The sequence below is a fragment of the Acidobacteriota bacterium genome, assembly GCA_020845575.1.
In the GTDB taxonomy this organism is placed as follows: domain Bacteria; phylum Acidobacteriota; class Vicinamibacteria; order Vicinamibacterales; family Vicinamibacteraceae; genus Luteitalea.
In genome coordinates this window covers 1-57,357 of the sequence record JADLFL010000036.1, presented here as the reverse complement: position 1 = coordinate 57,357, position 57,357 = coordinate 1, and the positions used below count along the sequence as shown (strand labels likewise).

Sequence of the window (57,357 nt, the reverse complement as noted above, 5' to 3'; positions counted from 1 at the left end):
CCTGGATCTCGAGGTGCGTGCCGGCGAGTGCTTCGGGCTGCTCGGTCCGAACGGGGCAGGCAAGACGACCACCATCGAGATCCTCGAAGGCCTCAACACCGCCGATGCAGGCGACGTCGAGGTGCTGGGACTCCGGTGGGCGGCCGATGCCGCGCGTCTGCAGCAACGACTCGGCATCCAGTTGCAGGAAACACAGCTCAACGACAAGCTCACCACCACGGAGTTGCTGCGGTTGTTCCGGTCGTTTTACCACCAGGGGCCAACGGTGGAGGACCTGCTCGCGAGCGTGGGACTCGAAGCGAAGCGCGACGCCTGGTACAGCAAGCTGTCGGGCGGGCAGAAGCAGCGCCTGGCCCTGGCGTGTGCGCTCGCGGGCGATCCCGATCTGCTGTTTCTCGACGAACCGACGACGGGACTCGATCCGCAGTCGCGTCGTCAACTGTGGGATCTGCTGGCGACATACAAGGCGCGGGGGCGCACGGTGCTGATCACCACGCACTACATGGACGAGGCGCAGGTGCTCTGCGATCGCGTGGCCATCGTCGATCGGGGACGCGTGATCGCTCTTGGCACGCCTGCCGACCTGATCGCGTCGCTCGGCGCGGAACACGTGGTGGAGTTCGCCCTTGACCAAGGGCGCGTCTTGCCCGACGTGGCGGTGCTCACCGCGCTGCCCGGTGTGCGCCGAGCGTCTGTTGCCGACGGACGCGGCACGCTCATCGTGTCGCACCTGCACGAAGCGCTGCCCTCGTTGCTGGCGACAGTGGCGGATCCTGACGCGTTCACGCTGCTCACCACGCACAGCGCCACGCTCGAAGACGTGTTCGTTGCGCTGACGGGGCGTCACCTGCGCGAGTAGTTGCGCACCGACGACACGCATGCGCCTGCACCATCCGCTGCTCGAACTCACGCTCACGCGCTTCCGGGAGTTCCTGCGCGAACCCGAGGCCGTGTTCTGGGTGTTCGCGTTCCCGGTGCTGCTCTCGTGCGCGCTGGGACTGGCGTTCCGCGAGCAGGGCACGCCCGCCGTACTCGTGGGCGTGCTGCGCGATGCGCAGGGAAGCGACGCGCCCATCGTGCGCACGCTCGAGGCCGCGCCGACCATGCGCGTTCGGGCGGTCGATCGCGCGGAGGCCGACGTCGCGCTGCGCAACGGCGCGATCCATCTGCTCGTCGTGCCGGGATCGCCGCTCACGTACGAGTTCGATCCCAGTCGTCCCGAGAGTCGCGTGGGTCGCTACGCCGTCGACGAGGTGTTGCAGACGGCGGCGGGCCGGACGTCCGCGGCGGCAACCACCGAGCGCCTCGTGACGGTGCCGGGTTCGCGCTACATCGACTGGGTCGTGCCAGGGTTGCTGGGCATGAACATCATGGGCACCGGCATGTGGAGCGTGGCGTTCTCGGTGGTCACGGCGAGGATGCGCAAGCTGTTGAAGCGCCTCGTGGCCACGCCCATGCGTCGCCGCGACTATCTACTGTCGCAGATCGCCGCGCGGCTCATGTTCCTCGTGCTCGAGGTGAGCGTGCTCCTCGGGTTCGCGACGCTTGTCTTCGGCGTGCCCGTCAACGGGTCGTGGCTGCTGCTGTCCGCCTTCTGTCTGCTGGGCGCGATGGTGTTCTCGGGGCTCGGGCTTCTCACCGCGAGCCGCGCGCAGACGATCGAGGGCGTGTCCGGGCTGATGAACCTCGTGATGGTGCCCATGTGGGTGTTCTCGGGCGTGTTCTTCGCGTCGGAGAACTTCCCGGACGCGATGCAGCCGTTCATCGCGGCGCTGCCGCTCACGGCCCTGAACCAGGCGTTGCGGGGCGTGATGATCGACGGCAGCGGGCTGACGGCACTGTGGGGGCAGATAGCGATCCTGGCCATCTGGGGCGTCGTGAGTTTCGTGGCGGCGCTCCGGCTGTTCCGCTGGCGGTAGAGGCCCGAAGGTGGGGCCGGCTCTCCGAGGCCGCGCCGTGATGCTGTCGGCGTGGTGCGCGGCGGCTGGTAAACTGACGCACGCGCGCCTGTAGCTCAGTCGGTAGAGCAGCGGCCTTTTAAGCCGTTGGTCGTGGGTTCGAGTCCCACCGGGCGCACCACCCTCACCCCTGGTCGACATCGAGTGTGCCTGGTCGACGCGTTGCTCGCCATGCGGCATGGCGCGACACCCTGGAGCGTTTCGTCAGCGGTTCTCGTCTGCCGACCGGAAGCGTGCGGGTCGAGCGGTCGTCGAGCCCCTGTTGAAGCAGTTCAACGTGCCTGGCGTCAGCATCGCGATCAGCAAGGACTTCACTGTCGCCGCGACGTACCCCCACGGCGTCGCCGACGTCGAAAGCGGCGCGCCGGTGACAACCGGGACGATGTTGCAGGCAGCGTCGAGCAGCAGTATCAGGCCAGTAACGACTCCCGGCAGTACTGCAGGCACTTGGCGATCTCGGCGACGCGCGTGGAACCGTCGGGGATGCGGTACTCGAACTCGATGATCGGCCGGATGTCCCACTTGTTGTCGCGGATCGCCTGCAGGATCTGGCGCAGCGGCGTGTCGCCCTGGCCGAACGGCCGGTTCTCGCCACCGTTGGTCCCGAACCGACGGTCCTTCACGTGGATGTGGGGGATACGATCGGCGTGCCTGGCGATGAATGGCAGCGGTGACTCGTTGAGCGTCGCCGTCCAGTGACCGATGTCGATGTTGGCCCCGTTGTAGCGCGCCTCATCGAAGATCTGCTCGTACAGCGCAGCGGTGGCCTGTGCGTGGTGGTGATAGGCCACGAACACCTTGTGCTTGTCGGCAAACGCGCCGATGCGCCGGGTGTCGCTGCGGGTCCCGGGCAGTTCAGACGACACGGCGCGCGCGCCGAGATCGCGCGCCATCTGGAAGAAGTAGTCGAGTTCCTCGTTCGAGATCGTGTACAGGTCGTCCACTTTCAGGACGTCGATCAGCACGCCGGCCTTCTCGTACATCTGTCGCAGTTGCTTCAACCGGCTGGACGGCGCCGACAGGCGCCACGCGCGGACCTCGGCCTGCTGTCTGCGCGCGGCCTCGATCTGCTCCGGAGTCTGCGTCTGGCCGGCGCGTCGCCCGCCCTGCGCCATCTGCTGCGGCGTTGGTACGATCTGGCCCGCCGCGCGGGCTGCCTCTCGCGCAGTCGCCGCCTCCGCGGCCGCCCGGACCGTAGGCGAGCCGAGGAAGTGTTCGACCGGCTGGGCGCGGAGTTCGACCGAGCCCACGCCGACCGCCACGATCCGCTCGAGGAGATCTTCGGCAGCGATGTTGTTGCCCGTGCCGAGACTATAGGGCACGTTGAGCCCAACCTGCACGCCGGACCAGCGTGACATCACCGGTGGCGTCTGCGTAATCGCGCCGGTGACGGTTCCGCGAAGCAAGGCACCGACAACCGGCGTGCTGGCCAGGGTTACTCGTCCGAACTCGCGCCTCGTGATAGCCATGTTTCTCTCTGCTTGCTGCAACGCGGTCAACGCCCATGACGCCGCGCCGCCGCGGTTGGGGGCAAGCTATCACATCCGGACACACACGGTCGCACGTCGGCGAGGTCGGTCAGGGTACTCGACTCATACACCGACAAGCGGCGGAAGCCATCCCTTGACGTCCGCGACGGTTCGACGACGGTCGTGCTGGCCAACGACAGGCCGCTTCGCCGAAGGGCGTCGAACTTACAGCTTCAGCTCCCAGCCCTGTCGGAACACGGGCTTGACGTACCGATTCGCTTCCACGCTGTTCGTGAACCGCATGTTCGCGCTGTCCCAGAGAAGCTTGCCGGGAACGCGCCAGGCAATGCACACGAGCGCCAGCCACTCCGCGTACGGCGCGGTGATGGCAAAGTCCGAACAGGATCGGTCTCCACCCTTGCTCGCGCGGATCCAATCGAGCATGTGGCCGGGAGAGCGTGTCAACAACTGCGGCGGGAGCTCGTACTCACGCCAGCGTGACGCGGGCAACAGCCACACTCCCTCACCCCGCTGGCTCGTTGCGAGCAGCCCCTTCGAGCCAACCATCACAGACCCGTTTCCGGTGAGCACACCGGGCTGCGGAGCGTCGTTGCGGCCACCGGGCTGGGTGTAGACCTTCACATCCGGCCCACCGGGGCTCATGATCCGGCGCTCACCACCGCCGCTGGGAGGGCTGGCCGGCCCGGCCCCCGGGCTGTTCCGGCCCCGCCCGGCCGCCATGCCTTCGCCGAGTGCCGGCGCCCGATTGCTCGTCGGGCGCCCCTTGTCCGCGAGGTTGTTCGAGGGCGGGAGAATCGTCTCGTTCTCCATCCCCGGGACCACGTACGCCTCGGGGTCACCAGGCCGAGGGGACTCGTGGTAATAGATCGAGACCGGCGGCATGTTGCCGCGCGCCGGGAAGTCGAGCCGCACCACCCCGCGATGCGGAATGGAGATGTCGCTCTTCCCTTCCACTCGAAGGCACTCCACGCTGACCGGCACCTCCAGTTGTAGCGCGGTGTGAACCGGCCCCGCGGTGTGAGTCGCCCAGTTCCCAATCTGACCGGTGCCGAAGTCGAGGAACCCGCGCCAGTTGTAGGGGACGTACGCGTCGCTGAAGGGGCGCGTCGACGCCCCTCCCAGCCAGAGATCCCAGTCGAGCGTGGACGGGATCGGAGCGTCGGGCGGCGGTGCTTGCAAGCCAGTCGGGAACATGCCCGGCGACGTGCAGACGTGCGCCTCACGGACATCGCCGATCTCGCCCGACCAGACGATTTCGGCAGCCACGCGGTGGCACTCGTGCGAGAACCCCTGGTTGCCCATCTGGGTGGCAACCTTGTACTTCACCGCGGCGTCGCGGAGCAGCCGTGCCTCCCACGGCGTTCTCGTGAGCGGCTTCTCCACGTAGACGTGCTTGCCACGCTCCATGCAGGCCAGCGCGACCGTCGCGTGCATGAAGTCGGGCACGGCGATCGTACAGGCGTCGATGTTCCTGCCTTCCTTGTCCAGCATCACGCGGAAATCCTTGTACCGCGGGACGTTGTACTTCTTCAGCGTGTTCCCGGCCCGTGCCTCGTCCACATCGCAGAGCGCCACGACGTTCTCGGTGCGAGCGGCCTGGTCGAGGATCAGTGCGCCCTGCCCGCCGCACCCGATGGCGGCGACGTTCAACTTGCTGGCGTAGTGCCTGTAGCCAAGCGACTGGAGTGATGGAACGCTGCCGAACCCCCGGGCCGGGATGGCGCCCGCCAGCAGCGTCCCGAAGAAGAAGAAGCGGCGTCGAGAGAGTGCGTAGCTGCCCATAAGCCTCCTCAGGAGGTCATCGGCGTACCGAGTTCCGAAGACGTGCGCGGATAGTACCTCGTTTCCACTCGAACGTGTCACGTGCTTCGGGACGCAGTAGTTGACACTACTGGGCGAGCGTGGTGTGGGACGACCTGCTGGCGAAGGAAATCTCGACGCCCGGAAGCGGAGGAGACGACGCTCGGACGAGACGCGACTCTCTGAGAGTCAGCTCATGGCTGACGTTGGCGTCCCCAATTTCGGCGAGTTGGAACCAGCTCAGGGGTTGGCTGCGCGGCGTGGACGGTCTCCGGCGCACGGCGTGACGTGGGCTGGAGCCTCAGGCAGTGAGCTGCCGGACGGCCGGGCGATCGGCGGCCGTCGGCTGGCGAAGGGCGCCCGCGGGCAGTGTGGCCACGGCGACGGCGTTGCCCGCCATGTCGAAGAACTCGACCGAGTAGCCTTCCTCGCTGACGCCTGGGACCACGTGGCGCTCCACGACCGTGCCGACGTCGCCGGCGCGGATGCCGTGTTCCGGCACGTCGCGGGTCAGAATCACGTCGCCGTACATGTCGAAGGGCACAGGGCCTCCCGCTATGCGGCGTGTCCCGGAATGCGTGCGAGTTCGGTCGCGAGCGTCTGTTCCGCGTGCCACACGTCGAACGCCTGCTGCATGCCGAGCCACAGGGCAGGTCCATTGCCAGCCCACTTCCCGAGCCGAACGGCCATTTCCGGCGTGACCGGCGCCTTACCCGCCAGAATCCGGTGCAGGATCTGTCGAGACACACCGAGTTCGCGGGCCGCCTGCGTAACGTTCATCCGCAACGCCGGCAGCACGTCCTCACGCAGGATTTCTCCTGGATGGGTCGGTTCCCGCTTCAGCGGGTGTCGAACAGGAAGCACCTTCGTCGTCTTCGTCGCCGCCATCGTCGCCGCCTTCCGTTCAGTGATACTGCTCGAGATCCAGTTCGTGGGCGTCCTTCCCGTCCCAGCGGAACGTGATGCGCCACGGTCCGCTGACGGCCATCGCGTGGCGGCCCTCTCGATCGCCCGTCAGCGGATGCACGCTCCATCCGGGCATGTTCAGGTCTGAGAGCGCCGTCACCGCATGGAGTGCGTCCATCGCCCTCTTGCATCGTCTGTGCAAGTCCGCCTGCACCTTTCGACTCTTGCCGGCCTCGAAGATCTCCCGCAGCCCAGCGTGTCGAAAGCTGACAATCACGACGCGCAGTGTAAAGCGATGAGTGTCACTGTGTCAACTATTGATTTACAGAGCAAGCCAACAGGAGCCGCCAACGCAAACCGGTGCCATCTTGAGGATCGAGCGACCGGTATGGGTGAGGTGGCGTCCCCAATTTGCGCGAGTTGGAACCAGCTCGGCCAGTGGCTGCGGACCATGGACGGGTTACGGCGGGCCGCGTGAGAGCCTTGGAGCGCATTCGACCACCCAGGCCGCTATCCCGAGCGCCGTCGACGCTCGGCATCCTCAGCAAGAAGGTCGCTGACGAGATCGGTCGAAACGCGAAAGTTCGTTTCCAGCAGACGCGCCAGAGCCACCGGGAGATCGACGAAATCGCGGCTCGCGGCTGCGCGAAGGACCCCGAGTGTGCCGGTAGTGCGGATGCCCCGCCGCGAGGCCTCGATACGTCCCGCGGTCTCGTCGATCAGCAGCAGGGCGTCCGGCTGTGATTCTGCCAGCAGGATTGCAGCCCGTTCGCCCAGGTCCAGGTGCTTCATGTCTTCTTCGCCGACAGCCGCGTCACGCGCATCAATCCATGCCGGCAGAACGGATGCCCATGTCCTGACCCTGCCAGGCGCCTCCGCCGCGGTCAACTCGGCGATGACCTGTCGTGGTACGACGACGCTGCCATACAGCTGCGGAAGGACGTCAACCGCGTCGATCAGGATGAGGTAGTTGAGCGGAGACGTATCGGCGACGACAACGGTCATCGCGATGAAGCGAGGGCCGCTTCGGCGTCCTTCCGTACGTCGTCCACTGTCAGGTCGAGCAGGACGCCGTGCGCCTTCAGGATGCCGTCCATTTCGTAGCGCGACCGCACGCCAAGCAGGGTGCGTGCTTCGAACACAGACAGTTTCCCTGACCGAACCCCCTCGGACGCGAGTGCCTCCAGCGCGACACGCATCAGGCTGGAATCGTCAGGCGCCATGCGCCGGGCCAACTCCTCGGGGACTTCAAGGTGAATCGTCATGGGCACTGCTCACCGTGCATTGTAGCGCGGTCGTCACCGGCGACGCGGGTGGGCGCGCTCCCAGGCTTCCCGTTGTGCGCGGGTTTTCCACAGCACGTCGCGCGGGAAGCCGTCAGTGCTGACCCAATCGAGAGTCGGATCCTGACGGCCCTGCGCCAGGAAGTAATCGAGCGCACGAGTTGCGCGATCGGTGGACGAGAACAGTTCGGACGGCCAGCGTTCAAGCGCCTGCCCGCCGAGTTCCACTTCAATCGATGGCGTCGCGAACGGACCGCCGCCCGTTACCAGGAAGTGGCTCCATGACGTCTCGCTCTCCCAGCAGTGCAGGATGAACCCATGACCGTCGTGCCATTCCACGGTGATTCGAGGGAACTGAGCATCGTCGGCTTCAATCAAGGCGCCATCCCAGGTCGGCCGAGAGCGCACGTCGGCGAGCACGTCGGCCGCCGAACCGATCGGTGCTGGCGAGTCGCTTGTGAGGAATGACACCTGAGATCGATGTCGGCGGTCCATTGCCGCGTGCCTCGGTTCGAATACAAGTTAGGGTGCGCCCGGAAGCGGCTCGCAGTCAACGTGTTGGAGTTTGGCGTCCCCGACGGGATTCGAACCCGTGTTTCAGCCTTGAAAGGGCCGCGTCCTGGGCCTCTGGACGACGGGGACGGCTTGGTGGTGCTCGGTCATGCAGGAGCCAACTGGCTCGGTGGCATGACCGACCCAAAAGGATACCACGCCGAGGCTAACGAGCCGAACCGCGTGTGCGCGACGGCAGCCAACCGCGGAGGCGCTGCAGGCGCGGGGCGGAGCGTGGGAGACCGGCCCGAGCCTGCGCGACGAGTTGACTGGCGAGCTGTCGACCGCGCTCGAGCCCTTCGGTCGTGTAGCGCGACAGGCTGTCGGCCGTCACCTCGGCGCCTCCGAGCGCCCACGCGCTGAGACCTCGCCCAATTGCGTAAGTTCCCGCATACGCGATGGCGACCTTCGGCAGCAGGCCTGCCACGGGAATCAGGCCGACGAGTTGACGCGCAATCTGCCGGAAGAGGAACCCGCCGCCGATGACGCCGAGGATCTCGGTGATCATCGAACGTGGGTTGTCGTCCCGGCCCGCCGCCAGCGCGATCTTGTAGCCCATGATCAACTGGTTCTTGGTGAGCACCACCATGTCGCCGAGGTTAAGCGGCACGGCCAGGACCGGAATCGTCTCTGCAAGGCCTGTCGTCGCCGCGAACGACGCATTGGCCTTCGCCGTCTCGTCGACGATGACCTCGGCCACCACGTGTCGGAAGACCGGAAGCGCCGCCGCGATGGCCAGGCGCGCATCGCCTTCCACCTGCCCGATCACGCCGGCCAGCAGCGGCTTCGGCGCGTTCATCACGTCGACGACAGCAACACGGACCTGCTCTCCCATACGTCGCGCGCCGGCGTCGGGCGCGTCTGTCCCGACAATCAGCGTGACTCGCGGCCAGCCGGCCCTGATGCAGTGCTCGTCGGCGGCCGTCATCGCAGCCGACAACTCGGGCGACGTACTCCCCAGCACCGCTACGAGCGGTGTCGTCGGCCGGCTGCGCATGGAGTCGGGGTCCGTTGTCGCCACGTACGGATGGACGCCTCCACCAGCGACGGCGCCAAGTCCCGCTCGCACTCGCTGCGCAAGCTCCACGTCGTCGGAGACGACGAGCAACTCGAACGGCGCACGCGCAGACGCGCGAATGCGCGCGAGGTCGACGTCACTGATGACACGCCAGAGATTCGCGACCTTGAGTGAAGACATGCCTGATTCGCAGTGTACCGCCTGGGCGGCCGCCGGGCGGGTTCCGCCCGCTGATGCGTTCGAAGCGGACGACGCTACGGCGTGACGCGGCCGTCGACCAGGCGTACGTCTGCGCCGTTCCACGCGGTGTCGAACTGCGCCGCCACCTCCGCGGCTTCCTTCGAGCGTCCCCGGCGTTCCAGGCTGGCCTGCAATCCAGACAGCGACCAGCCGTTCAGCGGGAACTTCCGCAGGTCGCCGCGGAATGCTGTCTCGGCGTCCTTCGCACGTCCGAGCTGGAGCAACGTGGCGCCCTGAATCTGGCGTACGGGCAGGAACCAGTCGGGCGGTTCCATGTACGTGAGCGCGTCCTCGAACTCCACGGCCCGTGCGAGATGTCGTGCCGCGTCGTCGCCACGCTTGCGGGCTGCCGCGATCTGGCCCGCGAGGATCTCGTGCGCGATCGGCACCACCTTCGAGGCCGTGTTCACGCTCGACACATGGAGGTTCGCCAGCGACGCATCATCGTCGAGTCGATCCACTGCCGTGCGCTCGGCCTCCGCTTCAGCGAGCTTGCCTTGCGCAACGAATGCCATGCCTCGTGCCGCGTGCCGGATCGCTCGCGTGAACACCAGGTCCTCCGCAGGTTCGGGCTCCGCCAGTACGTCGTCCCACAGGCCGAAGCGCACCTTGACGTACAACGGTGTCAGCCGCATGTGCTGCACCATTCCGCTCATGTCCGGATCGGTCAGCATGTCGGCGTGCATCCTGGTATGTGTATCCGTCGCGGCCTTCAGCGCCTCGGCCTGTCGACCTGCCAGCGCCGCCGACATGGCCTTGAAGTGCATGTTGTGCGGGTAGTATCCGACCTCGTACATCATGTTGCCCTTCGCGGCATCGGTCGCGAAGTACGCCTCGTCTGCCGCCACGGCGCGATCGTTGGCGCGTGACGCATCGTCATAGCGTCCGACACGCAGATAGATGTGGCCGGGCATGTGGACGATGTGGCCGGCGCCGGGCATGAGTGCGGCCAACCGGTCGGCGTAGCGCTCGGCGCGCGCCGGATCGGGCGACGCTTCGACGGCATGGATATAGAGGTGGATGGCACCCGCGTGATCGGGATTGCGCGCGAGCACGCGTTCGAGTGCCTGAAGGACCTCCGGGGTATTGGCGCGCGGACGGCCGTCGAGTTCCCAGTAGTTCCACGGCGAGGTGTCCATCAGTGATTGCGCGAACAGCGTGGCCGCGTCGTCGTCCTGTGGGAAGCGTTGCGCGACCCCGCGCATGGCTGCCGCGTACGCCGCGTCGAGTGGCTCGCGCGGAGCCTTCGGATCCTCGGCATAGCGCAGGGCGAGCGCCTCGATGAACGCGCGCTCCTTGTCGGTGGCGCTGGTCGCGAGTTCACGCGCGCGCCGGATGGCCGGCCACGCCTCGCTGGCCGCCGCGTCCGAGATCGGCGCATTGATGTTCGGGCCGAGCGCGTAGGCGATGCCCCAGTAGCACATGGCACACGAGGGATCGAGCACGGTAGCCTGTCGAAATGCACGTATGGCCTCGGCGTGGTTGAACGCGTACGCGAACGCCAGACCCTGATTGAAGTACGCCTGCGCGTCAGGCGACGCCGTGGTGACAGCGTGGCGATGGTCGCCGACGTTGTCGTACCGCGGCACGCCCGGCTGAACCTCTGTCCGCTCGGGCTTGGACGAACACGCACCGAGTGCCGCCGCGGCGAGCGTGAAAGCTGCCAGCCATCCTGCCTTTGTCCGAGACAGGTCCCTGAACGTCGCACACCTCGTCCTGTTTGCCATCTTCGGCCTCCCCGTCACAGTAAACGCCCATCCGGTGGGTACCGCACTCACCGTTCAGGTATGCTGCCCGCCGCATGTCATCGATGCCTTCGTGTCGGCTTCGAGACCAGGAGTCACGGTGAGAACACGCAAAGCGGTCTTTGCGCTGATGAGCATCCACGTACGGCTACTCGTCCTGACCGGTGTCTTGCTGTGTGCCGCCGTGCTGGCCGCCGAACGTCACGCGGGTTCGCTCGCGGCCGCCCGGGGGCAGGCCACGCCGATGCAGATCTTCCTGCTCATCGGGCAGTCGAACATGGCTGGGCGTGCGGGCGTCGAGCCGGCGGATCGCGTACCGCATGCGCGCGTGCGGATGCTCGATCGCGACGCTCGGTGGGTGCCCGCTGTCGATCCCATGCACTTCGACAAGCCTGCCGTCGCTGGCGTCGGTCCGGGGCGTGCGTTCGGCCTGGCCCTGGTCGACGCGGATTCGACGTCGGAGATCGGTCTCGTGCCCGCGGCCGTTGGCGGGTCGCCCATCGAGGCGTGGCGCCCCGGCGAGCACTACCTGCCTACCGACAGTCACCCCTGGGACGACGCGATACGACGCGCCCGCGTGGCGATGGCCGCCGGTACCCTGCGGGGCATTCTGTGGCACCAGGGCGAAGCCGACGCCACGCCGGAGCGGGCTCCGCTCTATGCCGAGCGACTGCACGCGCTCGTGCGGCGACTGCGCACCACGCTCGACGCCCCTGAGGTACCGTTCCTTGCCGGACAGATCGGACACTTCGCCGACGTGCCGTGGACTGACGCACACGTCATGGTGGATGCGGCGCATCGCGCCTTGTCGCAGCACGTGCCGCACACGGCATACGTCAGCGCCGAGTACCTCACGCACCAGGGCGATGGCGTGCACTTCGACGCCGTGTCGGCGCGGCTGCTCGGCCGGCGCTACGCGGAGGCGTGGACGCGCCTCACCACATCGACAACGCGATGACGCGTGCGATGGTGCGCGCGACACCTCCCGAGTTGCAGGGGCGGATGTGTCCGGCCCGCGTGACCGCGTCAAGGCCGTCGCCCGCCCGCACCAGGAAAGAAGTAGTACAGGCTGATCTCGCTGTGGTGCCACGGCCGACGAGAGATCAGGCGGAAATCGTTCGGCCGCGCATCGATTGCGGCGATCATGCGCTGGTACTCACCTTCGCGCATCAACTCGCCGTGCACGGTCACGTACCGCACGCCGCGCGCGAGCAGCACGTCATCAGTCGAGGGATCCGGGAACGTGTCGAGCCGGTTCACGAGGTCGATGAACGATGGAGAGAAGAACCCGCTGTAGCCGTTGACGAGCGACTGCCAGTGGAAGGTGGAGTAGTACATCACCGTTGGATCTTCGCGGCCGATCGGCAGTTCGAGCAGAACCGCCGGTGGCGAATCGGATTCACGACGGACCACGCCCACTCTCGGCGAATCGCCCTTGTCCCGCAGCAGGTCGGCGTACGTCTCGGGGGCGGTCACTGACACGAGTCGCGGTGACAGGGGGCCGGCCCACGACTCGATCAGCACGAACAGTCCGACGATGATCGCAGCGACAGGCTGCCAGACGCGGCGGATGCGCGGCAGGAGTCGAGCCAGGCCATAGCCCGCGAGCACCACGATGGCGAGGCTCACCATCATGCCCATCCGGGCCGGGACGCGCAGGCTGCGGAAGGGCAGCACGTAGTCGAACAGCCAGCCATAGAGCCAGCCGTTGAACCCGCGGGCGATGTCCACCGACGCGAGCAGGCCGAGCGCGTACGCAGCGCGTGTGCGCGTCCATGGCGGCCACAAGCCGACGACCGCCAGCAGCAGCGCGACGAGGCCGGGAAAGAGGCGACGTTCCGGCTCGCCGAGTCGCCGTGAGCGGGCGCCGTGGACGTAGTTGTGCGGCGAGGCCGCGAGGAAGTGCTTCCACTGCGCGCTGCCGACCTCCGCGTCGCTGCGTGCACGTTCGCCAACGACCGCCCTCGCGCGCGCATGGACGATGACCACCGGCGCCATGAGCGCACCGGCGATCGCGACCGAGGCGAGCAGCGGCTTCCAGCGAGCTTTGGCGCGCGCCAGATCCATGGCGAGCAGCACGCCACCAACGACGGCGAGGAACGTGCCGAGGAAGATGGCGTTGTACATGGACGTCAGGCCCTGCGCGCCGACGAATACGCCAAGCGCCACGCCGAAGCGCATCCGCCCATCGTCCAGCAGCCGGTGCAGCGCCCACAACGCGAAGGGCACCCACTGCATCTGCAGCAGCTGGAAGTGCGAGTAGTGGTCGAAGCGGTAGGGCAGGAACGCCGCCATCGCGCCACAGGCGAGTCCGGCGAGCGTGCTGCCCGTCAGCTCGCGCACCAGCAGCGCCATGCCGACGCCGGTGAAGACGAACGACGCGAACATCAGCAGGTTGTAGACGAGGACCGGGCCGGCCCCGGCATACAGCAACGGCGCGCCCATCAGCGCTGGCACCAGCAGCGTTTCGGAGTAGGCGAGCGTACGCCGTTCGGGGAAGAAGATGTTGCCGTCGAACACGTGCGCGGGCGAGAACGGCAACTGGTGGGCCACCCAGGCCATCGCCCACGTGTTGAGCAGCGGGTCGCCCACGTCGCTCACGCCATCACGCATGTGACGCACCTGCGGGTACGTCATCACGGCCGTCAGTACGACATACAGCAGCGTCGCCAGCAGCAGGTAGCGGCGCGTCGGCATCGCGCGGAATCGTACACGATGACGGCCGGGCCCGGAGAACCGGCCGGTCGATGGTCGTGTACGGCCAGGGCCGCACACGTCGTTGATCCACGTATGCATCTTCACGAACGGGCCGAGTCCGTTCTGGCAGCCGATCCGGCCATCGCGCGCGAGGTGATGGCCATGACGGAGCCGGGTCACGTGCCTGCACGGGCACTTCGCGCCGGTGTTGGTGCGCGTTCGATCCGGGCGTTGGTCGATGGGCTCACGGGCCGCCGGGCCGGAGCCGGAACCACGCCTCGCTTCCAGACGGAGGCCGTGGTCCTGGCTCACGGCCGGCCATCGCTGCTGGTGCGAGACAATCGCGTGGACCTGCCGCCGTCTGCCGAATTGCGCCGGCGCATCGAGGCCACGCGCGGGACGTACGAGCGCTGGTTCGCCAGCGTGGGTCGCGTGGAATTGTCGGGCCATCCGCGCCTGCATCACGCCGGCACCGCGTGGATCGTGGACGAGGATCTCGTGGTGACCAACGCGCACGTCGCGGCGGAGTTCGTCTCGCGCGCGGCGAATGCCCTGGCGTTCCGCCGCACGGTTGGCACAGGCGTGGTCACCTGCCGCGTCGATCTGAGCGAGGATTTCGAGACAGTCGAAACACCGGCAGAGGCATTCGAGGTCGGCGTCGATCAGGTGCTGTATCTGGCCGACCTCACCGACTCGCGTGCGCCGGATCTGGCCGTGCTGCGACTCTCGCCCGGCGCGGGCATCGTCCTGCCTCCGCCGATTCCGTTCTCCGAGGCGTCGCTCGACTCCGGACGTGACATCGCGGTGATTGGCTATCCGGCCGAAGACCCGTTCGGCGTGCAGAACCCTGATGTCGCTCAGCGCTTGTTCGGCGGCGTGTACGGCGTGAAGCGCTTCTCGCCGGGCAAGGTCGCTCGCGGCGCGACCGAGCCGTGGGCGTTCGCGCACGACGCCACGACGCTCGGTGGCAGTTCAGGGTCCGTGGTGATCGACATGGAGACGGGTGGCGCCGTCGGCGTACACTTTGCCGGCGCGCTGGAGCGCCTGAACTACGCGGTGCGCGCACCCCATGTCAAAGAGGCGCTCGCGGCGATCACACCCATGGTGGCAGTGCCGGAACCCAGCGTCCCTTCCGATCTCGGTGTGGAGCCGATGCCGGTCCTGCCTGTCGCGACAGGCTACGGTCTGCGCGACGGCTACAGGGCTGACTTCCTCGGCCCCGGACAGCCGGACGCGCCGCTCCCGACCATCGTCGATGAGGACGATGTGCTCGCCGTGACGTGGCAAGGCGAGACGCTGCGCGCTCTGCCGTATCGGCACTTCTCCGTCGTGATGAGCCGCCGGCGGCGAGTGTGTTACGTGAGTGCGGTGAACATCGACGGCGCGCTGAGCGTGCCGCATCTCAAGCGGCGCGACTGGCGGTTCGATCCCCGGGTGTCGCAGGCCATGCAACTGGCCGGCCGTGTGTACGGCAATTCGCCGCGCTTCAGTCGTGGCCACATGACCCGGCGCGAGGATCCGGCGTGGGGGCAGACGCGGGCGGAAGCCGACGAGGGCAACACCGATTCGATGCATCTCGTGAACGCCGTACCGCAGATGCAGCCGTTCAACGCGGGCATCTGGCTGGGACTCGAGGACTATGCGCTCCAGAGCGCGCGCGAAGACGACCAGCGCATCTCGGTGATGACCGGGCCGATCCTGCGCGACGACGATCCGGTGTTCGAGAACGTGGCCATTCCGCTCGAGTTCTGGAAGGTGATCGCCTTTGTCCACGACGAGACGGGCGCGCTCAGCGTGTCTGGCTACATCCTGTCGCAGCGGGGATTCCTGCCGCGGCGCGAAGCCGTGTTCGGCGCATACGAGACGTATCAGGTGCCCATCGCGACCATCGAGCGACGGGCCGGCCTGCGCTTCGGTTCACTCACCGCACGCGACGTGCTCGCGAGCGTGCCCGAGAGCGCCGTCACCCCGCTGTCGTCTCCTGACGACATCCGCTGGCGATGAGTCGGCAGGATGTCACGCCAGTGACGTCACGTACTGTCGTACCAGCGTGTCGGCATCGCGATCGTTCTCGAAGCCGAGCGCCGTGGCACGTGTGATGTCGAACGCGCCTGGCCACGTCAGCACCGTCCGTGTGATGACAGGATCCGGCGCGAGTGAGACGAGCGCACGCACGGCCGCTCCCGCTGTCCGCGCCAGGCTGTCGAGCAGGTCCGCCGGCGTGAGCGTGAGTCCGGGGAGCGTGACGGCCCTCACGTCATCGAATGCTGACGCATCGAGATGGCCGGCTCGCACGAGATTCTCCGTTGTAGCGCGCGGTGACGACAGCCAGAGCGGCGTATCGAGCGGCACGGGACACGTGGCCGGCACGCCGGCGAGTGGCTCGCGCACGATGCCGCTCACGAAGCTCGACATCGCAGAGTTCGGCCGGCCGGGACGAATCGCCACCGTCGGCAGTCGGCACACGATGCCGTCCACCGTTCCGCGTCGTGTGGCGTCGAGCACGATCAACTCGGCAATCGCCTTCGACATGCCGTAGGTGGATTGCGGGCGCAGCGCCATGTCGTCTGGCACCACGGTCGGGAGCGGACCACCGTAGACGGCGACGGTGCTGGCCAAGACGAATCGCGGTGGACGGGGCAGGCGTCGACACGCATCGAGCAGGGCCTGCGTGCCATCGACGTTCACCGACATGGCCAGTGCCGGCTCGCTCTCTGACTGACCGCTCAGCACGGCGGCCAGATGCCACACGGCACTGACGTCCTCGTCGACGACAGACTCCACGAAGGCCGCATCCGCGATGTCGCCGACGCGCGACACGACTCGCGCATCGTCGAGCGTGGCAGGCACGCGATCCACGCATACCACTCGCGATGCGGGTGCGTCGCCGGACCCGCCTGCGAGGAGTCGTGCGATCAGCCGTGTGCCGAGAAATCCGGCACCTCCCGTCACGAGCATGGTCATCGATGGCTGCTTTCCGCGTCGACGCCTTCTGCATCGACGAGCGGGCTCATGCTACCGTTCGCGGCGTGATCGCACCAACTCGCATCGCACTGGTCACGGGTGCCGGGAGCGGCATCGGGCGTGCCGTGGCCATCGGCTTGTTGCGCGCCGGTTACCGAGTAGGGCTGGTCGGTCGTCGAACTGCCGCGCTCGACGAGACGGCCTCACTGGCAGGAGCGTCAGCCGGTGCGGCGCTGCTGCTTCCCGCGGACGTCACGAACCCCGACGATGTGGAACGCGTGTTCGAGGCGATGCGTGTCGCGCATGGCAGGCTCGACGTGCTGTTCAACAACGCGGGCGTCAGCGCGCCCGCCGTGCCTCTCGACGAACTGACGGTGGAGCAGTGGCGCGCGGTGGTGGACACCAATCTCACCGGCGCGTTCCTGTGCACGCGCGCGGCCTTCAAGCTCATGAAGTCACAGTCGCCGCGCGGCGGCCGCATCATCCCCCCCGGCTCGAGCTCGGCACACGTCCCGCGCCCGCACTCGGCGCCGTACACCGCGTCCAAGCACGGGATGACGGGCCTCACGCGATCGACGGGACTCGACGGTCGGGCATTCGACATCGCGTGTGGGCAGATCGACATCGGCAACGCGGAGACGGACATGGCTCGTGGCTATGCGGGTGGCGTCCTTCAAGCCAACGGCCAGCACGCCATCGAGCCGCTGTTGCCCGTGCCGCACGTCGTGGACGCGGTGCTGTACATGGCGGCACTGCCCCTCGACGCGAATGTCCCGTTCATCACAGTCATGGCATCGGGGATGCCGTACCTCGGTCGCGGATGACTGCATCCACGTCGGAGGATGTAAGAACGACGTCACGGGTGTGCATCGAATCGATGCGGCACCGAGGGCTGTGTATCTCGGGCACATGACAGTTCTGTTCGCTGGAAAGCGGGCCCGAGTCTTGCTAGCACCAAGGCGGCGTGCATCCATCGACATCCCTCTCATTCCATCCGTCGATCTCGCATCGTGCAGGAGTTGACACCGGTACTGCAGCGTGCGCCGGCTGACCGTCGCCGCGGCGCGCGCGCTCGTCGTGTGCCTGGTCGTTCTGTTGCCGGGGGCCGTACCCGCGGCAGCGCAGGCCGAGATCAGCCTGGCGTGGGACGCGCCAGCCTCGTCCGGCGTTGTCGCCTACGTCGTCGAATGGGGGCTCACGCCGGGTACGTACATGGCGTCGGCCTCGGTCGATGCGTCCCGGACGGCGTTCACCGCGACTGGCCTGTGGCCGGGCCTTCGCTACTACTTTGCCGTCAGAGCGCTGGACGCGAGCGGCGCGTCGAGTCAGCGCTCGAATGAAGCCTCGGCGATCGCCCGACGTGTCGAGACGATGAGTCGCGCGACGAGCGGCGGGCACACATGGCCCACGGTTGCGCTCGCCGTGCATCAGGCAGGTTCAGGCAGTGGGACTGTCGCCGGCACGCCGGCAGACGTCACCTGTGGTCCGCCGTGTCAGGCGTCGTTGCCGCTGGGGACACCTGTCGTGCTCGTCGCGACAGCCGACGAGGGCAGCCGCTTCGTGGGCTGGCAGGGTGCCGGTTGTCGGGGCGATGGCAGTTGCACCTTCATGCTGACCACCGCCTCCGCCGTGACGGCCATCTTCGAGTCCACCAAGGAGCCGGGGGTTGCGTACACGCGCTTCCTGGCCGAAGGCGCATCCAGCGGCACCTTCACCACGCGTATCGCGCTTGCCAACCCCGGTGCGCGCGCGACGACGGCGTTGCTGCAGTTCCTGCGCGGCGATGGCGTCGTGATCCCTCAGACCGTCACGGTACCATCCCTCTCGAGCGTGCACGTCGACGCTGACGACGTGCCGGGCCTCGCGGGCGCGGCGTTCGCGACCACGATCGAGAGCGATATGCCGCTCGTTGTCGATCGCACCATGTCGTGGCGCGGTCTGGACGGGGCGTTGCGCGGCGCGCACGCCGAGTCGAGTCTGGATGGACCCGCGATGCGCTGGTATCTCGCCGAGGGGGCGACGCATTCGGGCTTCGACCTGTTCTACCTGCTCCAGAATCCCACGACCGCGTCCGTCCGGGTGCGCGTGCGGTACCTCCGAGCGAACGGGGCACCGCTCGAGAAGACGTACGATCTGGCGCCACTCAGCCGCACCAACATCTGGGTGGACCATGAAGTCTTCGACGCGTCGGGTCGCAGGCCGCTCGAAGCCGCCGAGGTATCGGCGGTGATCGACGTGCTCGACGGCCCCGGGATCGTCGTCGAGCGGGCGAGGTACGACAGCCATCGCGGGCGCGGCTTCGAAGCCGGGCATGCCAGTGCCGGTGCGACGGCGGCGGCGACGCGCTGGTACTTCGCCGAGGGTGCCACCGGTCAGTACTTCGATCTCTTCCTGCTCCTTGCCAACCCAGGGGCGCGCGCGGCGGACGTGCGCGTCACGTACCTGCTGCCCGATGCGTCGCGCGTGACCCGGACGCATGTCGTCGGACCGCAGCAGCGATACACCATCTGGGTCGACAAGGACGCCCCGGCACTGGTCAACACCGCGGTCTCGGCCGTCGTGGAGTCGACCAACGGCGTTCCCATCGTTGCCGAGCGCTCCATGTGGTGGCCCGGGGACGCAAACGGATGGTTCGAGGCGCACAACGCCGCCGGCGCCACCGTTGCGGCGACGCGATGGGCCGTGGCCGATGGAGACGTCCTGTCGGCAGGCCTGACGCGATCGACGTATCTGCTCGTTGCCAACCCCGACAGGGAACAGGCCACCGTGCGCATGACGGTGCTGATGCGACCCGGCGTGCCACCCGTCAGTCGAGAGTTCCAGGTGGCAGCCGGCAGCCGTTTCGGTATCAGTCTCGGTCATGAGTTTCCGGAGGTCGATGGCGAGTCCGCGGGAGCGCTGATCGAGAGCGTGGGTCGCACGCCCGTACCCATCGTCGTGGAGCGGGCGATGTACGGCGATGCGCCGGACCGGAAGTGGGCGCGCGGCACGGCGCTCCTTGCCACGCGCCTGAACTGACGGCCGGGAACGGTTCCTGCAGGAAGTCCGGCGATCTCGCCGTGCGGCGAGCGGTGATGACGCTTCTGTCATCGGCGCGACGCGATGGGCCGGAGAAGGCGGACATGCGACACACGCGACGATGGTGGGCGCCAGCGGTGATGGCGGTGATGGCCGGCTTCGGCCTGACGTCGATCGCCCAGCAGGGGCCCGTCCAGACGCCGTACCCGATTCTGTTTGTCACGCAGGTACCGGTGCCCGCGGATTTCACGACGATCGGGTCGGTCTTCGGGAACCATCGTGCCTCGCTCGATTCCGTGGCGCGCGGAGGCGACCTGTGGATTCGTTATCCCGACGGTACGCTCAAGAACCTGACCGCCGCCGCCGGGTTCGGTGCGACGGGCTTTCAGGGTGGCGCCGCGATCGCGGTGCGAGAGCCCAGCGTGCACTGGAGCGGGACCAGGGCGATCTTCAGCATGGTCGTGGGCGGAACCGATCGGCGGTACGTCCACGGCGACTGGCGCTGGCAGCTCTACGAGATCACCGGCCTGGCGGCAGGTGACACGCCTGTCATCACGCGCGTGCCGAACCAGCCGTCGGCCTACAACAATGTGAGTCCGATCTACGGCACCGACGACAGGATCCTCTTCACGTCGGATCGCCCGCGCGGGGGGGAGGCACACCTGTACCCGCAACTCGACGAGTACGAGGAAGCGCCGGTGGTCACGGGCATCTGGAGCCTCGACCCCGCGTCAGGCGATCTGTTCCTCGTGCAGCACTCGCCGTCGGGGTCCTTCTCGCCGCAGGTCGACAGCTTCGGTCGTGTGGTGTACATCCGCTGGGATCACCTGCAGCGCGATCAGCAGGCTGACGCCGACTCGCGTGCGAGCGACGTCTATGGCACCTACGGCACGTTCAACTATGCCGACGAATCAGCCGGTGCGGCACGTCTGTCGACACGTGCGGAGGTCTTCCCCGAGCCCCGCAGCGCGCGCACCGATCTGCTGGCCGGCACCAACGTCGTGGGGCACACCTTCAACGACTTCTTCCCGTGGATGGTGGCCGAGGATGGCACCGAGGAAGAGACGCTGAACCATGTCGGCCGGCACGAGTTCCTGGGGTACTTCGACGCGAGCTTCAACGACGATCGCAATCTCGTGTACCACCATTCGCAGATGCCTCGCGCCAACCCGAACACGATCAACGGCTTCATCCAGATCAAGGAGTCCCCGGCTGCGCCGGGCACCTATTACGGCATCGACGCACCGGAGTTCTCCACGCACGCGAGCGGTCAGATCATCAGCACGTACGCGCCGCCGACGCAGAATGCCGACGCGATGACGATCACGTACGTCACGCATCGGGAGACGAGCTCGTACACGGACACGCCGTCGCCGAATCACTCGGGCCTCTATCGCAATCCGCTGCCGCTGTCGGATGGCAGCCTCGTGGCCGTGCACACGCCGGAGACGCGCCGCGACGTCAACACCGGCACCACGGCCAATCCTGGGTCGCGATACGACTTCCGCCTGACGCTGCTGCAGCAGGCGGGCAGCGTCCACGTCGCCGACCGCCGCCTGACCAACGGCATCAGCAAGTCGGTGACGTACTGGAATCCCGACGTACTGGTGACCTACGCGGGACCGCTGTGGGAACTGGATCCCGTGGAAGTACGCCCGCGTCAGCGCCCGCCGCGCCGCACCACGGGACCTGGCGCACAGGAGCGGCAGATCCTGGAGGAGCAGGGCATCGCGCTCGAACGCCTGCAGGCATACCTGCGCGAGAACGACCTCGCGCTCATCGTGAGTCACGACGTGACATCGCGCGACAAGTCCGACAGGCAGCAGCCTTTCAACCTGCGTGTCGCGGGCGGCGACGCGCAGACGATTGGCGCACCGGGACGAATCTACGACGTGGCCTTCCTGCAGATCATCCAGGCGGACCAGATTCGTGGCGTCGGCGGCACCACGAACCCGCGGCCGGGTCGTCGCGTACTGGGCCAGGTGCTGCACGACCCGCGCGCGCAGAATCCCCTGTTGCCGAGCGCACCTCCCGGCAGCGTGGCGATCGCGCGAGACGGCTCGGTGGCGGCGTTCGTGCCAGCCAGGCGCGCGCTGTCCTGGCAGTTGACCGATGCTGCGGGCGTTCCCGTCGTGCGCGAACGCTTGTGGCTCACGATGCAGCCTGGCGAAGTGCGTGTCTGCGGGTCGTGCCACGGCGTCAACACGCGCGATCAGGCGCAGCGCCCGGCACCGACGCATGCGCCGCAGGCGCTGCGGGATCTCCTCACGTACTGGCAGACGGAACTGGAGCCGCCGGTCACGGGGACATACACGCGGTATCTGGCCGAGGGTGTCGTCAGCTCGTTCTTCGACACGCGCATCTCGCTCGCCAATCCGGGCTTGCAGTCGGCAGCCACCCGGCTGGACCTCCAGCGGCCCGATGGAGTGGTGGTGTCGCGAACGGTACGTGTGCCTGCCATGGCGTCGCGAACCATCGACGCTCGGACGGTTCCGGGCCTCGGCGACACCGCGTTCAGCGCCGTCGTGTCCTCCGATGTCCCTCTCGCCGTCGATCGCACCGTGTCGTGGCACGACAGCCACGGGAACACGTACGGGTCGCACGCCGAGACCGGCGTGCCTGCGCCGGCGCCACGCTGGTACCTGGCCGAGGGCGCGACACACAGCGGCTTCGAGCTGTTCTACCTCCTGCAGAACCCGTCGTTGCGACCCGTCGACGTTCGCGTGCGCTTCCTCAGAGCGGACGCGCCACCGATCGAGAAGACGTACGCCCTCGGACCTCGATCCCGTACGAACATCTGGGTGAATCAGGAGACGTTCGGCACCGACGGACGTCTCCTCGCGGCCGCGGACGTCTCGGCCGTGCTCGAAGCCATCGACGGCACGGGCATCATCGTCGAGCGGGCCATGTATCTGTCGCGCGCCGGCGTGACATTCCTTGCCGGGCACGAGAGCGCCGGCGTGACGGCACCCTCGACGCGGTGGTTCCTGGCGGAAGGCGCGACGGGGAACGTCTTCGATCTCTTCCTCCTCATCGCGAATCCCACGGAACAGGATGCCGATATCACGGTGACGTACCTGCTGCCGGACGGCGCCCAGGTCCGGCAGGTGCGCACCGTCGGGGCGTTGCAGCGAGCCACGATATGGGTCGATCGCGCCGCGCCGGAGCTCGCGGCAACGGCGGTCTCCATGGTCGTGGAGTCCACCAACGACGTCCCGATCGTCGTGGAGCGATCGATGTGGTGGCCAGGCGGGAGCCAGACCTGGACAGAGGCGCACAACTCACCAGGCGCAACGCGCACGGGCACCGCATGGGCCGTGGCCGACGGCGAGGTGAGTGGCGCGCCACTCAACACGGCCACGTTCTATCTGCTGGCCAATCCCACCGACATGCCGGCGACGGTCAACGTGACGTTGCTCTTTGCCGACGGTGGCGGGCCGGTGACCAGGACACTCACGGTCGTGCCGAACAGCCGCTCGAACGTCAGCGTGAAGGACGAATTCCCCGAAGCCATGGGACGACGTTTCGGCGCCCTGATCGAGAGCGTTGGCGCGGATCCCATTCCGATCGTCGTCGAACGTGCGATGTACGCCGATGGCGCAGGGCAGCAGAGGTGGGCCGTCGGCTCCAACGTGCTCGCCACTCGCCTCCGCTGACGTCAGGCGAGCATGTCCAGGCCGATGGCGTCGCCATCGGGCGACGTCACGACGATCGGCAGACGACGGCCGTCGGCGATCTCGAGGATGAGGCCCTCGCGGTGTTCGGCGAACCAGTGGAACAGGTCGGCCACGCGGGCGCTCAGCAACACGCGCGTGTGGAACGCCCCGCCGCCGGGCGGTTCGGGCTGTCCGGGACGCTGCGCGACGAGCGTGATCCTGTAGCCCACTTCGACAGGTGTTTCGGGATCCGGCAACACGATGCTCCCGATACCCTCCATCGTGGCAAGGACATCGTCCTGCGGCATGTCGGCTCTCATGTGGGTTCCTGTGGCGGAAGAGGCGCTGCCTCGAAGACCATGGGACGGAAGCTCTCGGGTGCGTGGAACGTGGGCCCGTCGGGTACCGACCATGCGGCATAGACCACGTTGCGTTCCGGGTAGACAGGACCGCCGGGCCGCTTGATCCGGAACGCGTTGACGTGCCACACATCGCCGCCACGCACGGGCAGGCACGCGGCCACCGGCGGCGCGAGGGTCGCAAAGTCGGCGAACGGCATCCATGCGATCGCCGTCCACAGGTCGCCGTCGCGCAGGACCGACGAGCGCAGGGTGGGAAAGTCCCAGTCGAGGTGCATCACGCGGTCCGGCACGAGCCGTTCGACGTGCAGATCGCATACGACGTTGCCCGGAGAGATTTCCAGCTCCGCGTAGTGGGCGCCGCTGCAGGTCGGATCCACGAAGACCTCCCCCACCTCGGTCTCCCAGAGGCGGTCGTCGCGTTGTGTGCGCGTGACCCACGGCGCCTGGTCCGTGCAGTCCCATCGCACGCACAGCGCGTCGCTGGTCCACACCGCGCGCCACGTCGTCGCGTACGCGTCAGGTCCCCACGTCACGGCCATTGCGTCGTCCCAGCCGCGTCCGGCGAGCAGGTCGTCCGCGCCGCGCTCCACGCGGACCACGCGATACACCGCCGGCTGTCGCTCGGCTTCCGGTCCTCGGTACATGTCGACCATCGGGTGTCAGAGAGCGGAGGACGACATCTGCGAGTACACGTCGAGCAGTCGCGCCTGGGCATTGACGCGATCGGTGCCTGGCGGCGTGGTCACCGGCAGGTACGACCCGTCGGTCTGGAGGATGCGCACGCGGTCCGTGTCGGCAAGGAGCGCATCCAGCACGACGTCGCGCAGATGCGCGCGCAGGTCGGGCTGATGGACCGGACAGAGGACCTCCACGCGGCGATCGAGGTTGCGCTCCATCAGGTCCGCGCTGCCGATGTAGATGTCGGGGTCGCCGCCGTTCTCGAAGTAGTAGAGGCGTGAATGCTCCAGGAACCGTCCGACGATGGAGCGCACGGCAATCGTGTCGGAGATCCCGGGCACGCCGGGGCGCAGGCAACAGACACCGCGCACGATGAGATCGATGGGCACGCCGCACTGACTGGCCTGATACAACTTGCGCACCGCGCCCGGGTCGGCGATGGCGTTCAGCTTGAAGATGAGCCGAGCGGGGCGTCCGGCCTTGTGGTGCTCGCACTCACGGTCGATCAGGGCCTTCAACTGCGATCGCAGTGACACCGGTGCCACGAGCAACTGGTCGTACGACTTCCGGTTCGAATACCCGGTGAGGTAGTTGAAGACGTCGGTGATGTCGTCGACGATCGCCGCGTCGGACGTGAACAGGCCGATGTCGGTGTAGATCTGAGCCGTCGCGCGGTTGTAGTTGCCCGTCCCGACGTGCGCGTATCGCCTGATGCCGTCCTGCTCCTTGCGTACGATCAGGCACAACTTGGCATGCGTCTTGAGGCTGACCAGTCCATACACCACATGAATGCCCGCCGCCTCCATGCGCGTCGCCCATTCGATGTTGTTGCGTTCGTCGAACCGTGCCTTCAGTTCCACGAGCACGGCCACCTGTTTGCCCTGTTCGGCGGCCGTGATGAGCATGTCCACGAGCGGAGAGTTCGATCCGATCCGGTACAGCGTCATCTTGATGGCGATGACCTGCGGATCCTCGATGGCCGCACGGAGGAAGGCTTCGACCGAGGAGAACGAATCGAACGGGTGATGGACGAGGGTGTCCTCCTCGCGGAGGTCGTCGAAGATCTCCGTGTATCCGGACCAGATGCTGCGCGGCGAGAACGGCGCGTCCTTCAGGTGCGGCAGGTGCAGGCGCGTCAACTGGTGCCAGTCGTCCCAGTCCATGCGCTCGCCGGTGCGCACCACGATGTCCTCGTCGACCTCGAAGTTCTCCTTGAGGATGTTGAGGACCCGCCGCGGCATCGCGTCTTCCACTTCGAGCAGGCAAAGAGCGCCGTAGCGGAGCTGCTTGAGGCTCCTGTCCACGGTCTCGAGCAGGTCGTCCGCCTCGTCTTCCTGAATGACCATGTCCGTATCGCGGATGATGCGGAACAGGTGGGCCGACTGCAACTCGGTACCCGGGAACAGTTGCTGGAGGTTGGCCCTGACGACGTCTTCGAGGAAGACCAACGCGTGCCCTCCGCGCGGCGAGAGCGACGGAGGTACGGGCACGAAGCGATCGAGCGTGGCAGGGATCTTCACGCGCGCGAACTTCGTGCGTCCGCCGTGCCGCACCACCACGGCGAAGTTACGACTCAGGTTCGAGATGTACGGAAACGGGTGTCCCGGATCGAAGGCCAGTGGCGTGAGGACGGGGAGGATCTCGTCGCGGAAGTAGCGCGCCAGATGCGCGGTGAGAGCCGGCGTGTATTCGGCGGGCTCCAGAAGATGCACGCCTTCGGTTGCCAGCGCGGGGCGAATCCGATCGCGCCAGCACGCGGTCAGCGCGGCCATCATCTCCAGCGATCGTGCGCGCGTTGCCGCCAACTGTTGCTCGGTGTTGAGGCCGTCGACGCTCACGTCCTCGATGCCGGCGCGGTACTTCTTCAGCAGCGTCGCCACGCGCACCATGAAGAACTCGTCGAGGTTGGTGGCGACGATGGCGAGGAACTTGACGCGCTCGAGCAGTGGGTGAGTGGCGTCGAGCGCCTGGTTCAGGACGCGCTGGTTGAACCCCAGCCAGCTCAGTTCCCTGTTGATGTAGAGCGCGGGATGCTCGAGGTGCGCCGGGTCGAGCTGCGACCAGTCCGTGCGCGCCGCAGGGAGGCGGACACGTCTCTTTCCGCCTCGCCCTCGCGGCGCACGGTCCTTGATGGCGGTTGTGGCGTTCATGCGTCTGGTTGTTGCCGGGAGGCCTCGTCGATGATAACAAAGCGGGTGTTCCACTCCTGCCGACGCGCGTCATGCACATCACGCTGCTGCCTTCGCTCCTGCCGACAGAGGCAAGGACTGCGGTGTCGAGCGCCGATGTCACGTTCACCGTCGGGCAGCGCCTGCTCGCCACGGTGGTGGCGACCGGACTGAACGGCGGCACGCTGCTCTCCATGCAGGGGCGCGAGGTGATGGCCGGCGGCGCGCTTCCGCATCCGCCCGGGACCCGCGTCAGGCTCGAAGTCGTCGCGGGCGGTGCGCAGCCCGTCGTCAGGCTCGTCACGGCCGACGTCGACGCCACGCCGGACGCGGAGACGCATGACGCGGTGTCGCCGGATCGCTATGCGCTCGCCGCGGCAGTGCTGGCTGCGCGTGAGGCCCCCGACGTTGCGAAGGCCATGGCGGCGGTGGCGACCCAGGTGCCGCACCTGGTGGCTCGTCGGGTCCTCGGCGCTGCCGATGCCGACGCGCTGCTCGCCCTGCTGTTGCCGCTGCGCGGCGCGAGCCACGTGTCCGGTTCACCAGCCGCGGCGACGGCCGAAGGACTTGCGCGTGCGCTGGCGGCACGGCTTGCGCAGGGCGGTGTGATGCTGGAGCGTCACGTGGCAGATGTGCTGCGTCAGGCGACTGATGGAACAGCGGTTGCGGCGGACCTGCGGTTCAGGCTTGCGGCCCTCCTGGCGCGTCTGCCGGCCGGTCCCGGTGACGTTCGTGATGCGGTGTCACACCTTCAGGGCGCGCTGCTCGCCGAACAGGCCCGGGTTGCCGCGCACCTTGTTCGCGAGGGCATCGTGGACGTGCGGATTCCCATGCAGGTCGACCCGCACGAGACGGATCTGCGTTTGCGCGTGTCGCGCGATCCGGAGCCGGACCATGACGACGAGGGTTCGACGCCGTGGAGACATGCGCGCTTCGACATGACGTTGCCGGAGCTCGGACGCGTGCACGTCAGGCTCCGTCTCGGCGCCGACGGGATGCGCACCGAGTTCCTCGTCGAAGAGCCGTCGGCCGCCGATCGGATCGAAGCGCACCTCGACGACCTGACGATGTCACTCGAACGCGTCGGTTTCGCGCGTGTGCTCACGCGCGTGGTGGTGGATCCGGTGGCCGTGAGCGCACCGGACGAACTGCCTGACGTGCCGCCGGGGACCATCGTGGACGTGCACGCATGACCGAACCCGCACGTACGCGTCGGCAGGCGGCCGCCCTGCGCTACGTGCCGGGCGAGGTCGCCGTGCCGGAGGTCGTGGCGAGTGGGGAAGGGGCGCTCGCGGAGCGCATCATCGCCGCGGCACGTGAACACGGGATCCCGATCCACGAGAACCGCGATCTCGTCGCGTTGCTGGCCCGGCTCCCGCCCGCGACGGCGATTCCCGTCGAACTGTATCGCGCCGTCGCGGAAGTGATTGCGTTCCTGGTCCGGACGTCGCAGAACGATCGCCGACCAACGGGCTGAGGCCCATTCGCTTCATCCGAAGACGAGCGTTTCAGATGGAGGCCAGGGGCGTCAGCCCCTGGCCCGGACACTACTTTGCGGTGATGGTGACCGACTGCTTCATCGTCGCCCAGTGCAGTTCGAGGTTCCCGCCCGCGATGGTGAGCGTGAGCTGCTCGGCTGGTGCAGCGAGGGTGCCGGCCGCCATCGGGACGCGGCCGAGGTCCTGCGACTGGTCGTACTGCGTGCCCCACTGACCCGTCTGCTTGTTCACGATGAGCTGCCACGTGGCACCGGGCAGCGTGTACAGGGTGTACGTGCCAGCCGGCACGGCGAGCGTCCCGATCTGCAGGTCCTTGTCGGTCACGAGCGTCGTGGCCGAATCGGCACCCGTGCGATAGACCTTACCGGTCGGAGCGAGCGTCTCGAGGCTGCGGCCCTTCAGGAACGGACGGCCGTAAGTGATCGTCACCTTGGCGCTTCCCACGGTGTACTCGACGGTCTCGTGCGGGCTACCGCCCTTGCCCACCGTCGACGAGACGACTTTCTGCGCGGACACGACGCTCGGTACGGCAACAGTGGCGGTGACGACCGCGGCGATGGCGGTCATGGTCAGGAGCACTCGACGCATGCTGGTTCCTCCAGTTGAGCCGGGTCGGAGCCGGCAGTCAAACAGACACTATACAGCGGCGCCTGGCCGGTAGACGGAGGCCTGGCGCTTCGGCCCCTGGCTGACGAGCGGGCCGAAGCCCGTTCGTTCCAGCGATTGCGCAGTCAGCGCTTGACGCTGAGGGAGACGCCCTCGCTGCCGGGAGCGACGATGGCCGTGAGCAGGTCGGCGCGCGAGGTGATCGTGTCGAGAAAATCCTGCATGTCGGCGCCCTTGTTGATGACGTTGTGCGCCAGGATGAGCCCGCCGCGCCGTACGCGCGGGAACGTCATCTCGAAATACTTCTGATAGTCGGGCTTCCATGCGTCGATGAAGACGAGATCGAAGGTTCCGGGTTCAGCCGGCACCGCCTTGAAGGCATCGCCCGCGACGACCGTCACCACATCGTCCAGGCCCGCCTTGGTGATGTTGGCCTTCAGTTCCGCTGCACGCGCCGCGTCGTACTCGATCGTCGTCAGGTGTCCGCCGGTTTCGCGAAGGCCGAGCCCCAGCCAGATCGCGCTGTAGCCGCTCGCGCCGCCGATCTCGATCGCCTTCTGCGTGCGGTTGAGTACGACCAGGAGCCGCAGGAAGCGTCCGTCTTCGGGCGAGATCGCGAGCTGCCCCTTGTCGGCCTGGCGGATCGCGTCGAGGACCGCCTCGATCTCCGGTGTCAGCGCCGGAAGCGCGGCGCTCTCCTCCGGCGTACGCAGGGTGGTCGTGGCGTCGGTCTGCGCGCTTGCCGGTGACGTCGTATCGGCAGGACGCGACGGCGAACCGCATCCGATGAAGAGCGTGGCACCGCAGACGAGTACGGCAGGGAACAGGACGGATCGCAGATCGAGCATGCGCCGCGCATTGTACCTGTCGAGGATTGCCCGCGGCTAAAGCCCCTGGCCTCCATCCGAACGGTTCTCCATACGAGATGAAGCGAACGGGCTCTTCAGCCCGTTCGTTGGCGCCAGCGGTCGAGCAATGTGCGCGTCGTGGTTCGTGCGTCGGTGATGACGTCGGGGATGCCGACCGCCCGGAAGCCGCTGCCGCAGACACCCACGCAGGGCTGTGCTGCGAGCGCCGCATCGATGCGGGCGACGCGCGAGGCATGGCCAACCTCGTGCTGCGGGCTGCCGCGCGTCCATCTGACGACACGCGACAGGACGGGGCCACCCGCGACGCCAAAGCGTCGTGCCCAACTCGCCTCGGCCAACGCCGTCAAAGCCTCGTCGCTCCGTGCGAGTACGCCCTCGTCGAGTGCGCCGCCGAAGAAGCCGCGGAGCACCGTGAACCCGTCGGGCGCGCGTCCCTGCCACTTGTGGCTCAACCAACTCGTCGCGAGGAGCGACCCACGGCCGGGTTGCGGCGTGGAGACGTAGCCGCTTCCTTGCAGGGGGCGCGCCACGCGCGCGCTGTCGTACACGGCGAGCACGCCCGCGCTCGACACGTATCGGATGCCTGCGGCAAGAGCCGACGCGTCCTCGTTGATCGACCTGAGCCAGTCGGCCGTCACGAACGCCGGTGCGGCCAGCACGAGCACATCCGCCGTCGCGCGGCTGCCATCGCTGCACGTCACCTGCCACGCATCGTCGATTCGCGCGATGTGCGTCACCCCGCGGTGCAGGCGAATCGTTGCGGGTGGCAGGGCGGCGGTGAGTGCGTCGATCAGCGTCGCCATCCCTCGCCGAAAACTCCGGAACGCGCCGCCTTCGACCACGCGTGATCCTTGTCGCCGTAAGGCCAGCAGCACGCTGCCGCCGGCTCGCTCGACGGCCACCAACTGGGGAAACACGGCGTTGGCAGACAGCGCGTCGAGATCACCCACGTGGATGCCGCCCAGCAAGGGTTGCGCAATGCGGTCGGCGGCCTCGCGTCCGAAGCGACGACGGAAGAACGTGCCCGCGCCTTCATCGTGGCCGCTGCGACGACGGGGAATGAGTGGCTCCAGCGCGACGCGGAGCTTGCCGCCCGGCGACAGCAGGGTCGAGCGAAGGAACGGGCCCGGTCGCGTTGCGATCCCGAACGCGCCACCCTCCGGCAGCGCGTGCAACACATCGTCTCGGAGCACGTACGCGCCGCGCGGCGGAGTCATGGCGATCAACTGGTCGTCGACCCCGAGTTCCCGACAGAGACCGATGGCTCCCGGCTTGGTGACCAGGAACGCGTCCGGACCTGCATCGAGCACGATGTCGCCGGCGACGTCCGTCCTGATCACGCCACCGGGACGGTCGGTGGCTTCGAGCACCGCGACGGCAATGCCCTGGCGATGACACTCCCACGCCGCCGACAACCCCGCGATGCCGCCGCCGAGGACGAGCACGCGGGGAGGCCGAGCGGTCATCGCGTCGACGTCGCGCTGAGGGTATGGACCAGATCGATCACGCGCCGAACGACGTCCGGGGAGGTCATGGGAAGGACGCCATGCCCGAGGTTGAAGATGTGGCCTGGCCTGCCGCCGGCTCGCGCGAGGACGTCCTCGACCGCGCGCTGCAGCCGATCCCACGGGCCGAGGAGCAGCGTGGGATCGAGATTGCCCTGGATACCGCGCTCGGACCCGATGAGCGACCACGCCGTGTCGAGGGGGATGCGCCAGTCAGCGCCCATCACGGTACTGCCGGCCGTTGCCATGCCTTCGAGCAGCGTGGCGGTGCCGACGCCGAAGTGGATCGATGGCGTGTCGAGGTCGGCGATGGCCTCGAACACGCGGCGCGTGTGGGGAAGCGCGAACTCGCGGTAGTCGGCCGGGCTCAGATGGCCGACCCACGAGTCGAACACCTGGACCGCGTCCACGCCGGCGGCGACCTGCGCACGCAGATACGTGCCAGCCATGTCGGCCAGTCGCGCGCAGAGGGTATGCCACGCCTCGGGTTCGCCGTACATCATGGCCTTGGTGCGCGCGAAGTCCTTCGACGGTCCGCCCTCGATCGCATATGACGCCAGGGTGAACGGCGCTCCCACGAACCCGATCAGGGGGACGTTCAGCATCGGCTTCAGGTGGCGGATGCTGTCCAGGACGTAGCCGAGGCTCTCGACGGGATCGATAGGGATGACCCGCTCGACGTCTGCCACCGAGCGGATCGGATTGTCGAAGGCGGGGCCCTCGCCCTTCACGAAGTCGAAGGTCAACCCCATCGGCGCGAGCGGCAGCAGCAGGTCCGAGAAGAGGATGGCGGCATCCACCTCCATCGCCTGGACGGGCTGGAGCGTCACCGTCACAGCCAACTCTGGCGTTCGGCACAGATCCAACATGCCGTAACGCTGGCGGATGGCCCGGTATTCGGGCATGTAGCGGCCGGCCTGGCGCATGAACCAGACGGGGGTGGCGTCGACGGCTTGTCGGCGGCAGGCTCGGAGGAATCGGTCGTTCACGGTCGAGTGGAGTGCGCTAAGTGGCTTGAAAACAGGATGTTAGAAAGTCCGGTCGGCCTGTGGCAGAATAGGGCCCGCCGCGCACGACGCGCTGGCAAGTGGTTACATATCATGCTAGCATTCCGCGTTTGCCGTCGCGTGGCAGGCGCGAGGGCGGGCAGGCGCCCGTCAGGGGCCGCGGAGGCCGTGTGGCGATTCTCATCCGTCCGGTACGCGAACAATTCGAGCACGACCGGGTCATCCGGGCCCTGGAAGTCGCGTTTGGCGAACGTTTCGTCGTCGAAGCGAATGTCGGCGACGAGCGGAAGGTGCCGATCAAGACGGGCACCGGCCAGGCGTACCCGGATCTGATCCTGTCCTCCAACGACGCTGCGCGTAAGCCCGTCGCCATTCTCGAGGTCGAGACGGCCGAGTCGGTCAACAACCTCGAGGCGATGTACCAGTGGGTGCTGTTTGCCAAGGCTCGCGCCCAGTTCAAGCTCTACGTCCCGGTTGCCGCCGTGGATGCGGCGCGACGGTTGTGCGCCCAACACTCGATCGCCCCCGCCGAAATCTGGTCCTACGCATCACTGAGCGGTGAGCAAATCCGGCTGGAGCGTGTCCACGTGGATCCCTCCCAACCCGGCGCGCGGGGGGCAGCCCCGCTGGTCGAGATCGTTTCCATCAAGACGCGCCGGGCCAGCGACATCGAGGCGGCCGTCGAGTCGGCCATCCTGAATCCGCGCCGCGAGGAAATGTCGCCGATCGACAGCCGGCGGGCGATCGCCGAGGCGGCGGCTGCCGCGGCGGCCGAACCGCTCCGTTTGCCGCCACTCAAGACCAAACTCGCGAAGCCGAAGGCGTCCAAGGCCAAGGCTGCGGCTGCGCCAAAGCCCGCGGCTGCTCCGCCAGCGACGACGCCGAGCGCCGCCACGAGCGCTGCCGTTGCTGCCGTGAAGGCCGCGGCCGCCAAGGTGGCGGCGGCCAAGGCGGCAGCTCCCGTGGCGGTTCCGGCGACGGCCCCAGCACCTGCACCGCCAGCCGTCGCGGCACCTGCCAACGCCGCGACGTCCAGGGCAGCGGCGGGTAAGGCCGCTGTTCCGAGGCGGGCTGGCGCGAAGGTCTCCCCGGCACCTGCGAAGGCAGTGGTTCCAGCCCCGAAGGCCGTTCCCCGGCCGGCTGGCGCAAAGGCGCCGGCGAAGGCTGCCCCGGTCAAGGGCGTGGCGACCAAGCCGGCCGCCTCGAAGTCGAAGACGGTCGCCAAGGCTGCCGCGCCTGTGAAGGCGAAGGCCGGGAAGGCCGGGAAGGCCGCGACGACTGCGAAAGTCGTGAAGGCTGCCGCGCCAGCGCGTGGGAAGACAGCGCGGAAGAAGGCGGCTCCCGCGAAGGCGTCCAAGGCGAACAAGGCCGGCAAGTCGGCGCGGCCGGCGACCAAGAAGCCGGCGGTCAAGGTTGCCGCTGCGCGGCGACCCGCCAAGGTCACGCGCCAGGCGAAGGCGCCCGTGCGCGCCGCCAAGGTGCCGGCGCGTGCCACACGTGCAGCCGCGTCGCGCCCGGCGACGGCGTCGGCCAGTCGGGCGGCGAGGCCGCCCGTGTCCTCCAGGAAGACGGCACGTCCGGCCGCGCGTCACGCGTCGGCTGGACGCGCGGCGGCGGCCAGTCCGTCCCGCTCCGCACGCCCATCGGCCGGCAAGCCGAAGCGGAAGTAGGACGCGACAGTCGTGCCGCTCATTCGACTGGCCCGGGACAAGCGCGGCGTCGACACGCTCTACCTGCTCCAGCATCGCCCAGACGGCCGCGGCGAGTCGCGCCTGCGGGTGATCTACTTCTGTGCGGCGCCCCAGGGACTTGCGTTCGGCCGCCAGGCGCTCGACCCACAGACACGGCGCGCGCTCGACCAGCGCTATCCGGACATCCAGTTCGATTGGCCGGCGCTTCTCGAGGACGTGGAGCAGCGACGGCTCCCACCGGTCGTCGACGGACAGGCCCGCCGGCCGCGTCCGGCCGCCAAGACCGAGCGCCGGCCTCAGCCGTCAGAGGTACCAGGTGAAAAGGCGGGGACCGGGAAACGAAGGCGACGGCGTGGTACATCGGCGTCGGGCGGCGAACAGGGGCAGCGTCGGTCGGCCCCGGATGCCGCCACTTCCGTACCCCAGTCGGCGGTGCCTCCTATAATCGACTGATGTCTGTACGAGTGAGCTCTCTCGGGTGGCTGGCCATGATGGCGGTGTGTGGCGTTGTCACGCTGACGGCGCAGCAGGCCCCGGCGCCGGCGGCACCCGCCACCGACGCCCGACAGCCATCGCGGCCCGACTTCACGACAGTCACGAGTCTTGTGAGCACGGACGTGATCCCGCGCGACAATGCGGGGCAGTTCCTCGCCGACCTGAAGAAAGAGGAGTTCGTCGTCCTCGAAGATGGCGTGACGCAGACGGTGGCCTCGCTCACGTTGGTACACGGCGGCCGCTATTTCAATCTCGCCGCACCGCCTCCGGCACCGGTGGAGGAGGGAATGGTGCTTCCCCCGCCGCGTCCGGTCAACGACGCCGCGGGCCGCATCTTCCTGCTGTTTGTCGACGACCTCCATCTCGACTTCCGGAACACGCCGCGCATTCGTGACCTGTTCAAGAAGATCTCGACCGAGCTGATTCACGACGGTGACATGTTCGGGATCGTGTCGACGGGCCCTTCGTCGATTTCTGTCGATCTCACCTACGACCGCAAGCGCCTCGACGAGTCGATCAAGAAGATCAGCGGGAGCGGCCTGAAGCCGAAGGACATCCTCGAGCAGCCCGGCGGCGGATCGCAGGGCAACCAGGAACTGCGTTATCGCGCGCACGTAGCCTTCAGCACCGCGTTCGACCTGGTGCGCGATCTCGAGAAGGTGCAGAACCGCCGCAAGGCCCTCATCTTCGTGAGCAACGGTTACGACTTCGATCCGTTTCCGCAGGGACGGCTCCAGCGCGACGCGATGTACGGGTACAACCAGACCGGCATGGACCCGCGCGACCCGGCTGCCGTGACCAATCGTCAGGGGCAGCAGTTCGCCGATGCCGATCTCGCGCGCGAACTGGCGGACCTGACGCGCGCCGCCAACCGCGCGAACACGACGGTGTACACCATCGACCCGCGCGGACTTGTCGGCGGTCCCGAGATGGACGATGAGGTCGACATGTCGGAGTGGGGCAACCACGTGCGCAAGACGCAGGACAGCCTGCGCGTGCTCGCCGAGGAAACCGGCGGCATGGCCGTGGTCAACCAGAACGACTTCGTCAAGTCGCTCAAGCGCATCGACGCGGAGACGAGCGACTACTACGTGCTCGGGTACTACTCGAGCAACCCCGATCCCACGCGCAAGCGTCGTCAGATCGAGGTGAAGGTGACGCGCCAGAACGTGAGCGTGTGGGCGCGCAAGGGCTACGCCCTCAAGACACCCGACGAGCGGAAGTAGCCGTCTTCGTCGTCGCCGCGCGCTTCACGGCCTTGCGCACGGGCGCGGTGGTGGAGCGGCGCGCGGTTGCGCGTGCCGTGCCGAAGAACTCCGCGTGTACGGCGCGTACGGCCGGGTCGAGATCCGCGCGACCGATGACGCAGCTCACCTTCATCTCCGAGGTGCTGATGCAGTCGATGTTCACGCCGACCTTGGCAAGGGCGGTGAACATTCGCGCCGCCAGTCCTGGCGTGGACGCGATGCGCGAGCCGACGATCGCGATCTTGGCCACCTCGACGTCCACGTCCACTTGGCCGACGATCCGGCGCTTGCGCCATGCACGTTCGAGTTCCTTGATGCGATCCACCTGATCGTTGTCGGTGACGAACGTGATGCGATTGCGATCGTGACTGGCGGCGGCCTGGATGATCAGGCGCACGTTGACGTCCTCGCGGGCGAGGTCGCGGAAAATGGCCGCCGCGAGGCCGGGCTCGTCACGCACGTCCAGCAGCGTGACCTTGGCGATCTTCTTGTCCGACGTGATGCCCACCACCGCTGCGTCTTCCATCACTCCTCCGCGAATCCAGGTGCCCTGGCGGCGATGGAACGTCGACCGCACGTGGATGGGCACGTCGTACTGCATGCAGATCTCGGCAGCGCGCGGGTGCAGCACCTTGGCGCCACTCGCGGCGAGTTCGATCGCCGCCTCGTAACTCATCTCCGGTACCAGCCGCGCGGTGTCCACCACGTTCGGGTCGGCGGTGTAGACGCCGTCGACGTCCGTGCAGATTTCGCAGACGGGCGCCTGCAGCGCAGCAGCGAGCGCCGCGCCCGTGATGTCGCCGCCGCCGCGTCCGAGCGTCGTGATCTCGTGATCCCGCGTGACGCCCTGGAAGCCCGCGACGATCACCACGCGTCCGCTCTCGAGCTCGTGGACCAGACGGCCGGTCTCCACGCGCGCGATGCGGGCCTTGTTGAAGGAGCCATCGGTCCGGATGCCGCACTGCGCGGCTGTCAGTGACACGGCCGGCACGCCACGCGCTTGCAGAGCGAGCCCGAGCAGTGATACGGCAATGGTTTCGCCGCATGCGAGGAGCTGATCCATTTCGCGTCCGCCGGGCTTGTCCGACACCTGGCCGGCCATCGAGATGAGCTGATCGGTCGTCTTGCCCATGGCGGAGACCGCCACCACCATGTGGCGCGCCTCACGCTGACACGCAATGATGCGGTCGGCAACGTTCCGGATGTGGTCCGGCGTGGCGACCGAACTGCCGCCGTACTTCTGCACCAGCAGGTTCGCGCGTTCGAAGCGGCTCATGCACGCCCCTCGGCCGCGGCGGCCTGCGAGCCCGCCAGGTAGGCGTCCACATCGGCGAGCGAGCGGGTGATCGGCACAGCCTTTGCCACGCGGTCCGCCATGATGTCCGCCGTCTTGTAGCCGTTGCCCGTGATGCAGACGACAATGGATTCGTTGCGCGGGATGCGGCCGGCGGCAATCAACTTGCGCGTGACGGCCACCGTGGTTCCGCCGGCGGGCTCGGTGAAGATACCTTCGGTTTCGGCCAGCAGGTCGATGCCGTCGAGAATCTCCTTGTCGGTGGCCATCTCGCCCCATCCGCCCGACTCACGGAGCACCTCCAGCACCTGGAAGCCATCGGCCGGATTGCCGATGGCGATCGATTTGGCGATCGTGTCCGGCTTCACCGGATCGGGGTAGTCGAGTTCCTGGTGCAGGGCTCGCACCACGGGCGCGGAGCCCTCCGCCTGCGCCCCGTACATGCGCGGCAGGTCCCCCTCACCGAGCCCGAGCCGGTGCATCTCCCTGAAGCCGCGAAACACGCGCGGGAGGAGCGTTCCACCCGCCACGGGTGTGATTACGTGCTGCGGGAAGCGCCATCCGAGCTGCTCGACGATCTCGAAGCCCATCGTCTTGGCGCCCTCGGCGTAGTAGCTGCGCAGGTTGATGTTGGCAAAGCCCCATCCGTGCTTGTCGGCCACCTGCGAGCACAACCGGTTCACATCGTCGTAGTTGCCGCGCACGGCGAGGAGCGTGGGGTGGTAGATCGCCGAGCCGAGCACCTTGTAGGGCTCGAGGTCGTCGGGGATGAACACGAAGCAGCGGAGCCCGAGGCGTGCCGCGTGCGCGGCGACGCTGTTGCCCAGGTTGCCCGTCGACGCGCAGGCGAACGTCGTGAACCCGAGCTCGATCGCGCGGGTGGCGGCCACCGACACCACGCGGTCCTTGTACGAGAGCGTCGGGTGGTTGACGCCGTCATCCTTCACGTACAGCTCGCGCACGCCGAGCCGCTCGGCGAGGCGGGGTGCGGGAGTCAGTGGCGTGAAGCCGGAACCGAAACCCGTCTTCGGTTCGCCCGTGATGGGCAGGAGTTCGCGGTAGCGCCACATGTTGCGCGGGCGCGACGCGATCGTCTCGCGCGTGAACGTGGCGCGGGCCTTGTCGTAGTCGTACACCGGCTCCAGTGGGCCGAAGCATTGATCGCAGACGTAGGTGGCTTCCGCGGGGAATGCGGTGTGGCACACGTGGCATTGCAGGCCGATGAGTGTTGACACGTTCATGGTTCCTTACCCGTGCGATACGGTGAGGGGCACCTGCCGCGCGGGCTGGTGTGCGTCGAGCACGCGAATGGCGACATCCGGATCGATCGACGCGTAGACGTGGCGGAGCGCGGCGAGCGCCGGGGCCGGATCGCCGGTGACGCAGACGGCGACCGACGGTCCCGCGCCGGAGAGGAATGCCCCGAGCATGCCGGGAACGTCGAGCGCCAGGACCTCGGCGAGGCCTGGCACGAGGCGCAGACGATACGGCTGGTGCAGGCGATCGGCGAAGGCCTCTCGCAGCACGTCCAGTCGTCCTGTCGCCACGGCCTGCATCAGCAGGGCCACGCGCTGCACGTTGTGCACGGCATCCTGTCGCGACACGTGCTCCGGTAGCACGGCGCGTGCGGTCCTTGTCGGCAACGCGAGCGACGGCGTCGCGACGACGAGACGCACCTCGTCCGGCCAGTGGGAGGCGATGGCCCTGACGTGGCCGCGCGCGTCGACGCAGCCGGCGACGAGCCCGCCGAGCACGGACGCTGCGATATTGTCCGGGTGACCTTCGATCGCGCTGAGGACGTCGATCAGCACCTGGTCGGTGACGTCGTCCAGCACGAGCGCGGCGAGGCGCCCGCCGGCCACGAGCGCGGCGGCGCTGCTCCCGAGGCCCGCGCACGGCGGGATGTCGCAGGCGACGTGGACGTCGATCGACGGCACGTCGCTGGCGCGCAGGGCCTCACAGAGCGCGCGGAATCCGGTCACGATCAGGTTGTCGCCCGGCGGCACGGGGCCGGCGAACGTGCAGCGCAGCTTGCCGCCGCCGTCCCGCGCGATCGTGGAGACGTCGACACGCAGATACAGCCCGAGTGCGAGACCGAGCGCGTCGAAGCCCGGACCCAGGTTCGACGTCGACGCCGGGATCGCCATCGACGCGAGTGGACGCGGCGTGTTCATGCCAGGACCGGCAGGCACAGCGGTGGCGTGACGTGGAAGGGCAGCGTTTCGATCTCGCGCAACGCGTCAGCCATGGCGCGCGTGCAGCACGACTCCAGCGTGATCACGAAAGGCAGGCGGTCCTTGCTGCCACCCGGTTCCTGCAACACCGCGTCGATGTTGATCGCGTGGCGCGAGAACACCGAGGCGAGGCTCGCGATGATGCCCGGCTGATCGCGCACCACCAGACGCAGATAGAACGGCGCCACCTGCAGGTCGGTCACCGACGCCGGCGCCGTGGTGGCGGGCCAGACGGCAGGGGCACCGCCCGCGCGGCGCGCCAGCGCGAGCAGATCGGAGACGATGGCGACGGCGGTGGGGAAGCCGCCGGCGCCGTAGCCGGCAAACGTCGTCTCGCGGCCGTACGCGCCGCCGGCGACGATCAGGTTCTGACTGCCGATCACGCGTGCAAGCGGTGACGTCAACGGCACGAGGGCCGGACCGACGCGCGCTTCCACCTGGCCGTCGGCGATCGACACGCGCGAGACCTGCCTGATGGTGCCCTGCAGGCGTCGCGCGTAGACGAAGTCATCGTCGCTGATGGTGCGGATCGATTCGCAGGGGACGTCGGCCGGCGCGATGTCGAGACCCAGGCCCACGCGCGCGAGAATGCACAGCTTGGCTCGGGCGTCGTAACCATCGAGGTCGTCGGTGGGATCGGCCTCGGCGAACCCGAGTTCCTGCGCTTCCTTCAACGCCGCGTCGAAGGCGAGGTCCGCCGACTCCATGCGCGTCAGGATGTAGTTGCAGGTGCCGTTGAGGATGCCGGAGACGGTGGTGAGGCGGTCGGCGGCGATGCCTTCGCGCAACCCGCGGACGACGGGGATGCCGCCACCCACGGCCGCCTCGAACAGGAGCTCGACGCCACGCGCGGCGGCGCGCGTGAGCAGCGCCTGCCCGTGCGTGGCGATCAATTGCTTGTTGGCCGTGACGATTGGCCGGCCCGCGTCGATCGCGCGCTCGTGCCAGCCGCGCGCCGGGTCCAGGCCACCGACCACTTCCACGATCACGTCGACGTTGGCTTCCAACACATCGTCGACGCGATCGGTCCAGACCACCGAATCGGGAATCCAGTCCACGCGCTTGCGGGCAATGTTCCTGTTGAAGATGTGCGAGAGGGTGAGCAGACCGTCGCCGCGTTCGACCAGAAGGCGGGCAACGGCCTGACCGACGGTGCCGAACCCGAGCAGTCCTACGGACAAAGCCATCGGTGGAATTTTACATGTGATGCCCGCATACGCATGGATGGATGGCCGTCGTATGACAGGGACGAATGGCGCGACTCACGCGTGGACGTCAGGACCGATCCTGTCGCGGCCGGGCGGCGGGATCACGCGCAGTCTGGGCTTCACTCGCTCGAACGACGCGAGCACTTCCTGCACGGCACGCGGCACACGATTGGCCCGCACGTACACCCAGCCCGTCTCGCGGATGAGCGTCTGTCCGGCGATGCGCGCGCAGAAGAACTGTCCTGACGCGACCTCGCGCGCCACGGCCTGGTACGAGATGATGGAGAGGCCGAGTCCGGCACGCACGAGCGCCTTGATGATCTCGACGTTCTCGGTCTCGGTGACGATCTGCGGGACGATCTGATTGCGCAGGAAGAACTCGTCCACGACGCGTCGCGTGTTCGAGCCTGTCTCGAACAGGACGAACGGCTGATCGCGCAGATCGGCGGGCGTGACCCGCGCGCGTGCCGCCAGCGGGTGGTTCGGCGCGGTGACGACGAGCAGCTCTTCCTGCAGCGCCGGTACCGTCACCAGTTCCGGATCGTTGATGGGCAGCGTCAGGAGCGCGACGTCGGACAGGCCCGATCGCAATCCCGCGATGCATTTGTCGGTGGCCCCTGCCGTGATCTTGATGTCCGCATCAGGGTGATGCCTGCGGAAGTCGCGCAGCAGGGCGGGGAAGACGTACAGGCTGACGGTCATCCCGCCGGCCAGGCGGACGGGGCCGATGAGCGACGCCTGTGTGTCGGTGATGCGTGCGACGGTGTCCTTGAGGTCCTGGAAGACGCGCTGGCTCAGTTGTAGCAGCGCTTCACCGGCGGGCGTGATTCTGACGCGACGTCCAACGCGCAGGAAGACCGCCTCGTTCAGTTCGTCCTCGAGCAGGAGCACCTGACGACTGATGGCAGACTGAGAGACGCCGAGTTTCTGTCCGGCTGCGGTAAACGACCCGGTCTCGACGATGGTCCTGATGATCTCGAGCTGGCGGAGGTCCATGACGTCACGTCGTCGCCAGCCGATACCTCCGGGGGCAGCGAGGCGCGTCCGGAGGGTATCACGCGGAGCAGGACTCAGCGCGCGGCCGCGCGCAGGCTCGCTACAGGGTGCGTGGCTGCGGCGGGTGTCGCCGTCCGTCGTTGGCGACGCGCCATCACGGCGTGGTTGCGCCGATGACTGGCGTCGGCGCACGTCGTGGCCTTCTCTTCGATGTAGGTCACCACGCTGATGGTGCCGGCATCCCGATAGTGGCCGACCACACATCCGCAGGTGAGAGTCTCGAATCCCAGCAGCTTGACGATGCTCATGGCGTGATCCTTCGTGCCCGGTGCGTCCGTCGCGATATCGCGATGCGTGTTGTCTTGTAAGCACGTTCCGTGCCTGATGCCGTGCGTTGCGAATCTGAGCACTAAACAACTGGATTTGCTGTCACTTTGCGACATCGTGCCACAGCATGCCGGGTGAACGTGTCCTTCAGACGCCCGTCGAGTGACGAAAGTTGTTCGATAAACTTCACAAATCCGGATACGCCCTTCGAAAACTTGAACTACTTGTCGCCGCGGTGCGGGTTCGCATATATCTGTCAGGCGAGGCGGGACACATGACGGTGAGACGACAGATCGCAATCCTGGCGGTGGGGCTCGGCCTGTGTGTGGCGACGGCCGCATCAGCGCAGCAGGGGGCATCGGACATCGGGTCCCGGTTGATGCAGGTGCCGGCGGTGGCGGCGGCGACGCAGGCGGCCGACAGGCTCGAACCCTGGGTCGTCGAGCAGCAGATCGCCCTCTGTGAGGTCGAGGCTCCGCCGTTCCGGGAGGAGGCTCGCGGCAAGGTCTATCGCGATGCCTTCACGAAGCTGGGGCTGTCGCGTGTCCGGGTCGATGCCGTGGGCAACGTCATCGGCGAGCGTCCGGGCTCCGCCAATGGGCCGCACGTGGTCATCAGCGCCCACCTGGACACCGTCTTTCCGCCAGGAACGCCCGTGCACGTGTCCCGCAAGGGCAACGTGCTCCTCGGACCCGGCATCAGCGACGACTGTCGCGGACTGGCCGTGGTCCTCGGCGTGATCCGGGCTTTGCAGGATGCGAAGGTCAGCACGCCGGGGCGGATCACGTTCGTCGGGACCGTCGGTGAAGAGGGGCTCGGCGATCTGCGCGGCGTGAAGCACCTGTTCGGTCCCGACGGGCTGCGCGGGATCGACCGATTCGTGTCGATCGACGGTTCCGGCTTCGGCGTCACCAACGGTGGCGTGGGCAGCAAGCGCTACCGCGTGACCTTCAAGGGGCCGGGCGGTCACAGCTACGGTGCCTTCGGCATGCCCAATCCGCTGCACGCGCTGGGCCGCGCCGTGGCGGCCATCGCGGCGCTCGAAGTGCCGACGTCTCCAAAGACGACGTTCAACGTGGGTCGCGTGGGCGGGGGGACGTCGGTCAACTCGATTCCGTTCGAGGCCTGGATCGAGATCGATCTTCGTTCGGAACAGCCCGAACCGTTGGCCGGTCTCGATGCGCATGTGCGCAAGGCCATCGAGGGTGCCGTTGCGGCCGAAAATGCGCGCTGGCGGCACACGGCCACGGTGACGGCCGACGTGGAACTGGTGGGAGACCGACCAGCCGGTCGAACGCCCGACACGTCAGACATCGTGCAGGCCGCGATGTCGGTGCTGCGAACCGTGGGGCGGCCCGCGTCTCTCCATACCTCGTCCACCGACAGCAACGTCGCGATGGCGCGCGGCGTGCCGGCGATCACGATCGGCGGAGGCGGGATCGGATCGGGCAGCCATTCCCTTCAGGAATCGTTCGACGTGACGGGGGGGGGCGACGGTCTGCGGCAGGCGATCCTGTTGACCATCGCGCTGGCGCAACCCTGATCATGGCGGACCGGTGATCGCCGTCTCCGGCAGGTCCGGTCGCGCCGTCGCAGGAAGCGGGCACGATATTCGCTTGGATCTTCGCAAGTGCTTGCAGTACAAGACCACTGTAAAGACAGCTCGTCGCGCCGCCGATTGACACAGTCAGAGGCGTCTTCGTTGCCGAGGACACACGGAATGCTCCAGTTCGCCCGTCCACGACCGCTGCGTGCGGTCCTGCTGTTCGCCCTGTCGCTGGGCTTTGTCGCGTCGCCGGCTGCGAGCCTGGTCGAGGCGAAGGCCACGCGTGCCAGCCGGGCGACACGCGCGACCCCGCAGAAGACGGTGAGTACGGCGAGCCGGACGACAAAGCGCACTCTCAAGACGAAGGCCGCCACCAGGCGCGCCAAGCCGGCCAAGACGACGCCGCGCTATTCGGCGTCGAAGGCGCGGCAGCGCCGCCTTGCAATGGCGCGCGCGCGCCAGGCGGCGTACGCGCGCCAGCTCAAGGAAATCCAGACGCCGCAGTTCAAGGCCGATGCGGACGGGCAGCTCGTGCCCGACATTCGCGCTGGCGCGGCGATCGTCTACAACCCGACCACGCACGAAGTGCTCTACGAGAGCAACGCGCAGACGCCGCGGTCCATCGCCAGTATCACCAAGGTGATGACGGCCGTGGCGTTTCTCGAGAACGAAATCGACCTGACGCGCGAGGTGGTCGTCCATGCCGAGGACGTGCGCGCCGCATCGACCACGTACCTGCGCCGGGGCGATCGCGTCACCGTCAACCAGCTGCTCCACCTGCTGCTCATCGGATCGGACAACGTGGCGGCCCGCACGCTCGCGCGCGCGTCGCTCTACGGCCCGATCGGCTTCATCGAGCGCATGAACCAGAAGGCCGCCGAGCTCGGGCTCACGCGGACGCGCTACGCCGATCCGTCTGGGCTCTATGCCGACAACATGTCGTCGGCCTTCGACATGGCGCGCCTCATCTCCTTTGCGTCGGGCGACGAACGCCTCGCGACCATCATGCGGATGAAGGAGTACGAGTTCTCGTCGCCGCGCCGCACGGTGACGCTGCACAACACCAATCACCTGGTGGGGTCCGACGTGGATGTGCGCGGCGGCAAGACAGGCTTCATCTCCAAGTCCGGCTATTGCCTGGCCACCCTGCTGCGCCTGCCGCAGGGTGATCAGGTGGCCGTCGTGGTGCTCGGTGCCAAGAGCAACCCGGCCCGGTTCTGGGAGACCCGCCACCTGTTCAACTGGCTGGCCTCGAAAACCCCGTCGCTCCTGGCGACTCAGGCCTCGGACCAGCAGGAATAGCGGCAGGGCGGAGGGGCGGCAGGGCTCGCCCGGCGGTCCGTCAGGGGTGCGCTACACTCATTTGTAGCGCGCCGCCCGTGGTACTCCCCGCGGCGCTTCCTGTCCATGGCCAAAGCTCCCCGCTCTCCGAAGACTCCCTCTCCCGACCCGACACCTCAGACGCCCGAGTTCGATCCCGTATCGGATGGCGTCGCATCTCCCGCTGCGCCGGACCCGGTTGTGCCCGTTGGTGCGGATGCGGTCCTGGCACCCGCTCGTCGCCGTGCCGTGAAGCAGACCGCCGCCGTCAAGAAGTCTGCCGTCGCGAAGAAGGCGTCGGCACCGAAGCCCGCTGCCGAGAAGCCCGCCGCAGCGACCAAGCCTGCTGCGGCGAAGAAGCCCGCGGTGAAGAAGTCCACGGTGAAGAAGCCCGCCGTCAAGCGGGCGGCCACGCTGAAGGACGCCGTCAAGGCGGCGGCTCCGGTTCCGGCCTCGACGCCTGCCGCGTCGGCGCCGGAGGTGGAGGCGGTCACGACGAAGCCGGCGGCCCCCGCGTCGCTGCGCATCCTGATGGTGGCGAGCGAGGCCGTGCCGTTTGCCAAGACCGGCGGTCTTGCGGACGTCGCCGCGGCCCTCCCCAAGGCGCTCGGCGAACTGGGGCACGACGTCACGGTGGTGATGCCTCGCTATCGCGGCATCGCGGTGCAGGGTGCCCCGACCACGAGCTTCGGTGTGTCCATGGGCGGGCATACCTACAAGGCCGACGTGTTCGTGCAGGAAACGAGCCCTGGCGTGCGCGTGGCGCTCGTCGATCACCCGGCGTTCTTCGACCGCGACGCGCTGTACGGTCTCGGCAGCCACGACTACGGCGACAACCCACGGCGTTTCGGGTTCCTGTGTCTCGCCGCGTTGGAGTTCATGCGCGCCGAAGGCACGCGCGTCGACGTCGTGCACGCGCACGACTGGCAGGGCGGTCTCGCCCCGGTGTACGTGAGGACGCGGTATGCGGCCGATCCCGTGCTGGGATCGGCGGCCACGATCTTCACGATCCACAACATCGCCTATCAGGGCAACTGTGCGTCGGAGTGGCTGCCGCAGCTCGGCCTGGGCTGGGATCTGTTCACGTCGGACGGCCTCGAGTACTGGCTGCACCTCAGCCTGCTCAAGGCCGGCATCATGTTCTCGGATCTGGTCACGACGGTCAGTCCACGCTACGCGCGCGAGCTCATGACGCGCGAGTTCGCGTTCGGGTTCGAAGGCATTCTCCAGCACCGTTCCGCCGACCTCGTGGGCATCGTCAATGGCATCGACGATGGGGTGTGGAACCCGGCGACGGACAAGCACCTGCCAGCCAACTACACGGTCGATGACCTGTCGGGCAAGGCGGCGGCCAAGCGTGCGCTCCTCGACGCGTATGGGCTGCCGGGGGGAGACGAAGGGCTCCGCCGGCCGGTCATCGCGATGATCTCGCGCATGGTCGATCAGAAGGGACTCGACATGATTGCGTCGGTGGGCGAGCAGTTGCCGCACATCGGCGCGAGCCTGGTCATCCTCGGGACGGGAGAGCCCTGGTACGAGGAGATGTGGCGGTCGCTCGCGCGTCGCTTCCCTGACCGGGTCGGCGTCAGGATCGGCTTCGACGAACCGCTGTCGCACCTCATCGAAGCGGGCGCGGACCTCTTCATGATGCCGTCGCGGTTCGAGCCGTGTGGTCTCAATCAGATGTACAGCTCGAGGTATGGCACACTACCTGTAGTGCGTGCGACGGGAGGACTGGACGATACTGTCCGCAACTACGATCCCGTGACCGGAACCGGGACGGGCTTCAAGTTCCACGACGCCAGCGGGGAGGCGTTGCTCGGGACGCTTCGCTGGGCGTTGCATGTCTACCACAACGATCCCGACCGCTGGCGCGCGTTGCAGCGGGCGGGCATGGCGATGGATTTCTCCTGGAACGCGTCGGCGCGGGCATACCTCGACGCGTACGACCGCGCCCGGATGCAGGCGGCGCGTCGGCGGGGCACGTCGGCCTGACGCGTCGACCAGAGACGAGGACGAACGAATGGCTTCAGACAAGGTGCAGACGCTGACTGACGGCAACTTCACGCAGGTGCTCGGCGGGACGTCACAGCCGGTGCTGGTGGATTTCTGGGCGGAGTGGTGCGGCCCCTGCCGCATGCTCGCGCCGACCATCGACGCGCTGGCCGAGGAGCTCGACGGCAAGGCGGTGATCGCCAAGCTCGACGTGGACTCGAACCCCAACGTGCCAGGCAACTTCGGCGTGCGGTCGATTCCCGCGCTGCTGGTGTTCAAGGGCGGACAACTCGTCGATCAGACGATCGGCGTGCAGTCCAAGGACGCCCTGAAGCGCCTGCTCGAACGCCACATGTAAGGTGACGCTTTCTCATGACTGACGACGTCCGCAATGTGGTGATCATCGGGTCGGGCCCGGCTGGCCTGACGGCGGCGCTGTACGCGGCGCGCGCCAACCTGCACCCGCTCGTGATCGAGGGGCTGCAGCCGGGCGGCCAGCTCACGATCACGACGCTGGTCGAGAACTGGCCGGGATTCCGCGACGGCGTGATGGGCCCGCAGCTCATGATCGACATGCGCGAGCAGGCCGAGCGCGTGGGCACGTCGTTCCTGACAGGGCTGGTGGAGCGCGTCGACTTCACCGCACGTCCGTTCACGCTGACGATGGACAGCGGCGACGTCATTCGCGCGCTCACCGTCATCGTCGCGACGGGCGCGTCGGCCAAGCTGCTCGGACTTCCGTCGGAGATGATGCTGATGGGGCGCGGCGTCAGCACGTGCGCCACCTGCGACGGCTTCTTCTTCCGTAACAGGCCGATCGCGATCGTGGGCGGGGGAGACACGGCGCTCGAGGAGGCGCTCTATCTCGCGAAACTCGCCTCGCACGTCACCGTGATCCACCGACGCGACACGCTGCGCGCGTCGAAGATCATGCAGGACAAGGCGTTCGCGAACCCGAAGATCACGTTCCGCTGGAACACCACGGTGGACGAGATCGTGGCCGACCAGCGCGGCGACGTGAACGGCGCCGTGCTGCGCGACGTGCACACGGGTGCCGTCGAGACGCTCGCGGTCGACGGTGTCTTCGTGGCCATCGGACACACGCCGAACACGTCGATCTTCAAGGGACAGCTCGACATGGACGAGAGCGGGTACCTGCAGACGACGGGGACGCGAACCAACGTGCCCGGCGTGTTCGCCGCGGGCGACGTGCAGGACCAGGTGTATCGCCAGGCGATCACGTCGGCGGGCACGGGCTGCATGGCCGCGATGGACGCCGAGCGCTGGCTGGAGCATGGCGGTGCCGCGCACGAGGTCGACGCCGCCCACGCCACGGCGTGACGTGACGGGCGACCACACGGGTCGGCCCTACATCCGAGTCGAGATCCACCCACCGCCGAGGACCTCGTCTCCGTCGTAGAAGACGGCGGCCTGGCCAGGCGTGATGGCGTACTGCGGAGCATCGAATTGGACGGCGGCCCGGTCGTCGCCAAGCGCGCGGACGGAGGCAGGCGCCGCGGGGTGGCGGTGGCGGATCTGCACGCTGGCGCGAATGGCGGAGTCAGGCGCGCGACCGGACACCCAGTTCACCTCTTCGACAGAGCAGTGGCGTCCTTCGAGCGCGCGGCGCGGCCCGACCACCACGTCGCGCGTTCCCGCGTCGATCGCCACCACGTACAGCGGTACGCCGACCGACAGACGGAGGCCCTTGCGCTGACCGACGGTGAAGTGATGGACGCCCGTGTGCGTGCCGAGCGCCCGCCCCTCCACGTCGACGATGCGGCCCGGTGGCGGCGTGCGATCGCCTGCTGCGCGGGCGACGAACGCCGCCTGATCGCCATCGGGGACGAAGCAGATCTCCTGCGAGTCCGGCTTGGCGGCCACCGGCAGGCCGCGCGACGAGGCGTAAGCACGTACTGACGTCTTGTCCATGTGGCCGACGGGGAAGCTCGCTCGCGCGAGTTGCGCCTGCGTCAGCGAGAACAGGAAGTAGGACTGATCCTTTGCGTGGTCCGCGCCGCGCAGCAGGTGCCACTGCCCGTCATCGTCCTGGCGCGACTGCACGTAGTGGCCTGTGGCGAGGCGGTCGGCCTCCAGCGCCTCGACGCGATCGAGCAGCGTGACGAACTTCACCTCGCTGTTGCAGCGCGTGCAGGGAATGGGCGTGCGGCCCGCGACGTAGTCGTCGACGAAGGGCGTCACGACCTGCGCGTGGAAGTGCGACTCGAAGTTGACGATGTAGTGCGGGATGCCGAGGCGCGAGGCCACGCGCCGCGCATCGTGCAGGTCGTCGATCGTGCAGCACGTGCCGAACGCCACCTGCCCCTCCTGCTGGTCGTACAACTGCATGGAGAGCCCGACCACGTCGTGTCCGGCATCGGCGAGCAGCGCGGCGGCAACCGAGGAGTCGACACCGCCGGACATGGCGACAGCGATGCGCATGGTCACTCCTGGCTCGTTGTCGCGTGTCGCGGACGGCGATCGGTCAGGGCGCGCAGCCTGGCGACGATGGGGGGCAGCGCGTCGATCAGCGCGTCGATCTCCGCGTCGGTGGTGTGGCGTCCAAGGCTGATGCGCAGCGCATTCTGCGTGTCGTGCAGATCGAGCCCCATCGCCTTGAGCACGTGCGACGGCTCCAGCGTGCCCGACGAGCAGGCCGATCCCGTCGACACGGCGAACCCTTCCAGATCGAGCGCGATCAACAACGACTCGGCCTCGATGCCTGCGAACCCGATGTTGGTCGTGTTGGGCACGCGTGGCTGGCCGGCACCGTTGACGTGCGCATCGTCGATGCGCGTCAGCACGCCGGTCTCGAGTCGATCGCGTAAGGCGGCCTGCACGCGTGCATCGTCGGTCAGGCGCGCGGTGGCGAGGTGTGCGGCCACGCCGAGGCCGATGATCGCCGGCACGTTCTCCGTCCCCGCGCGACGACTCCGCTCCTGCCTGCCGCCCGTCATCGTGGAGAGCAGGCGCGTCCCGCGCCGGATCCACAACGCGCCCACGCCCTTGGGCCCGTACATCTTGTGACCGGAGAGGCTGAGCAGATCGACGTCGAGGTCGCGCGCGTCGACGGGCACCTTCCCGACGGTCTGCACGGCGTCGGTATGGACGATGATGCCGCGCGCCCGGGCGATCGCCGCGCAGGCACGCACCGGCTGCAGCGTGCCGACCTCGTTGTTGCCGTGCATCAGACTGAGCAGGGCCGTGTCGTCGGTCAACGCATCGGCGATTGCCTCGGGCGACACCACGCCATGTCGATCGGGGGCTACGCGCGTGATCCGCCAGCCGCGACGCTCCAGCGCGGTCATCGTCCGGAGAATCGCTTCGTGCTCGATCGCGCTTGTGACCAGATGGCGCCTGCCCATCGACTCGAGCGCCTCGGCTGCGCCACGCACCGCGAGATTGTCGGCTTCGGTACCGCCGCTGGTGAACACCACCTCTGAAGGGGCGCCGCCGATGAGCGCGGCGACCTGCTGGCGCGCCTCGTCGAGGCGTCCCTTGGCCTTCTGCCCGAAATGGTGAACGCTCGACGCGTTCCCGAACTCGTCGCGCATGGCCTCGGCCACGGCCGCAATGACGGCGGGGTCGACTGGCGTGGTGGCGTTGTGGTCGAGGTAGACGCGCCCGGCGTGAAGTGGCGCGGCAGACATGCTCAGGATCGTAGCACTCGCGAGCCATCGTAAACCACAGCAATTGCAGGCTCTAGACACGATCTGTCGCTGTGGCTATACTCCGGCCGACGTGGGTCGACGCACCCTTCAGACCCAGTCGGGAGAACGCCAACATGTGGAAACGCGATGACGCGCCGCGGCAGCCTGCGCCTGCGCCACCCACGCCGGCCCCAGCCGCTCCGTCTCACCCGGCGGCAGAGGTGAGCCCGGCAGTCAGCACCCGGCCAGCACCGGGTTCCGGAGACAAAGGACCCATGAGCATGGGGAACATCGGCAAGTCGGTCATCATCAAGGGTGAACTCAGCGGCAGTGAGGACCTGACGATCGAGGGCCAGGTCGAGGGGAAGATCGAGCTGAACAACAACACCCTCACCATCGGCACCAACGCGAAGATCAAGGCGCAGGTCTTTGCCAAAGCCGTGGTCGTGCTTGGTGAGGTCACCGGCAACATCACGGCTTCGGAGAAGGTCGACATCCGCGACAACGGCTCGGTCGATGGCGACATCACCAGCCCGAAGGTGGCCATCGCGGAAGGCGCGCACTTCCGTGGTGCCATCGACATGAATCGCGGCGGCGCCAAGGCGGAAGCCAAGCCCGGGGCAGCAGCGCCGGCAGCCAAGGCCTGATCGCTCCCCCCAGCGTGCGACGCGAGCACTCCGGTGTTCCGTCGCGCGTGTATCGCCGATCATTTCGTGTCCGATTCCGCCGAGCGCTCGCTCACTTCTCGTCTCTTCGGCTGGGCCCAGCGTGGCGACGGGCCCACGGGAGAGGGGCGCGACGCGGGTCCGCCTGTCGGTACGAAGGTCCTGGCCAAGCTGCTCGCGGCGCTCGCGCATCGTGAGGCGCCCGTCGTCCTCGATCTCGGCCCGGTGGTCGGGAGCAATGTCTCGTTCCTCGGTGAACAGCTCGGCTGCCGGCTTCGCGTCGAGGATCTCTACGCCGACATCGATCGCCTGACGCGCGAGCAGGCGCTCGACACGCTGCCGACATGGTTCGAACAGCGGTTCACGTTCGAACCCGAGAGCGCGGACGCGGTGTTGTGCTGGGACGTGCTCGACTATCTCGACAAGCCTGCGGCAGCCGTGCTTGCCGCGCAGATCGTCCAGTGGCTCAAGCCCGGCGGTGTGGTGCTGTGTTTCTTCTCCACAGTGGCGAACCCGTCGCCGACCTATACGCGCTACGCGATCGCCGACGCGGATCACCTGCGCCATCGCACGTCTCCTGCAGCGCACGGCCGTCGCACGGTCCACCAGAACCGCGATATCGAACGCCTCTTCACGGGTCTGAGCGTGACCGAGAGCTTCCTGTTGTTGAACAAGACCCGGGAAGTCCTGCTGCGCAAGAAGCCCGCTCGAACCTGATCCGCCACATCGCCGGTCCACAGACATGCTCGACTTCGACATCTCCGACGAACACCGGCTGCTGGAGCAGACAGTCCGTGAATGGGGCGCACGCGAGGTCGCGCCGCACATCGCGGAGCTCGACCGCGCGCATCGATTCGATCCCCGCCTGCTACCGCAGATGGCCGCGCTCGGCCTGCTCGGGATCTGCCTGCCTGCCGAATACGGCGGCGCAGCAATGGACTACATCAGTCTCGGGCTGGCCTGCGAGGAACTGGAGTACGTCGATACGTCGCTGCGCGTGATTCTGTCGGTGCACGTCGGCCTGAACAGCCTCTCGCTCCTGACATGGGGCACCGAGGAACAGAAGCAGCGCTATCTGGTGCCGCAGGCGCAGGGCCGGAAGATCGCCACGTTCGGACTCACCGAACCGGCGGCCGGTAGTGACGCGAGGGGCATCCAGACAGTGGCGATCAGGCAGGGCGATCGCTACGTCCTGTCGGGCGAGAAGATGTGGATTTCGCTGGCCGACGTCGCGGATCACTTCCTCGTCATCGCGTGGAGCGATCTGGAGAAGAAGCGCGCCAAGGACCCGAGCGGCCTCAGCGCGTTCATCGTGGAGCGCGCGTTCAAGGGATTCTCCAGCGGCACGCTCACGCACAAGTGGGGCATCCTCGCGGGCAACACGGGCTTCTTCAAGATGGACGATGTGGAGGTCCCGGCGGAGAACCTGCTCGGCCGCGAAGGCGAGGGATTCAAGATCGCGATGTTCGCGCTCGATCAGGGGCGTTACACCGTTGCCGCCGGTGCCACGGGCCTGATCCGTGCGTGCCGCGACGCGAGCGTCACGTACGCCCGTCAGCGCCACACGTTCGGCGTCGAGATCGGCCAGCACCAGCTCGTGAAGGAGATGCTGGCACGCATGGAGGCCGACTACCAGCAGTCGCGGCTGCTGTGGCTGCGGTCGGGCTGGCTCAAGAACGTCGGCCGTCGCAACACGAAGGAGACCAGTCTCGCCAAGTGGGTGAGCACCGTCGCCTCCGAGCGCGCTGCGGGTGATGCGGTTCAGATCCACGGGGCCAACGGCTACTCGGACGAGTATCCCGTCGGTCGCTACTACAGAAACTGCAAGGGCGCGGTAATCTACGAGGGTACCCGCGAGATCCACGCGTTGATGCAGGCCGACTACCTGCTCGGCTATCGCGTGGACAAGCCGACGCGCTGTGAACTGCCAGCCTGTCGGCCCACGTGAATCGGAACCTCTTCGCCATCGCTGGCGCGTGCTTCATCGGCTTTTCCGGCTTCACGCTGGTGATGCCGTTCCTGCCGCTGTACTTCGAACAGCTCGGCATGCGCGACCCGGCGGAGATCGCGCTCTGGTCCGGTCTCAGCCTTGGCGTGACGCCGGGCATGACGGCGCTGCTCGCGCCGTTGTGGGGGCGTGTGGCCGACAGACTGGGCAACAAGTTCCTCGTCCTCCGGTCGCTGGTGTGCTTTGTCATCACGATGGTCCTGATGGGGCTCGCGACGCAGCCGTGGCACATCTTCGGCCTGCGCGTGCTCCAGGGATTCTTCGCCGGCTATGGTGCGCTCGCCGTGGCCATGGCGGCACAGGCCGCTCCGCGCGATCAGATGGCGCGCGCGATCGGCACCGTGCAGACGGCGCAGCGACTGGGGCCGGCGCTCGGCCCGGCCATCGGCGGCGTGCTGGCCGTTGCGATCGGCATTCGGGCGTCGTTCTTCGTCGCGTCGCTGTTCTACGCGGCGGCGCTCATCCTCGTCTGGCGCTGGTTCGAAGAGTCACGCCCCCCCGCGGCCCGGTCCCGTGCCGACGAGGCCGGCTCGCGGCTGACGTTTGCCAACGCCGCCGCATTCCAGCAGTTCGTGCTGCTGATGGGCGTGATCTTCGGGTTGCAGATCGTGGATCGCAGCTTCGGGCCCGTGCTGCCCTTGTATCTGGCGCAACTCGGTGTCGGACCGGATCGGGTCGCGCTGGTCGCGGGCGTGTTGTTCTCGTCGGCGGCTGGTGCGGGCGCAGCCGGCAACCTGCTGACGCAGCGATTGCTGCAGGTGGCCGCGCCGCGCGCGCTGTTGCGCCTGATGGCGCTGGTGGCCGCGATGGGCATGCTGCCCTTCGTCGTCGGCCTTGCCGTGCCGGCGCTGGTCGTGGCGACGCTGGTCTTCGGGTTCGCCGTCGGCGTGGCACTGACCGCGTCGTTCACGGCCGCCGGGCACGTGATCCCCGAACAGGCGCGCTCGACCGGATTCGGGCTGCTGACGAGCGCGTCACTGGCCGGCCTGTCCCTCAGCCCGATCGCGAGCGGCGTGCTCGCCCGTATCAGCATCCGCAGCGTCTTCATCGTGGGCGTGATCACCCTGGCGGTCGTGTCCGCGATGGTCAGCTACGTGATGCGTGCGCGTGTGGACGAGGCCTCGTGGCCGTGCGTGGAAGAGCTGTGAGACCGAGGTGCTAACATTCCGTCGGTGACCGATTCCGAGCCACACGCGTACGGTGCAGGTGGGCGCGAACGCGCCGCACTCGTCGGTCTGATCACGGGCGCGATGCGGCGTACGCACGTCGAGGACGCCCTCGAGGAACTGGCCGGTCTGGCGGAGGCCGCCGACATCGAGCCGGCGATCCGGTTCACGCAGGAACGCGACAGGCCGGATCCCGCCACGCTCATCGGATCTGGCAAGCTCGAGACGCTGAAGGCCGCGTGCGAAGAGGCGGATCTCTCACTCGTCATCTTCGACAACGAACTGACGCCGGCACAGTTGCGCAACATCGAGAAGACGCTGCAATTGCGGGTCATCGATCGCACGCAATTGATCCTCGACATCTTTGCGCGCCGCGCGCGCACGCGGGAAGGCAAGCTGCAGGTCGAACTCGCGCAGCTGCGCTACCTCTTGCCGCGCCTTGTCGGCGCGTCGGCGGCGCTGTCACGGCTGGGTGGTGGCATCGGCACGCGCGGCCCCGGCGAGACGAAGCTCGAGACCGATCGCCGGCGCATCCGCGTCAGGATCGCGACGCTCACGGACGACCTCGCGAACGTCAGGCGACGTCGCGGTCAGTTGCGCGATCGCCGACGACGGACGGAGCTGCCCACGGCGGCGCTCGTCGGCTACACGAACGCGGGCAAGACCACGCTGTTCAACAGGCTGACGCATGACAGTGCCGTCGCCTCCGACGCGCTCTTCGTGACGCTGGATCCGCTCACGCGCGAGCTCAGACTGCCGAATCGCCAACGGGCCGCGCTGTCGGACACCGTCGGCTTCATCGATCGCCTGCCGCACACGCTCGTGGCCGCATTCCGCGCCACGCTGGAAGAAGTGGCCGACGCCGACCTGCTCCTGCACGTCGTCGACGCGTCAGTGGACGATTACGAACGTCACCTCCAGGCCGTCGAGCGCGTGCTGGCCGAAGTCGATGCGTCCCAAGTGCCGAGCCTCCTGATCTTCAACAAGGTCGATCGACTCGACGAAGGCGCGAGGGAGCACTTGCGACAGGCCTACGACTCGTCGCTGCAGATCTCCGCGGCGACAGGCGATGGCGTCGACGAACTCCTGCTGGAGATCGCGCGGGCACTGGCGCTCGACACGCGTCGGGTGACGCTGGCGTTCGACCAGGCCCGCCAGGAGGACCGCCTCGCCATCGAGCGGCTCTATCGCGTGGCGCGCGTCCTCAGTCACGATGCCGACGGCGATCGCGTGAGCATCGAAGCCGAGGTGCCCCGCCGATTGATGCAACGCCTGCACGAGGGGCTCGCGCTATGAGCGCGGTGTGGCGCCGCAGCGCGCTGGCCGTCGTGTTGCTCGCGAGCCTGGTTGCCGGATGCAGCCGACCGGTCCCACTGCCCATCGTCGCGCCAGGCACCGAGCGCTATCCCGACTATCCCAAGCCGATGCTGACGGGCGCCATGGCCCGACAGGAGGTCGTCGCACGGGAACACGAGCGCGCGTGGCTGCAGTTGCAGTCGGGTGACGCACGAGGCGCCGAGCGGACGTTGCGCGAGTTGCTGAAGAAGTCGCCGCGCGCCTATCCGTCGCAGGTCGTGCTTGGCTTCGCGCGCCTCTCACTGGACCAACCGGCCGACGCGCTCCAGTGGTTCGATCGCGCGCTTGTGGCGGATGCCACGTACGTGCCCGCGCTCATCGGGCGCGGCGAAGCGCTCGTCGAGCTGGACAGGGAAGGGGAGGCGTTCGAGGCGTATCAGACGGCGCTGGAAGGCGCGCCCGGACAGCCCGTTGCGATCCGACGCGTCGAGGTGCTGCGCTTCAAGGCCGTACAGAGCGACGTGGCGGCCGCGCGGGCCGCGCTCGCGGCCGACAGGCTCGACCAAGCCAGGGCGCAGTACGAACGCGCCTTGCGCGCGTCGCCGGAGAGCGGCTTCCTGCACCGCGATCTTGCCGCTGTCGAGCGGCGTCTCGGCCACACGGCACGCGCACGCACGCTCGTCGACAAGGCGCTCGCGCTCGACGCGGAAGACGCTGCGGCGTGGACGATGCGGGGAGAGCTGGAAGAGGCGGCTGGAGACGCCGAGGCCGCGATGACGTCCTATCGTCGGGCCCTGGCGCTGGATCCCGGGTTGGCGGACGTCGCGCGACGGGTCGCTGCGATCGAGAGGGGTCTGGAGGAAGCAGCGCTGCCCGCGGAGTTCAAGGCGATCGGGGAGTCCCCGCGGGTCACGCGTGGCGAGACGGCCGCGCTGCTTGCTTATCGGTTACCCGACCTCCTGCAAGGCGCCGCGAAGGGGACCGCGCTCATCACCGACAGCCGGCGGCACTGGGCGCAGGCGTCCATCCTCCTCGTGGCGCGTGCCGGCGCCATGGAGGTCTATCCCAATCACACGTTCCAACCGACGGCGGGCATGACGCGCGGCGAGTTTGCCGCCGTTGTGGCGCGAGTGCTCACGCTCGTCGCGCAGCGGGCACCGCAGGCGGCGACAGGCTGGCGCGACGCGCGGTTGTCGTTCAACGACGTCCGCACGGACCATCCGCTCTATCGGTCGATCTCGCGGGCCGTCGCCAGCGGCGTGCTCCAGCCGCTCGAAGGCCAGACGTTCGGCACGAGCCGGCCGATGTCGGGCGCAGAAGCCGTGGCGGCCGTGCAACGCCTGACGCAGTTGGCCGCGCGAGCCGGCGGCGTGACGCCAGCGCCGGCATTGCCACGCCGCGGCCGCGTGCGGTGACGCGGCCGCGACTCACGAGGACCGTACCGTGTTGACGCCCGCCAATCAGCTCACGCTTCTGCGGATGCTGCTGATTCCGGTGTTCGCGATCCTGCTCGTGTACGGGCGTATCGGCGGTGCGCTCGTGGTCTTCGTGATCGCGGCGGTGACCGATCTGCTCGACGGCTACGTCGCCAGGCGTACGGGGCCGACCACGCTCGGCGCCTGGCTGGACCCGGCTGCGGACAAACTGCTGCTGCTCACGATGTTCATCGTGCTGACGCTGCCGCTGCCGCACCTGACGCACCGCATCCCGCTGTGGCTCACGGTGCTGGTGTTCAGTCGCGACGTCGGCATCGTGCTGACGGTGTCGATCGTCAACCTCGCGCTCGGTCCGCGCACGTTCTATCCGTCGATCTGGGGGAAGGTGGCAACCGCCACATTCGCGGTGACAGGCGGCGTGACGCTGCTGGCCAACTATCTTGCGGTTCCGTCGGCAGTACCGGGCCTGTTCTTCACGGCGTCGGCGGTCATCACGGTGATCAGCGCGCTCCACTACCTGCTGACCGCGCAGCGGCCGGGCAGCCCGCCGCGCCGGTAGCGGCGCGGCGCCACGCGCTCAGGCGAGGACCTTCGTCCTGAAGTACTCGATGGTCCTCGTGAGGCCGTCTTCGAGTGAGACCTGCGGTTCCCACCCGAGGAGCGTCCGTGCCCTGGTGATGTCGGGGCGGCGGACCTTCGGATCGTCCTCCGGCAGCGGACGGTAGACGAGACGGCTGGAGGAACCCGACATTCGGATGATGG

Annotated in this window: 53 protein-coding genes and 2 tRNA genes (1 of these 55 only partly in view); 26 read left to right on the top strand and 29 right to left on the bottom strand. The window is 67.9% G+C overall.

Annotated elements, in window-relative coordinates; translation table 11 throughout:
• The 4 genes from IT182_10395 to IT182_10380 form a co-directional block, all read left to right on the top strand.
• Positions 1-859 carry the 3' portion of an ABC transporter ATP-binding protein gene (locus tag IT182_10395; GenBank protein ID MCC6163743.1) on the top strand. It extends 122 nt beyond the left edge of the window, so only the last 859 of its 981 coding nucleotides appear in the window; its start codon lies off the left edge, out of view; it ends in the stop codon at positions 857-859.
• A gap of 19 nt (positions 860-878) precedes the next feature.
• Complete coding sequence (locus IT182_10390) at positions 879-1,919, top strand: ABC transporter permease (GenBank protein ID MCC6163742.1); 1,041 nt, start codon at positions 879-881, stop codon at positions 1,917-1,919.
• A gap of 84 nt (positions 1,920-2,003) precedes the next feature.
• Positions 2,004-2,079, top strand: a tRNA-Lys gene (locus IT182_10385).
• 57 nt (positions 2,080-2,136) lie between these two features.
• Positions 2,137-2,463, top strand: coding sequence for a serine hydrolase (locus IT182_10380; GenBank protein ID MCC6163741.1), 327 nt, complete (start codon positions 2,137-2,139; stop codon positions 2,461-2,463).
• On the opposite strand, the gene IT182_10375 is transcribed toward IT182_10380, so the two are convergent.
• From IT182_10375 to IT182_10325, 11 genes are all read right to left on the bottom strand, one after another.
• A complete protein-coding gene (locus IT182_10375) occupies positions 2,369-3,427 on the bottom strand; it encodes a sugar phosphate isomerase/epimerase (protein MCC6163740.1) in 1,059 nt (352 codons plus the stop codon). The genes IT182_10380 and IT182_10375 overlap by 95 nt on opposite strands.
• A 225-nt stretch (positions 3,428-3,652) precedes the next feature.
• Positions 3,653-5,230 (bottom strand): Gfo/Idh/MocA family oxidoreductase, encoded by a 1,578-nt coding sequence (locus tag IT182_10370; protein MCC6163739.1) that lies wholly within the window; start codon positions 5,228-5,230, stop codon positions 3,653-3,655.
• A gap of 319 nt (positions 5,231-5,549) precedes the next feature.
• Positions 5,550-5,792, bottom strand: coding sequence for a DUF4926 domain-containing protein (locus IT182_10365; GenBank protein ID MCC6163738.1), 243 nt, complete (start codon positions 5,790-5,792; stop codon positions 5,550-5,552).
• A gap of 11 nt (positions 5,793-5,803) precedes the next feature.
• Entirely contained in the window at positions 5,804-6,136 is a 333-nt protein-coding gene (locus IT182_10360) for a HigA family addiction module antidote protein (GenBank protein ID MCC6163737.1), read from the bottom strand.
• A gap of 16 nt (positions 6,137-6,152) precedes the next feature.
• Positions 6,153-6,431: a type II toxin-antitoxin system RelE/ParE family toxin gene (locus IT182_10355; protein MCC6163736.1), complete on the bottom strand. Its 279-nt coding sequence runs from the start codon at positions 6,429-6,431 to the stop codon at positions 6,153-6,155.
• A 233-nt stretch (positions 6,432-6,664) separates the two neighbouring features.
• Positions 6,665-7,159, bottom strand: a complete 495-nt coding sequence (locus tag IT182_10350) for a DUF3368 domain-containing protein (GenBank protein MCC6163735.1) — start codon at positions 7,157-7,159, stop codon at positions 6,665-6,667.
• Positions 7,156-7,419 carry a UPF0175 family protein gene (locus IT182_10345; protein MCC6163734.1) on the bottom strand — a complete coding sequence of 88 codons (264 nt, stop codon included), beginning with the start codon at positions 7,417-7,419 and terminating at the stop codon, positions 7,156-7,158. The genes IT182_10350 and IT182_10345 overlap by 4 nt, the downstream gene beginning before the upstream one ends.
• 33 nt (positions 7,420-7,452) lie before the next feature.
• Positions 7,453-7,857: a hypothetical protein gene (locus IT182_10340; GenBank protein MCC6163733.1), complete on the bottom strand. Its 405-nt coding sequence runs from the start codon at positions 7,855-7,857 to the stop codon at positions 7,453-7,455.
• A 146-nt stretch (positions 7,858-8,003) separates the two neighbouring features.
• Positions 8,004-8,079 (bottom strand) — tRNA-Glu (locus IT182_10335).
• A 76-nt stretch (positions 8,080-8,155) separates the two neighbouring features.
• Positions 8,156-9,187 carry a hypothetical protein gene (locus IT182_10330; protein MCC6163732.1) on the bottom strand — a complete coding sequence of 344 codons (1,032 nt, stop codon included), beginning with the start codon at positions 9,185-9,187 and terminating at the stop codon, positions 8,156-8,158.
• Between the two features lie 74 nt (positions 9,188-9,261).
• Positions 9,262-10,974 carry a hypothetical protein gene (locus IT182_10325; protein MCC6163731.1) on the bottom strand — a complete coding sequence of 571 codons (1,713 nt, stop codon included), beginning with the start codon at positions 10,972-10,974 and terminating at the stop codon, positions 9,262-9,264.
• A gap of 148 nt (positions 10,975-11,122) precedes the next feature.
• Between IT182_10325 and IT182_10320 the strand changes: the two genes are divergently transcribed.
• Complete coding sequence (locus tag IT182_10320; protein MCC6163730.1) at positions 11,123-11,950, top strand: sialate O-acetylesterase; 828 nt, start codon at positions 11,123-11,125, stop codon at positions 11,948-11,950.
• Positions 11,951-12,018: 68 nt separating this feature from the next.
• Here the strand turns inward: IT182_10320 and IT182_10315 are convergent, their stop codons facing one another.
• Positions 12,019-13,689: a hypothetical protein gene (locus tag IT182_10315; GenBank protein ID MCC6163729.1), complete on the bottom strand. Its 1,671-nt coding sequence runs from the start codon at positions 13,687-13,689 to the stop codon at positions 12,019-12,021.
• Between the two features lie 93 nt (positions 13,690-13,782).
• Between IT182_10315 and IT182_10310 the strand changes: the two genes are divergently transcribed.
• A complete protein-coding gene (locus IT182_10310) occupies positions 13,783-15,693 on the top strand; it encodes a DNA/RNA non-specific endonuclease (protein MCC6163728.1) in 1,911 nt (636 codons plus the stop codon).
• 12 nt (positions 15,694-15,705) lie between these two features.
• Here IT182_10310 and IT182_10305 read toward each other — a convergent pair whose 3' ends face one another.
• Positions 15,706-16,653: an NAD-dependent epimerase/dehydratase family protein gene (locus tag IT182_10305; GenBank protein MCC6163727.1), complete on the bottom strand. Its 948-nt coding sequence runs from the start codon at positions 16,651-16,653 to the stop codon at positions 15,706-15,708.
• 2 nt (positions 16,654-16,655) lie between these two features.
• Between IT182_10305 and IT182_10300 the strand changes: the two genes are divergently transcribed.
• The 3 genes from IT182_10300 (at position 16,656) to IT182_10290 (ending at position 23,327) form a co-directional block, all read left to right on the top strand.
• A complete protein-coding gene (locus IT182_10300; GenBank protein MCC6163726.1) occupies positions 16,656-17,477 on the top strand; it encodes an SDR family oxidoreductase in 822 nt (273 codons plus the stop codon).
• A gap of 214 nt (positions 17,478-17,691) precedes the next feature.
• Positions 17,692-19,671 carry a fibronectin type III domain-containing protein gene (locus IT182_10295; protein ID MCC6163725.1) on the top strand — a complete coding sequence of 660 codons (1,980 nt, stop codon included), beginning with the start codon at positions 17,692-17,694 and terminating at the stop codon, positions 19,669-19,671.
• A gap of 104 nt (positions 19,672-19,775) precedes the next feature.
• Positions 19,776-23,327, top strand: a complete 3,552-nt coding sequence (locus IT182_10290) for a hypothetical protein (GenBank protein ID MCC6163724.1) — start codon at positions 19,776-19,778, stop codon at positions 23,325-23,327.
• Positions 23,328-23,329: 2 nt separating this feature from the next.
• On the opposite strand, the gene IT182_10285 is transcribed toward IT182_10290, so the two are convergent.
• From IT182_10285 to ppk1, 3 genes are read right to left on the bottom strand one after another with little or no spacing between them, the layout of a single operon-like run.
• Positions 23,330-23,647: a hypothetical protein gene (locus tag IT182_10285; protein MCC6163723.1), complete on the bottom strand. Its 318-nt coding sequence runs from the start codon at positions 23,645-23,647 to the stop codon at positions 23,330-23,332.
• Positions 23,644-24,333: a carbohydrate-binding family 9-like protein gene (locus IT182_10280; GenBank protein ID MCC6163722.1), complete on the bottom strand. Its 690-nt coding sequence runs from the start codon at positions 24,331-24,333 to the stop codon at positions 23,644-23,646. Before IT182_10280 ends, IT182_10285 begins: the two co-directional genes overlap by 4 nt.
• A gap of 15 nt (positions 24,334-24,348) precedes the next feature.
• A complete protein-coding gene (gene ppk1 / locus IT182_10275; GenBank protein MCC6163721.1) occupies positions 24,349-26,517 on the bottom strand; it encodes a polyphosphate kinase 1 in 2,169 nt (722 codons plus the stop codon).
• A gap of 122 nt (positions 26,518-26,639) precedes the next feature.
• Between ppk1 and IT182_10270 the strand changes: the two genes are divergently transcribed.
• Complete coding sequence (locus IT182_10270) at positions 26,640-27,728, top strand: flagellar hook-length control protein FliK (GenBank protein ID MCC6163720.1); 1,089 nt, start codon at positions 26,640-26,642, stop codon at positions 27,726-27,728.
• Complete coding sequence (locus tag IT182_10265; GenBank protein ID MCC6163719.1) at positions 27,725-28,012, top strand: EscU/YscU/HrcU family type III secretion system export apparatus switch protein; 288 nt, start codon at positions 27,725-27,727, stop codon at positions 28,010-28,012. Before IT182_10270 ends, IT182_10265 begins: the two co-directional genes overlap by 4 nt.
• Positions 28,013-28,082: 70 nt before the next feature.
• On the opposite strand, the gene IT182_10260 is transcribed toward IT182_10265, so the two are convergent.
• The 4 genes from IT182_10260 to hemE all read right to left on the bottom strand — a co-directional run bounded on the left by IT182_10260 (position 28,083) and on the right by hemE (position 32,003).
• Entirely contained in the window at positions 28,083-28,622 is a 540-nt protein-coding gene (locus IT182_10260; GenBank protein MCC6163718.1) for a DUF2911 domain-containing protein, read from the bottom strand.
• Between the two features lie 143 nt (positions 28,623-28,765).
• Positions 28,766-29,488: an O-methyltransferase gene (locus IT182_10255; GenBank protein ID MCC6163717.1), complete on the bottom strand. Its 723-nt coding sequence runs from the start codon at positions 29,486-29,488 to the stop codon at positions 28,766-28,768.
• 95 nt (positions 29,489-29,583) lie between these two features.
• Positions 29,584-30,975: a protoporphyrinogen oxidase gene (hemG, locus tag IT182_10250; protein MCC6163716.1), complete on the bottom strand. Its 1,392-nt coding sequence runs from the start codon at positions 30,973-30,975 to the stop codon at positions 29,584-29,586.
• Entirely contained in the window at positions 30,972-32,003 is a 1,032-nt protein-coding gene (gene hemE, locus IT182_10245) for a uroporphyrinogen decarboxylase (GenBank protein ID MCC6163715.1), read from the bottom strand. The genes hemG and hemE overlap by 4 nt, the downstream gene beginning before the upstream one ends.
• 188 nt (positions 32,004-32,191) lie before the next feature.
• On the opposite strand from hemE, the gene IT182_10240 reads away from it, so the two are divergent.
• From IT182_10240 to IT182_10230, 3 genes are read left to right on the top strand one after another with little or no spacing between them, the layout of a single operon-like run.
• Positions 32,192-33,691 carry a hypothetical protein gene (locus IT182_10240; GenBank protein MCC6163714.1) on the top strand — a complete coding sequence of 500 codons (1,500 nt, stop codon included), beginning with the start codon at positions 32,192-32,194 and terminating at the stop codon, positions 33,689-33,691.
• Between the two features lie 12 nt (positions 33,692-33,703).
• A complete protein-coding gene (locus IT182_10235) occupies positions 33,704-34,165 on the top strand; it encodes a hypothetical protein (protein ID MCC6163713.1) in 462 nt (153 codons plus the stop codon).
• Entirely contained in the window at positions 34,165-35,433 is a 1,269-nt protein-coding gene (locus IT182_10230) for a VWA domain-containing protein (GenBank protein MCC6163712.1), read from the top strand. Before IT182_10235 ends, IT182_10230 begins: the two co-directional genes overlap by 1 nt.
• Here the strand turns inward: IT182_10230 and IT182_10225 are convergent.
• The 6 genes from IT182_10225 to IT182_10200 all read right to left on the bottom strand — a co-directional run bounded on the left by IT182_10225 (position 35,408) and on the right by IT182_10200 (position 41,494).
• The gene (locus IT182_10225) at positions 35,408-36,730 is read right to left on the bottom strand and encodes an aspartate kinase (GenBank protein ID MCC6163711.1); all 1,323 of its coding nucleotides are present in this window, start codon (positions 36,728-36,730) and stop codon (positions 35,408-35,410) included. The two genes, IT182_10230 and IT182_10225, sit on opposite strands and share 26 nt — an antisense overlap.
• On the bottom strand, positions 36,727-37,989 hold the full coding sequence (locus tag IT182_10220) for a threonine synthase (protein ID MCC6163710.1): 1,263 nt from the start codon (positions 37,987-37,989) through the stop codon (positions 36,727-36,729). Before IT182_10220 ends, IT182_10225 begins: the two co-directional genes overlap by 4 nt.
• A 6-nt stretch (positions 37,990-37,995) precedes the next feature.
• Positions 37,996-38,922, bottom strand: coding sequence for a homoserine kinase (thrB, locus tag IT182_10215; protein MCC6163709.1), 927 nt, complete (start codon positions 38,920-38,922; stop codon positions 37,996-37,998).
• The gene (locus IT182_10210; protein MCC6163708.1) at positions 38,919-40,169 is read right to left on the bottom strand and encodes a homoserine dehydrogenase; all 1,251 of its coding nucleotides are present in this window, start codon (positions 40,167-40,169) and stop codon (positions 38,919-38,921) included. The genes thrB and IT182_10210 overlap by 4 nt, the downstream gene beginning before the upstream one ends.
• 75 nt (positions 40,170-40,244) lie before the next feature.
• The gene (locus IT182_10205; GenBank protein MCC6163707.1) at positions 40,245-41,186 is read right to left on the bottom strand and encodes a LysR family transcriptional regulator; all 942 of its coding nucleotides are present in this window, start codon (positions 41,184-41,186) and stop codon (positions 40,245-40,247) included.
• 74 nt (positions 41,187-41,260) lie between these two features.
• Positions 41,261-41,494, bottom strand: a complete 234-nt coding sequence (locus IT182_10200; protein ID MCC6163706.1) for a hypothetical protein — start codon at positions 41,492-41,494, stop codon at positions 41,261-41,263.
• Positions 41,495-41,787: 293 nt separating this feature from the next.
• Between IT182_10200 and IT182_10195 the strand changes: the two genes are divergently transcribed.
• From IT182_10195 to trxB, 5 genes are all read left to right on the top strand, one after another.
• A complete protein-coding gene (locus IT182_10195) occupies positions 41,788-43,056 on the top strand; it encodes a M20/M25/M40 family metallo-hydrolase (GenBank protein MCC6163705.1) in 1,269 nt (422 codons plus the stop codon).
• A 177-nt stretch (positions 43,057-43,233) separates the two neighbouring features.
• Positions 43,234-44,361 carry a D-alanyl-D-alanine carboxypeptidase gene (locus tag IT182_10190; protein MCC6163704.1) on the top strand — a complete coding sequence of 376 codons (1,128 nt, stop codon included), beginning with the start codon at positions 43,234-43,236 and terminating at the stop codon, positions 44,359-44,361.
• Between the two features lie 537 nt (positions 44,362-44,898).
• A complete protein-coding gene (gene glgA, locus IT182_10185; protein ID MCC6163703.1) occupies positions 44,899-46,374 on the top strand; it encodes a glycogen synthase GlgA in 1,476 nt (491 codons plus the stop codon).
• Between the two features lie 28 nt (positions 46,375-46,402).
• A complete protein-coding gene (trxA, locus tag IT182_10180; GenBank protein ID MCC6163702.1) occupies positions 46,403-46,732 on the top strand; it encodes a thioredoxin in 330 nt (109 codons plus the stop codon).
• A 14-nt stretch (positions 46,733-46,746) separates the two neighbouring features.
• Positions 46,747-47,715, top strand: a complete 969-nt coding sequence (trxB, locus tag IT182_10175; GenBank protein ID MCC6163701.1) for a thioredoxin-disulfide reductase — start codon at positions 46,747-46,749, stop codon at positions 47,713-47,715.
• A gap of 27 nt (positions 47,716-47,742) precedes the next feature.
• Here the strand turns inward: trxB and mnmA are convergent, their stop codons facing one another.
• Positions 47,743-48,816, bottom strand: coding sequence for a tRNA 2-thiouridine(34) synthase MnmA (mnmA, locus tag IT182_10170; GenBank protein ID MCC6163700.1), 1,074 nt, complete (start codon positions 48,814-48,816; stop codon positions 47,743-47,745).
• A 2-nt stretch (positions 48,817-48,818) separates the two neighbouring features.
• On the bottom strand, positions 48,819-50,024 hold the full coding sequence (locus tag IT182_10165) for a cysteine desulfurase (protein MCC6163699.1): 1,206 nt from the start codon (positions 50,022-50,024) through the stop codon (positions 48,819-48,821).
• A gap of 275 nt (positions 50,025-50,299) precedes the next feature.
• On the opposite strand from IT182_10165, the gene IT182_10160 reads away from it, so the two are divergent.
• From IT182_10160 to IT182_10130, 7 genes are all read left to right on the top strand, one after another.
• Entirely contained in the window at positions 50,300-50,671 is a 372-nt protein-coding gene (locus tag IT182_10160; GenBank protein MCC6163698.1) for a polymer-forming cytoskeletal protein, read from the top strand.
• 66 nt (positions 50,672-50,737) lie between these two features.
• On the top strand, positions 50,738-51,406 hold the full coding sequence (locus tag IT182_10155; GenBank protein ID MCC6163697.1) for a class I SAM-dependent methyltransferase: 669 nt from the start codon (positions 50,738-50,740) through the stop codon (positions 51,404-51,406).
• A 25-nt stretch (positions 51,407-51,431) separates the two neighbouring features.
• Positions 51,432-52,637, top strand: a complete 1,206-nt coding sequence (locus tag IT182_10150; protein ID MCC6163696.1) for an acyl-CoA dehydrogenase family protein — start codon at positions 51,432-51,434, stop codon at positions 52,635-52,637.
• On the top strand, positions 52,634-53,845 hold the full coding sequence (locus IT182_10145; GenBank protein MCC6163695.1) for an MFS transporter: 1,212 nt from the start codon (positions 52,634-52,636) through the stop codon (positions 53,843-53,845). Before IT182_10150 ends, IT182_10145 begins: the two co-directional genes overlap by 4 nt.
• A 24-nt stretch (positions 53,846-53,869) precedes the next feature.
• Positions 53,870-55,159 carry a GTPase HflX gene (gene hflX / locus IT182_10140; GenBank protein MCC6163694.1) on the top strand — a complete coding sequence of 430 codons (1,290 nt, stop codon included), beginning with the start codon at positions 53,870-53,872 and terminating at the stop codon, positions 55,157-55,159.
• The gene (locus tag IT182_10135; protein ID MCC6163693.1) at positions 55,156-56,574 is read left to right on the top strand and encodes an S-layer homology domain-containing protein; all 1,419 of its coding nucleotides are present in this window, start codon (positions 55,156-55,158) and stop codon (positions 56,572-56,574) included. The genes hflX and IT182_10135 overlap by 4 nt, the downstream gene beginning before the upstream one ends.
• 28 nt (positions 56,575-56,602) lie before the next feature.
• Entirely contained in the window at positions 56,603-57,154 is a 552-nt protein-coding gene (locus IT182_10130) for a CDP-alcohol phosphatidyltransferase family protein (protein ID MCC6163692.1), read from the top strand.
• Positions 57,155-57,172: 18 nt separating this feature from the next.
• Here IT182_10130 and IT182_10125 read toward each other — a convergent pair.
• A partial coding sequence (locus tag IT182_10125; protein ID MCC6163691.1) for an SDR family NAD-dependent epimerase/dehydratase occupies positions 57,173-57,357 on the bottom strand: 185 nt, incomplete at its 5' end.

Excerpts from the sequence above, each read along its gene's own strand:
- hemG (MCC6163716.1), bottom strand. The coding sequence starts at position 30,975 with ATGACCGCTCGGCCTCCCCGCGTGCTCGTCCTCGGCGGCGGCATCGCG.
- IT182_10200 (MCC6163706.1), bottom strand. The coding sequence starts at position 41,494 with ATGAGCATCGTCAAGCTGCTGGGATTCGAGACTCTCACCTGCGGATGT.
- IT182_10350 (MCC6163735.1), bottom strand. The coding sequence starts at position 7,159 with ATGACCGTTGTCGTCGCCGATACGTCTCCGCTCAACTACCTCATCCTG.
- IT182_10150 (MCC6163696.1), top strand. The coding sequence starts at position 51,432 with ATGCTCGACTTCGACATCTCCGACGAACACCGGCTGCTGGAGCAGACA.
- IT182_10225 (MCC6163711.1), bottom strand. The coding sequence starts at position 36,730 with ATGAGCCGCTTCGAACGCGCGAACCTGCTGGTGCAGAAGTACGGCGGC.
- IT182_10165 (MCC6163699.1), bottom strand. The coding sequence starts at position 50,024 with ATGTCTGCCGCGCCACTTCACGCCGGGCGCGTCTACCTCGACCACAAC.
- IT182_10380 (MCC6163741.1), top strand. The coding sequence starts at position 2,137 with ATGGCGCGACACCCTGGAGCGTTTCGTCAGCGGTTCTCGTCTGCCGAC.
- IT182_10375 (MCC6163740.1), bottom strand. The coding sequence starts at position 3,427 with ATGGCTATCACGAGGCGCGAGTTCGGACGAGTAACCCTGGCCAGCACG.
- IT182_10280 (MCC6163722.1), bottom strand. The coding sequence starts at position 24,333 with ATGTACCGAGGACCGGAAGCCGAGCGACAGCCGGCGGTGTATCGCGTG.
- IT182_10255 (MCC6163717.1), bottom strand. The coding sequence starts at position 29,488 with ATGCTCGATCTGCGATCCGTCCTGTTCCCTGCCGTACTCGTCTGCGGT.
- trxA (MCC6163702.1), top strand. The coding sequence starts at position 46,403 with ATGGCTTCAGACAAGGTGCAGACGCTGACTGACGGCAACTTCACGCAG.
- IT182_10390 (MCC6163742.1), top strand. The coding sequence starts at position 879 with ATGCGCCTGCACCATCCGCTGCTCGAACTCACGCTCACGCGCTTCCGG.
- IT182_10320 (MCC6163730.1), top strand. The coding sequence starts at position 11,123 with ATGAGCATCCACGTACGGCTACTCGTCCTGACCGGTGTCTTGCTGTGT.
- IT182_10305 (MCC6163727.1), bottom strand. The coding sequence starts at position 16,653 with ATGACCATGCTCGTGACGGGAGGTGCCGGATTTCTCGGCACACGGCTG.
- IT182_10285 (MCC6163723.1), bottom strand. The coding sequence starts at position 23,647 with ATGAGAGCCGACATGCCGCAGGACGATGTCCTTGCCACGATGGAGGGT.
- IT182_10310 (MCC6163728.1), top strand. The coding sequence starts at position 13,783 with ATGCATCTTCACGAACGGGCCGAGTCCGTTCTGGCAGCCGATCCGGCC.
- IT182_10345 (MCC6163734.1), bottom strand. The coding sequence starts at position 7,419 with ATGACGATTCACCTTGAAGTCCCCGAGGAGTTGGCCCGGCGCATGGCG.
- IT182_10325 (MCC6163731.1), bottom strand. The coding sequence starts at position 10,974 with ATGGCAAACAGGACGAGGTGTGCGACGTTCAGGGACCTGTCTCGGACA.
- IT182_10190 (MCC6163704.1), top strand. The coding sequence starts at position 43,234 with ATGCTCCAGTTCGCCCGTCCACGACCGCTGCGTGCGGTCCTGCTGTTC.
- IT182_10230 (MCC6163712.1), top strand. The coding sequence starts at position 34,165 with ATGTCTGTACGAGTGAGCTCTCTCGGGTGGCTGGCCATGATGGCGGTG.
- IT182_10220 (MCC6163710.1), bottom strand. The coding sequence starts at position 37,989 with ATGAACGTGTCAACACTCATCGGCCTGCAATGCCACGTGTGCCACACC.
- IT182_10210 (MCC6163708.1), bottom strand. The coding sequence starts at position 40,169 with ATGGCTTTGTCCGTAGGACTGCTCGGGTTCGGCACCGTCGGTCAGGCC.
- IT182_10160 (MCC6163698.1), top strand. The coding sequence starts at position 50,300 with ATGAGCATGGGGAACATCGGCAAGTCGGTCATCATCAAGGGTGAACTC.
- IT182_10315 (MCC6163729.1), bottom strand. The coding sequence starts at position 13,689 with ATGCCGACGCGCCGCTACCTGCTGCTGGCGACGCTGCTGTATGTCGTA.
- IT182_10205 (MCC6163707.1), bottom strand. The coding sequence starts at position 41,186 with ATGGACCTCCGCCAGCTCGAGATCATCAGGACCATCGTCGAGACCGGG.
- thrB (MCC6163709.1), bottom strand. The coding sequence starts at position 38,922 with ATGAACACGCCGCGTCCACTCGCGTCGATGGCGATCCCGGCGTCGACG.
- ppk1 (MCC6163721.1), bottom strand. The coding sequence starts at position 26,517 with ATGAACGCCACAACCGCCATCAAGGACCGTGCGCCGCGAGGGCGAGGC.
- IT182_10260 (MCC6163718.1), bottom strand. The coding sequence starts at position 28,622 with ATGCGTCGAGTGCTCCTGACCATGACCGCCATCGCCGCGGTCGTCACC.
- IT182_10135 (MCC6163693.1), top strand. The coding sequence starts at position 55,156 with ATGAGCGCGGTGTGGCGCCGCAGCGCGCTGGCCGTCGTGTTGCTCGCG.
- IT182_10330 (MCC6163732.1), bottom strand. The coding sequence starts at position 9,187 with ATGTCTTCACTCAAGGTCGCGAATCTCTGGCGTGTCATCAGTGACGTC.
- IT182_10195 (MCC6163705.1), top strand. The coding sequence starts at position 41,788 with ATGACGGTGAGACGACAGATCGCAATCCTGGCGGTGGGGCTCGGCCTG.
- IT182_10290 (MCC6163724.1), top strand. The coding sequence starts at position 19,776 with ATGCGACACACGCGACGATGGTGGGCGCCAGCGGTGATGGCGGTGATG.
- mnmA (MCC6163700.1), bottom strand. The coding sequence starts at position 48,816 with ATGCGCATCGCTGTCGCCATGTCCGGCGGTGTCGACTCCTCGGTTGCC.
- IT182_10370 (MCC6163739.1), bottom strand. The coding sequence starts at position 5,230 with ATGGGCAGCTACGCACTCTCTCGACGCCGCTTCTTCTTCTTCGGGACG.
- IT182_10300 (MCC6163726.1), top strand. The coding sequence starts at position 16,656 with ATGGCTGCTTTCCGCGTCGACGCCTTCTGCATCGACGAGCGGGCTCAT.
- trxB (MCC6163701.1), top strand. The coding sequence starts at position 46,747 with ATGACTGACGACGTCCGCAATGTGGTGATCATCGGGTCGGGCCCGGCT.
- IT182_10360 (MCC6163737.1), bottom strand. The coding sequence starts at position 6,136 with ATGGCGGCGACGAAGACGACGAAGGTGCTTCCTGTTCGACACCCGCTG.
- IT182_10265 (MCC6163719.1), top strand. The coding sequence starts at position 27,725 with ATGACCGAACCCGCACGTACGCGTCGGCAGGCGGCCGCCCTGCGCTAC.